We start from the raw sequence: 54,248 nt of genomic DNA, 5'->3' as shown, positions 1-54,248 counted from the left end.
AACGTCTGTCATCCCGGAAAAGGCGCAGCCGTTATCCGGGACCGCCGGAAGCGCTGAGTTCACGCGTCGGTCCCGGATCGGCGCGCTGCGCGCTTGTCCGGGATGACAGAACTTTTGAACGGAAAGGCTCACCCTTCCCCCCCGATATGGGTCACGCCGCCCATGTAGGGCGCCAGCGCGGTCGGGATGGTGATGCGGCCGGTCTCGTCCTGATAGTTCTCCAGCACGGCCACCAGGGTGCGGCCGACGGCCAGGCCCGAGCCGTTCAGGGTGTGGACGTACTGGGTGCCCTTCTCGCCGGCCTTCTTCCAGCGGGCGTCCATGCGGCGCGCCTGGAAGTCACCGCAGTTCGAGCACGAGCTGATCTCGCGATAGGTGTTCTGCGAGGGCAGCCAGACTTCCAGGTCGTAGGTCTTCTTCGCGCCGAAGCCCATGTCGCCGGTGCACAGCAGCATGGTGCGGAACGGCAGCTCCAGCGCCTTCAGCACGGCCTCGGCGCACTGGACCATGCGCTCGTGCTCGGCCTCGGACTGGTCGGGCGTGGTGATCGAGACCAGCTCGACCTTGTAGAACTGGTGCTGGCGGATCATGCCGCGGGTGTCGCGGCCGCTGGCGCCGGCTTCCGACCGGAAGCTGGGGGTCAGGGCGGTCATCCGCAGCGGCAGCTCGGCCTCGTCGGTGATCTGCTCGCGCACGATGTTGGTCAGCGAGACCTCGGCGGTGGGGATCAGCCAGTGATCGACCGTGGTCTTGAACAGATCCTCGGCGAACTTCGGCAGCTGGCCGGTGCCGAACAGCGCCTCGTCCTTGACCAGCAGCGGCGGGCTGATCTCGACATAGCCGTTCTGCACGGTCTGCAGGTCCAGCATGAACTGGCCCAGGGCCCGCTCCAGCCGGGCGACCTGGCTCTTCAGCACCACGAAGCGCGCGCCGCTCATGCGGGCGGCGGCCTCGAAGTCCATGCCGCCGAGGGCCGCGCCCAGGTCGACGTGGTCCTTGGGATTGTTCAGGCGGCCGGCCGGCAGCTTGGAGGCGTCGCCCCAGCGGCGGACCTCGACATTGCCCGCCTCGTCCTCGCCCTTGGGCACCTCGGGCGCGGGAATGTTGGGCAGGCTGGCCAGCAGGTCCTTCAGCTTGGCGGCGACCAGGGCTTCTTCTTCGCCGGCGGTCGTCATGACGCCCTTCAGCGTCTCGACCTCGGCCATCAGGCGCGCGGCCTCGGCCTCGTCCTTCTTGGCCTTGGCCTGGCCGATCAGCTTGGAGCTCTCATTGCGCTTGGCCTGGGCTTCCTGCAGGGCGGTCTGGGCCGCGCGCAGCTGGCCGTCCAGCTTGACCGCCTCGGCGGCCGCGCCCGAACGGCCCTTGGCCGACCAGGCGGCTTCGAAGGCTTCGGGATTGTCGCGGATGGCCTTGATGTCGTGCATCGGGAGCGCTCGGGAGAAGTCGTTAAGAACGGACCTCTCTAAGGCGCGTCGGCGGGGGCGCCAACCTTTTCGGGAGCCCCTCCCGGACCCGTGACCGCCCGCCGGCCGCGCGCGGCGTCGACACGCTCGACATGTCGCTTGACGACAACGCCGTCTCCAGGAATAGATTTCGTCGGCAAGATATTCAGGAAGTCATTCATACACGCGGCGAGATGTCGCAGTGATAATTGAATGGATAACGGCCGTTAAGTCCGTTCCTGCACTCCCCCTTAATCCAGGGATGAAAAACAGCGCGGCAATTCAGTGACCCGTGTTTGTTTTAGAAAATCCTGGAGCCTCCCCATGAAGAAGTTCGCTATTCTGGCCGCTGTCGCCGCCGTGTCGGCCATCGCCGTTCCCGCCAGCGCCGCTCAACTGGTCCGCATCTCGCTGGCCGACAAGTCGACCGCCCAGATCGACGCCGAGATCCGCACCGCCGCCAACACCGTCTGCACCGACCGCAAGGCCGTCGTCTCGGACGAGTGCGTGACCATCACGATCGCCGACGCCAACCGTCAGCTGAACGCCATCTCCAAGGCCCGCGTCACCAAGACCGTCGCCCGCCGCGAAGCCGTGACCGTCATGCGCGTGTCGCTGAAGGGCAAGTCGGCCGAACAGATCAACGCCGACATCAAGCTGGCCGCCGAAACCGTCTGCAAGGCCGCCAACAACAACCGCGCTGACGTCCGCGCCTGCGTGGGCGGCACGATCCGCTCGGCCAAGGCCCAGTTGCAGGCCATGACCGTCTCGGGCCGCCAGGACGCCTAAGGGCATCCTGGGCCTCTCCCCCTCCCCTTGCGGGAGAGGGGTTGAAGACCGAAAAAGCCGCGCCCAGTCGAAAGACCGGGCGCGGCTTTTGCTTTTGAGAGACCCCTCATCCGTCAGCCCGCGGCCGACGCCGTCTTCCGCAAGGGGAGAAGGAAGGAAGTCTAGACCGTCGCGACGTCGGTGCCGGCTTCGCGCTCGTCCTTGGCCTTGCGGCGTTCGATCAGCCACACGCACCAGATCGAGATCTCGTAGAGCAGGCACATCGGGATCGCCAAGGTCATCTGGCTGATCGGGTCGGGCGGGGTCAGGATGGCCGCGGCGATGAACACGCCGACGATGGCGTAGCGGCGGCCGTCGCGCAGCAGCTTGCTGGAGACGATGCCCGCCATGCCCAGCAGCGAGACCACCACCGGCAGCTGGAAGCACAGGCCAAACGCCAGCAGCAGGGTCGTCACCAGGGTCAGGTAGTCGCTGACCTTGGGCAGCAGCTGGATCGAGATGCCGGCGGTGCTGATCTGCTGGCTCAGCGAGAACCACAGCACGAACGGCAGCATCACGTAATAGACCAGGGCCGCGCCCAGGATGAACATCACCGGCGAGGCGATCAGGAACGGCAGGAAGGCGCCGCGCTCGTTCTTGTACAGGCCCGGGGCGACGAAGCGGTACAGCTGCCAGGCCAGCACCGGGAAGGTCAGGACCACCGCCCCGAACCCGGCCAGCTTCAGCTTGGTGAAGAAGAACTCCAGGGCCGCGGTGTAGACCAGGCCCAGGGCCTTGGTGTCGGTCGCCGGGATGTCCTTCAGGCCCACCAGGGCCAGCAACAGGTCGAACGGCCCGTGATGGCCGCCGGCGTGCTGGGCGGCCAGCAGCTTCTGGGCCACGGTGAACGGGTTGACCAGGAACAGGAAGATCTGGTCGGCGAAGGCGAAACAGACGCCGAAGCCGATGAACATGGCCGCCACGCAGATGATCAGCCGCATGCGCAGCTCGATCAGGTGATCCATCAGCGGCGCGCGCGAAGCTTCGATCTCGTCTTCCGGATCGTGTCCGATGGCGTTGGTCACGAGGTGATGTCCGTGGCGCTGGGCTTGGCGGCGCGCTTGCGCGGCGCCTTGGTCGGGACCGACAGGTCGGATTTGGTGGCTTTGGCGGCCCTCGGCTTGGACACCAGCTCGGCCTTGGGCGCAGCGGCCTTCGGCGCGCGGGGCTTGCGGGCGGGCTTGGAGACGATCTCGATCGTCGGCGCCGGGGTCTCGACCGTCGAGGTCAGCGGCGCATAGGCGTCGTGCGGAGAAACCTTGACCGCGCCGCTGTTGAGGCTGGCGTCGATGTCGGCGAACACCTGGTCGACATCGGCGTCGGCGGCCTGGGCGGCGGCGTCGCGCATCGGGTTGGTGTACTGCCCTTCGCGCATGGCCTGGACTTCCTTGCGCAGCTCGTCGAGCTCCGACTGGCGGGCCATTTCATCGAAGCTGGCGCGGAATTCGTTGGCCATCCCGCGGATGCGCCCCACGAACTGACCGAGCTTTCGCAGCAGGACGGGCAGGTCCTTGGGCCCCACCACGATCAAGGCGACCGCGGCGATGACCAGGAGTTCCGTGCCGCCGACATCAAAACCGAGCATAGACGCGCCTTAGAGCGAGCGGCCTCGAGGCCTGCGCGCGAAGTGAACGACGGTCGCGGCCGCCCTCCCCCTCGAGGAAGCGCGCCGCGACGAATCTCCTACGACTTGCGCAGGTCTTCCTTCTCGGCCTCGGTGCGCGGCAGCGCGCCCGTCGACTTGTTGGCCGAGACCTCGTCGGAGGTGTCGTCCTTCAGGCCGTCCTTGAAGGCTTTGATGCCCTTGGCCGCGTCGCCCATGATGCCGGACAGCTTGCCGCGCCCGCCAAACAGCAGGGCCACGACCGCGATCACGATCACCCAGTGGATCCAGCTCATGCTACCCATGACGACGATGCTCCTTGCGACAGCGGCCCATTAGCCGCTGTGGCGTGTCGTTACAATATCTCTGACAATATAGGCGGTCGCGAGGCGGGGGGCAAAGCGGCGCCGGACGATAAGCCGCCGCCTGCGACGATGTGTAAAGGGCCTATCGGTTTTCGAGATCTCCGAGGAAATCCTGAGCGAATTCCGGGGCCTCGTCGCCGTCCTCCAGCGGGTCCTCGTCTTCGCCGGCCCGCAGGCCCATCGGATCCGGAACGGAAAAGCCCGGCGGCAGGTCGAGCGCCAGCAAACCCGCCGCGCGCATCTCGGCGATTCCCGGCAGGTCGCCCAGGGTCGCCAGGCCGTAGTGTTCGAGGAAAGCGTCGGTGGTGCCGAAGGTCACGGGGCGCCCCGGCGTGCGCCGGCGGCCGCGCATCTTGACCAGGCCCAGCTCCAGCAGCACGTCCAGCGTGCCCCGGCTGGCCTGGACGCCGCGCACCGCCTCGATTTCGGCCCGGGTGACGGGCTGGTGATAGGCGATGATGGCCAGGGTCTCCTGGGCGGCCTTGGACAGGCGGCGCGGCTCCTCGCGCTCCTCGGTCATCAGGAAAGCCAGGTCGGCGGCGGTCTGGAACCGCCAGCGGCCGGCCACCTGCACCAGTTCGATGCCGCGACCGGCGTAGCGGCTGTGCAGGTCGGCCAGGCCCGCGCCGATATCGGCCCCCTCGGGCAGGCGCTTGGCCAGGTCCTCGACGCTCAGCGGCTCGGCCGCCGCGAACAGCAGGGCCTCGATGCAGCGTTCGGTCAGCAGAGGGTCCAACGCCATCAGACCCTCCCCCCGTGGGGGAGGCGGCCCGAATGGGCCGGAGGGGGGAGTAGACCCACCTCTCCAATATCCCCCCACCGATCGCTGCGCGATCGCCTCCCCCACAGGGGGAGGGACTGGGTCGTGCGGCTCATACAATAGGCTCCAACGGTTCGGCCCTGGCCCTCAGATAGATGTCCGAGAACGCCTCCATCTGCCGCGCTTCCAGGATCCCCTCCTTCACCAGCTCCAGGCTGGCCGACAGGGTCGAGGCCAGGTAGCTGGCCGGGCTGGGACCGTCGGGGTCCTCCTCCCAGCGACCGACCGGCGCGACGCCCGACAGGGTGGTCCAGTCCTTCATCTCGGGCAGCAGGTCGCGCAGGCGGTCGCGGGCGTCCTCCAGCGGATAGGCCTGGGGCGGACGCGGGGCGTAGTGGCGGCCGTGCTCGCGCTTTCGCTGGGTGATGTAGGCGGTCATCAGGGCGTAGAGGTCGCCCTCGAAGCGGGTCGAGGAGACGATCTTCACCGCCTCGGGATCGCCGCGCATGAAGACGTCGCGCTTGAGGGTCGGCTGTTCCTTCAGGGCCTCGACGGCCTTGCGCATCACGTCCAGCTTGGCCAGGCGGAAGGCCAGCTGGGCGGCCATCTCCTCGGCCGGCGGCTCCTCGGCCTTGGGGCGCTCGGGCTTGGGCAGCAGCAGGCGCGACTTCAGATAGGCCAGCCAGGCGGCCATCACCAGGTAGTCGGCGGCCAGCGAGAAGCGCACGCGGCGGGCCTGCTGGACGAAGGCCAGGTACTGCTCGGCCAGCTTGGTGATCGACAGCTGCAGCAGGTCGACCTTCTGGCTGCGCGCCAGGGCCAGCAGCACGTGCAGCGGGCCTTCGTAGCCGTCGATATCGATGACCAGCGCGGCGCCGTCCTCGGCCGCCTCGTTGGCCGCTTCGAAGTCCAGCGTGGGCTGGAAGCCCGTGCTCACGCAAAGCGTCCGTCAAAGGCCGCGTCGAAGCGGGCCCGGGCCTCGGCGACGTCCAGCGGCTCGGGGACCTTCACCAGACGGCCCATGACCGCCTGCACCCGGCGCTTGGCCTCCCGCGACAGCTTGCCGACGCCCGACATCACGGCCTTCATCTCGGCCATGTCGCCGTTGCAGTGCAGGACCACGTCGCAGCCGGCGGCCAGGCTGTCCTTGGCGCGCTGCCTGAAGTCGCCCGACAGCGCCTTCATCGACAGGTCGTCGCTCATCAGAAGCCCGTCGAACCCGATGGATTCGCGGATGATTTTCTTGATCGCCTTGCGCGAGGTCGTGGCCGGACGGCTGCGGTCGATGGCCGTGTAGACGACGTGGGCGGTCATCGCCATCGGCATGTCCGACAGCACGCGGAAGGGCGCGAAGTCGCGGGCGTCCAGCTCGGCCAGCTTGGCCTTCACCACCGGCAGCTCCAGGTGGCTGTCGCTCATGGCGCGGCCGTGGCCGGGGATGTGCTTGATGATCGGCAGGACGCCGCCGGCCAGCAGGCCCTCGGCCGCCGCGCGGCCCAGGGTCGCCACCTGCTCGGGCGTGTCGCCATAGGCGCGGTCGCCGATGATCTCGTGGCCCTGCGGGTCCGGCACGTCCAGCACCGGCACGCAGTCGACATTGATCCCCAGCGACAGCAGGTCGTGGGCGATCAGGCGCGCGCCCAGGCGAGTGACCTCACGGGCGACCAGCGGGTCGTTAGCCACCATCTCGCCATAGGCGCGGCCAGGCGGGTACTTCTTCCAGTGGGGTTCGCCGAGCCGGGCGACGCGACCGCCCTCCTGGTCGATCAGGATCGGGGCGTCGGGACGGCCCACCGTCTCGCGCAGCGCCGCCGTCAGGGCCCGGACCTGGTTCGGGTCGGCGATGTTGCGCTTGAACAGGATGAAGCCCCACGGCTTCACGTCCCGGAAGAACGCGGCTTCTTCCGCCGTCAGGGTGGTCCCGGCGCAGCCGAGGATAGCGGCGGAGATGCTGGCCAAGCGCCCTGCTCCCTTATTTCACGAAGCAGGATTTGCCGGCGGCGGTCAGGGCGTCGCAGAAGGCCTTGGCCTCCGCGCGGCTGGCGAAGCCGGTCACGGCGGTGCGGTAGAGCGTGGCGCCGTTCTTGTCGATCGCCTCGACCCGCTTGCCCTTGCCCGCGGCCATGCCCGGCGCGATGCGGGCGGCGTCGGACCAGGCCTTGTCGGCCAGGGCGGTCGAGGACAGGGCGCCGATCTGCACGCTCGCCGGACCACCGGCCGAAGCCGCGGGGGCCGGAACGGCGGCGGGCTTGGTCGCGACCGGGGTCGTCGCGCGGGGCGAGACGGCGGCGGTGGCCAGGCCTTCGATCGTCTGCGGCTTGCCGGCGGGCTTGGCCGGCACGGCCGAGACCGGCGCGCTGGGGCCGGTCGGCGCGGGCTTGGCCGGCTGCAGGGTCGCGGTCTGGACCGGGGCCGTCGGGGCCGGCGCGGGCGGACGGGCCAGCGGCTCTTCCGGCTTGGCGGCGAAGGTCGGCGAGGCCTCGGGGGTCTCGTTCTTGTAGATCTGCAGGCCCGAAGCCGGATCGGTCGGCTGGGCGGTCCCGGCCGGCGGCGCGGTCTTCATCGCGGCGACGGGCTCTCCCACCGTGCGCGGCGGCTCGTTGGGGCCGCGCACGCCGCCGCGATAGATCAGCAGCACCGCGACCACCAGGGTCGCCAGCACCACGGCGCTGATGATCAGGGTCATGGGCAGGGGCCGCGAGCCGCGAACAGGCTGACGCGCGTCGAACGACAGAGGCGCATCGGTGGGCGGCGTATAGGCGCCGCGGTGGGGATCGGACATTCGCGTCGAGGCTCCAGAATTCATACGCGCGGGATCGCTCACAGCGAATCGGCCACGCGCCGACATAGTTTATCGGAGCCCGAGCCTACCCAGAACCGCCCCCGAGCGTCGGTTTAGTTCCAGACATCCAGCTGAAACAACTTCCGGTGCTCTTCGATGGCGAAACGGTCGGTCATGCCCGCGATGTAGTCGCACACGACGCGGGCGCGGCCGGCCTCGTCGCGGTTCCGCGATCGGGCGAACCATTCCGACGGCAGGACGTCGGGCTCGGCCAAGAACAGACCGAACATCTCGGCCAGAATGCGGCGCGCCTGGCTGCGCGTGCGGTTGACCTTCCAGTGGCGGTACATCCGCGCGTGCAGGAACTGGCGCAGCCGGGCCAGGTCCTCGGCCATGTCCGGCGAGAAGGCGACCAGGGCGTGATCCAAGTTGCGGACGTCCTCGGCCGACTGCACGCCGGTGGCGGCGGCGCGCTGCAGGGTTTCGCCCATCACGTCGTCGACCATGGCCCCGATCATCCGGCGCACGGCCTCCAGCCGCGTCAGGCGCAGGTCCAAGTCCGGACGCTCGCTGCGGACGGCCGCCAGGATCGGACCGATCAGCGGCACGTCCATCAGCTCGTCCAGGGTGAACAGCCCCGCCTCGACCCCGTCGTCGACGTCGTGGTTGTTGTAGGCGATGTCGTCGGCCAGGGCCGCGACCTGCGCTTCCGCCGAAGCCCACGTGTTCAGGCCCAGCTTGTACTCGCTGTCGTACTTGGAGATCGCCTTCCAGGACGGCTTGCCCAGCTTCTCGGTCACCGGGCCGTTGTGCTTGATGATCCCTTCCAGGGTCTCCCAGGTCAGGTTCAGGCCGTGGAAGTCCGGATAGCGACGCTCCAGTTCGGTGACGACGCGGAAGGTCTGGACGTTGTGGTCGAAGCCGCCGAACGCCTTCATGCAGGCCTGCAGCTCGTCCTCGCCGGCGTGGCCGAACGGCGGGTGGCCGATGTCGTGGCCCAGGGCGATGGTCTCGGCCAGGTCGCTGTCCAGCCCCAGGGCGGTCGCCAGCGAGCGCGCCACCTGCGCCACTTCCAGCGAATGGGTCAGGCGGGTGCGGAAGTTGTCGCCTTCGTGGGCGACGAACACCTGGGTCTTTTCCTTCAGCCGGCGAAAGGCCGAGGTGTGGATGATGCGGTCGCGGTCGCGGGCGAACGGGGTGCGCGTGCGGCTCTCGTCTTCCTGGAAGCGGCGGCCCCGGGACTTGGCCGGATCCTCGGCATAGGGGGCGCGCTGGACGAAGAAGGGAGTCGACGACATGGGGGGCCTTTGCTGATCGCCCCCTTTCCCTGGGGCGCGGACACCCTCATATAGGCCAAGCACGGGTTTTCCACAGCCATGACCGACACAGCCGTAACGCTTTCTTCCAACGCCGCCCGCCGGCTCCACACGATCTCGGCGGCCGAGGGCCATCCGGTGATGCTGCGCGTCGCCGTCGACGGGGGCGGCTGCTCGGGATTCCAGTACCGGTTCGATCTGGTCGACAGCGCCGAGCCCGACGACCTGAAGGTCGAGCGCGACGGGGCCGCGGCCCTGGTGGACGTGATCTCCCTGGCCCTGCTGAAGGGCTCGGAGATCGATTTCGTCGACGAACTGGCCGGCGCCGAATTCCGGGTGCGCAACCCCAACGCCAAGTCCAGCTGCGGCTGCGGCGTCAGCTTCTCGATTTAGGCCGGCACGAACTGCAGCACCGTCAGGGTCGCGGCGGCCCAGGCCACGGGCGCGGCCATGGCTGCCCAGGCGATCGGCTCGCGCCCGCGCCGCCATTCGATCCAGGCCAGCAGCGGGGCCAGCAGGCAGACCACCCAGAACCCCGCGCCCAGCACGAAGCCCAGCCAGGCGACGGGGTTACGGAGCGAGCCGGGCGCGTCGAACACCAGCGGCGTGAACACCGCGCCGATCCCGCCCGCCACGGCCATGGCGCAGCAGGTCAGCGTCGCCAGAACCATCAACAGGCGCCGGTTGCGTCGCGAAATCTGGAACCCCGACTTGAGCGTGCTCGCCATGCGCCCTAGCCTCCCGCCGCCGACTGGAGCCGTCAATGCGCATCGCCACCTGGAACGTCAATTCCGTCAATGCTCGCCTGGAAAGAGTCCTGGAGTGGTTCGAATCGGCCGCGCCCGACGTGGCCGTGCTCCAGGAGATCAAATGCCTGGACGAGAAGTTCCCGACCGAGGCCTTCGAGCGCCTGGGCTACAACGTCGCCGTCCACGGCCAGAAGACCTACAACGGCGTGGCCATGCTCTCGAAGTTCCCGATGGAGGATGTGCGCAAGGGCCTGCCCTTCCTCTTTGACGGCGAGATCGACGAGCAGTCGCGCTACATCGAGGCGGTGATCGCCGCGCCGACGCCGTTCCGGATGGTCGGCATCTACCTGCCCAACGGCAATCCGGTCGACACCGAGAAGTTCGACTACAAGCTGGCCTGGATGAAGCGCCTTCATGCTCACGCCCAAGGCCTGCTGGCGCTCGAGGAGCCGCTGGTCATCGCCGGCGACTACAACGTCATTCCCGAGGTCGAGGACGTGGCCAATCCCGAGGCCTGGGTGAACGACGCCCTGTTCCGCCTGGAAAGCCGGGGCGCGTTCCGGGCCCTGAAGAACCTGGGCTTCACGGACGCCTACATGCAGGTCGACGGAACGCCGGGCGGCTACACCTTCTGGGACTACCAGGCCGGCGCCTGGCCCCGGAACCTGGGAATCCGCATCGACCACCTGCTGCTGTCGCCCCAGGCGGCCGACAAGCTGGCCGGCGTCGTGATCCACCGCGACGAACGCGACAAGGAAAAGCCTTCGGACCACGTGCCGGTGGTGGCCCAGCTCAACCTTTAGGTCGGATGAGACCGGATACGGCTTGACCTTGAACCACACCAATGTGAGTGTTCACATACTTACATTGGAGTTGCACCATGCTGCTCACGGGTCTGTTGCTGGTCGCCTTCGCCGCCGATGCTCCGGCCAAGAGCCCGACCCCACCGTTTTCCGCCCTCACCTCGCCCACGGAATCGGCGCGCTACGCTCTGACCCATGGATGCGTGGCCGCCGCGCGGGCGGGCGGGCGTTTGACCGACGTCCCGAACGGCTATCTCCGCGACAACGGCAGGGGCGTCCACCGCATGACCGGGGCCGGACGGATCGTCGTCACGGAGAAAAGCGGCCCCGGTTGCTATATGCAGGTGGGACTGGGCGACGCCGAGGCCCTGCGCGCCATGGCTCTGGACGTGCTTGCCGCCCAGGGGCCGGTGAGAACGATCTTCGACAGCGGTCCCGGCTCTCGCGACTCCGGCGGCGCGTTCCGCCAGGAAACCCATTGCGTGCGGATCGGCGATCGCGACTTCGCGGCGGTGATCTCCACCTCGAGCAATCGCAAGCGACCTCCGCTGCAGCTATCGCTGTTTCCCAACAATGACCCCGATTGCGGACATCCACCGACGACCAAGCCGTGACCCCCTGTCCCGAATCCAGAACTCTCGCTAATTTGGCCCCATGAGCGAACTCTGGCGTCTTTTGCTGCTCGTGACCTTGTCGGCGTCCGCGGTGACCTTCGTGGGCAGCGCCGCCATCTGGTTCATGGACGAGGAGCGCCGGATCCGCCGCGCCCTGCGCCATGTGCTGAAGGGCGCGCCCGAGACCGTGATCATCGCCAAGGGGCGCGGACGCGGCGCGGGCTTCAACTTCACCAGCAACCAGGCCGCCGTGGCCTGGGACAGCGGCGCCTGGTGCCTGATCTACCGCATCGACGAGCTGATGGGCGCGGAGCTGTCGGTCGACGGCCAAGTGATCGGCCGGGTGTTCCGGGGCGAGCCGCGCCGGGCCATCGACCAGATCGTGCAGCAGGCCGGCCAGGTGAGCCTGAAGCTGATCTTCGACGATCCGCGCCATCCCGACTTCGAGCTGGACCTGTGGCTGGAGGGCGACCAGCAGCGCCGCGAGAGCCGCTCGCCGGCCGACGCCATCCAGGAAGCCAACCGCTGGCTGCTGCGCGCCGACGCCATCGTCCGCCGCCCGCTGGCCCCGAAGGCCAAGCCCGCGCCCGCCTCCGAACCGGCCATCCAGTCGCGGCCGCCCGCCGTCGAGCCCGAACCCGCGCCCAGGCCTTACACGCCCGCGCTCGAGGCGGTCAGCGCGGCGGCGCCCGCCCGTCCAACCGCCACGGCCCCGCTGTTCGACGAGATCGACACCACCGCCGATCCGGCGGAAGCGCCCTGGGAAAGCGAGATGGGGGACGACGATCCCCCGCCGATCCCGGAAAAGACCTACAAGCCGGTCTCCAAGGCCTCGCGTCCGCCCAGGAACGACCAGGACGAGCTGCCGTTCGACCTGGACGACTAAGCTTTCGTGAGGGGCGAGATGATCAAGCGGGCCGCCGTCATGGCGATCTCGGTGCTGGTGGCGGCGATCGCGCCGGCCTGCAAGCCCAGCCTTCGTCAAGAAGCCAAGGCCTCCGGCCAGCCCTTCATCACGCCCGAGAACGACCTCGAGCGCGCCCTGGTCACCTTCGCCGATCATCCCACGCCCGAGACGGAAGCCGCCGTGGGCGAGGCCTTGCTGCGATCCAGGGTCTATGTCCGGATCGACGAGGAGACGGCCACGCGCTTTCCGGACCTCAAGGACGGACAGGTGAACGTCTGGTCGGTCAAGCTCGCCGACGGACGCAACGCCCTTGCGATCTACACCAGCAAGGCGCGCTTCGAGACCGCGGTCGCCGATGAGGCTCCGACACCCTTGATGTCTCTGGACGGCCGCAGGGCCCTCAGGCTCGCCGGACCCGACCAGCCGGTCGCCTTGAACTGGGGCGTCAACCTCCACGCCCAGTGGGATCCCGTTCTGACCCGAAAGTTTCTCGACAGCGCGCCCAAGCCCGCGCGGTGAGGAAGGCTCGGGACCGTCCGCTGCCCGATTGACTCCTCGCGCGTTTGACCGGCCAAATGCCTTGCTGGCCTGCTTGGCGAGCCTTGGGAGTCACGATCGATGCGCTTGGTTCTCGCCGCCGCCCTCGCTGTCTGCTGCGCCGCTCCGGCCCTGGCCGCGACGCAACCGCTGGCGCTTATCCCAGCCGACACCGATCGCGACGGCGTGGTCAGCACCGAGGAAGCCGCCGCCTGGCTCGACCGGGATCGGGACGTGATCGTTCCGGTCCGCCTGACCGCTTCGGCCCGCTCGGCCGCGGCCGTGGAACGACGCCGGACGATGTTCGACCAGGGCCTGCCGCGCCCCAACGACTTCCGCGCCCCGGCGCCCGAGGATCGGCCGCCGGAAGACCTGTTCTACAAGGACTTCAAGAAGATCAAGAAATAGGCCGCGCGGCGCCCGGCCGCCGCTTTCAAGCCTTCCGGGAGGATCGGATGTCCGTTTCGCGTCCCATCACGGCTTTCGTCTTCGGCGCGATCCTGCTCGCGCCCAGCCTGGCGCTCGCCCAGCAAGCCCCTCGCCTGCTTCTCGCCCCCGCCGACACCGATCACGACGGACGCGTCAGCGACGCCGAGCGCGCGGCGAGCCTGGCCGAGACCACGGCGGACATCGCGCCCATCGCCACGCCGGCCGGCGCGCTCCCCCGGGTCAGGCCGCTCGCCGACAACATCCCGCCCGGTCCGCTGGACATGGCCCGACGCATCGTCCCGCCCAGCGAGTTCGAAGTCGCCCTGGAAGACCGCTTCAACCGCGAGGTCGAGCGGCGGCGGAAGGACTAGGCGTCCGCCCCGAAAGGCTTGCGATGTCCAACCCCATCGGATGCCCAACGATCGCCGCGCCCCTCCCGGACGTGGAAACCCCACGACTTCGGTTGCGGCGCTTTCAGCGGAGCGATCTGGACGCGCTTTGCGCCGTCTTCGAAAAGCCGGAGGTTTGGCGGTTTCCCTATGGTCGCGGCTTCACGCGGGCCGAGACCATGATCTTCCTCGACGCCCAGATCGCCGAATGGGACGCCTGTCGCCTGGGGTGCTGGATCGCGACGGAGAGGGCCACAGACAGGGTCGTCGGTTATGTGGGGCTCTCGGTCCCGCACTTCCTGCCGGAGGTGCTGCCCGCCGTCGAGGTCGGCTGGCGCTTCGATCCCGACGTCTGGGGCCAAGGCCTGGCCACGGAAGGCGCGGCGGCGGCGTTGGACGAGGCGTTCGGAACGCTGAAGCTGGCCCGGGTCTGTTCGGCCCCGCAGACGATCAATCCGCCGTCGAGCAGGGTCTGTGAACGACTCGGCATGGTCCTGGAGCGGACCGTGACCCTGGCGCCGACCGCTCGGCGCGAGGCGGTGGACGCCGATCTCTACTGGATAACGGCAGAGGCCTGGGCCGGGCGGCGGATGGAAGGGGGACACACACTCACCCCTCGGCGCTAGCCAACCTGGCCCAGAGCGTGTCGTGAGTGTGCGTCCCGCCGCTTCAGATGTCAGCGTAGACGTGGGTCTCTTTCGCCGCGCCCGGATGGGTCGTGGCGCCCAGATAGGCCGGACCCACAAGCTGGGCGAACTTCCAGATCGCGCCGCTGTTGTAGTCGTGGCCGCGCGGCCTCCAGGCGGCCTTGCGGCGGGCCAGTTCATCGGCCTCGACCTCGAGATCGATCGTGCCCTTGGTGGCGTCGATGCTGATGATGTCGCCGTCCTGGACCAGGGCGATCGGCCCGCCCACGGCGGCTTCGGGACCCACGTGGCCGATGCACAGGCCGCGCGTTGCGCCCGAGAAGCGGCCGTCGGTGATCAGGGCGATGTTCTCCACGCCCTGGCCGTAGATGGCGGCCGTGGTCGACAGCATCTCGCGCATGCCCGGCCCGCCCTTGGGGCCTTCGTAGCGGATGACCAGGACGTCGCCTTCCTTGTAGTCGCGGTTCGACACCGCCTCGAAGCAGGCGGCTTCGCCGTCGAACACCCGGGCCGGACCGCGGTGCACCTGGTGCTTGAGGCCAGCCACCTTGACGATGCCGCCGTCGGGAGCCAGCGAGCCCCACAGGCCCACGACACCGCCGGTCGGCGACAGCGGAGCCGAAACCGGACGGATCACGTCCTGGTCCTCGCGCCAGACCACGTTCTCCAGGTTCTCGGCCAGGGTCTTGCCGGTGACGGTCATGCAGTCGCCATGCAGCAGGCCGGCGTCCAGCAGGGTGCGCAGCAGCATCGGCACGCCGCCGGCCTCGCCCATGTCCTTGGCCACGTAACGGCCGCCGGGCTTCAGGTCGGCGATATAGGGGGTGCGGGCGGCGATCTCGGCCACGTCCTTCAACGTGAACTCGATGCCGCACTCGTGGGCCATGGCCGGCAGGTGCAGCGCGCCGTTGGTCGAACCGCCGGTGGCGGCGACGACGACGGCGGCGTTCTCGAACGCCTTGCGGGTGCAGATGTCGCGCGGGCGGATGTTCTGCTCGATCAGCCGCATCACCGCCTCGCCCGAGGCCACGGCATATTGGTCGCGGTCGAGATACGGGGCCGGCAGGGCCGACGACAGCGGCAGGGCCAGGCCGATGGCTTCCGACACGCAGGCCATGGTGTTGGCGGTGAACTGGCCGCCGCAGGCGCCGTCCGACGGGCAGGCGTGCTGCTCCAGCTCGCACAGGGTGGCCGCGTCCATCGTGCCGGCCGCGTGGGCGCCGACGCCCTCGAACACGTCCATCACGGTGATGTCGCGGCCCTGGAAGCGGCCGGGCAGGATCGAACCGCCGTACAGGAACACGCTGGGCACGTTCAGGCGCAGCATGGCCATCATCATGCCCGGCAGGCTCTTGTCGCAGCCGGCGACGCCGACCAGGGCGTCATAGCCGTGGCCGCGCATGGTCAGCTCGACGGAGTCGGCGATCACGTCGCGGCTGACCAGCGAGCTGCGCATGCCCTCGTGGCCCATGGCGATGCCGTCGGTGACGGTGATGGTGCAGAACTCGCGCGGGGTGCCGCCGGCCGCCTTGACGCCCTTGGCCACGGCGTTGGCCTGGCGCATCAGGGCGGTGTTGCACGGCGCCGCCTCGTTCCAGCACGAGGCGACGCCCACGAACGGCTGGGCGATCTCGCGCGTGCCAAGACCCATGGCGTAGTAATACGAGCGGTGCGGCGCGCGGGCCGGCCCTTCGGTTACATGCCGGCTCGGGAGTTGCGACTTGTCCCAGGTGCCGTCGGGTTTCTTGGTCATGATGTACGCCTTCCAAATAGTGCGCCGTGGTTAGCTCAGCTGGGAGCCCGACGGAAGGGTTCGACGCCGAGTTTTTGCCGGAAATCGGCCACCGGACGCTCGTTTCATTGCGAACGGTTCGCGTCGGCGCGGCCGCCGCGCATGATCAGACCCCTTCCCTGCCCGACTCCGACGGGGTGTACGGCGCGGCGGGAATGATGGTACCGCTCCCAGCAACACCGCCCCGAAAACGAGGGCGCGAGGAAGGGATCCGCCGCCATGAAGACGAACCTCACCAGGACCTTCACGGCCGGCCTGCGCGGCGCGCTCCTGTCTTCGGCCTTTGTCGCCCTGCTGGCGGGGTCCGCCGCCGCCGCTCCTCAGGGTGGGCAGGGCAAGCCGGCCGTTCGCCACATCGCCATCGACGCCTCGGCCCCGACCACGCCGCGCGACCGCTTCTACGACCTGTCGGTCGGCTCGGACTATCCGGGCACCCTGCTGCGCGAGGACAGCCTGGGCCAGCTGAAGACCGCCCGCGACGAGCTGGGTTTCCGCTATGTCCGCTTCCACGCCATCTTCCACGACGTGCTGGGGACCTATCGCGTCGTCGACGGCCAACCGGTCTATGACTGGACCAAGATCGACGAACTGTACGACCGCCTGCTGAAGATGGGGATCAAGCCGTTCGTCGAGCTGGGCTTCACGCCCGACGCGATGAAGAGCTCGAACCAGACGATCTTCTGGTGGAAGGGCAACACGTCCCACCCCGATCCGAAACAATGGGCGGGCTTGGTCGACGCCTTCGTCCGGCACGTCCAGCAGCGCTACGGCCAGGCCGAGGTGCGCAGCTGGTACTTCGAGGTCTGGAACGAGCCCAACCTCGACGGCTTCTGGGAGAAGGCCGACCAGAAGGCCTATTTCGAGCTCTATGACATCACCGCCCGCACCATCAAGGCGATCGACCCGGCGCTGAAGGTCGGCGGTCCGTCGACGGCCGGCGCGGCCTGGACGCCGGAGTTCATCAAGCACGCCGAAGGCTCGGGCGCGGAGGTCGACTTCATCACCACCCACACCTACGGCGTCGACGGCGGTTTCCTGGACGAGAAGGGCCAGAGCGACACCAAGCTGTCGCCCTCGCCCGACGCCATCGTCGGCGACGTGCGCCGGGTGCGCCAGGAGATCGAGGCCTCGTCCAAGCCCGGCCTGCCGCTGTACTTCACCGAATGGAGCACCAGCTACACGCCGCGCGATCCGGTGCACGACTCCTATGTCAGCGCACCCTACATCCTGTCCAAGCTGAAGGCCTCCGAGGGCCTGCTGCAGGGCATGAGCTACTGGACCTACAGCGACCTGTTCGAAGAGCCCGGCCCGCCGACCGCGCCGTTCGAGGGCGGGTTCGGCCTGATGAACCCGCAGGGGATCCGCAAGCCGGCCTGGTTCGCCTACAAGTACCTGAACCAGCTGGGCGACAAGGCCGTGAAGGTCGCCGACGCCGAGACCTGGGCCACGGCCGACAACGGCGGCGTCCAGGCCCTGGTCTGGGCCTTCCGTCAGCCGGTCCAGGCGGTCAGCAACCGGCCCTACTACACCAAGGTCCAGCCGACCTTGGACGTCGAACCGGTGAGCCTCGACCTCAAGGGCCTCAAGCCCGGCCGCTACGACGTCCAGATCTTCCGCACCGGCTTCAAGGCCAACGACGCCTATACCGCCTATCTGGAGCTGGGCTCGCCCAAGACCCTGACCGAGCAGCAGGTGCGCGACCTGAACGCCCTGACCGTGGACAAGCCCGAGACGCGGGCCCTGACCGTCGGCAAGTCCGGTGCCGCCAGCGTCGCGGTGACCATGCGGGCCAACGACGTGGTGCTGGTGAAGGTGGCGCCGCGCTAGACCAGGGCGCGGACCACCGCGTCCAGGTCGGTGGCGCCCCGCCGCACCTCGTGCTCCGGCGCCTCGAAGATCAGCCAACCCTCGTTGAAGCCGTCCAGCATCTGGATCCGGGGTTGGGGATCGACCATGCCCTGGCTGCGGAACAGCGCGCCCCAGGTCTCGCGCGGCACGGCCTCGGTCCGGACGTCGCGTCCCAAAGCACGGGCGAAGGCGGCGGCGATGTCGTCTGGGCTCACCGAGCGCGGCCCCTGAAGCTCGACGATCCGCCGTCCCGACCAAGGCTCTTGCAGCAGTTCGGCGGCGACGCGGCCGACGTCGGCGGCGGCCACCATCGGGATGGCGCGGTCCAGCGGTTGTAGGAAGCCGCCGATCATCCCGGTCTCGCGAGCCGGGGCGACATCCCACGCGACATTGTCCAGGAACCAGGCCGGCCGCAGGATCGTCAGCGGCAGGTCCAGGCCCTCCAGCGCGGCCTCCATCAATCCATGCTGGCTGAGCAGGTTGGGTTGCCGGGCTTGCGCGCCCACGGTCGACAGCCACACCACCCGGTCCGGACGCGCCGCCTCCAGGGCCGCGCGGGCGGCGTCCACAAAGGCGCGGGCTTCGGGAAAGCCGGGCGCGGGATCGAAGCACGGCGGCGGCAGTACGAAGACCGCCTCCGCGCCCGCGAAGGCCTGGGACAGGGCCGCCGCGTCGTCCATGGCGGCGACCGCCACCTCGCAGCCGCGCTCGGCCCACGCCGCGACCTTGGCGGCGTCGCGCACCACCGCGCGAACCGGTTGGCCGACCTCCAGGAGGGTGCGGGCGACAGCCCCTCCGACCCGACCGGTGATCCCCGTGATGACGTACATGGCGCGCTCCTTCTCAATGTCGCGCAGGACATATACGCCCTGCTCTGTCTTGCGGAAAACGCGCTTAAGTCACATCATTAGTGACTTTCAGTCATGGATGGTTTGATGGCGTTCGATGGACGGCTCGTTGCGAACGTCGGGGTGCTGGCGGCGATCGTGGAAAGCGGCAGCCTCGCCAAGGCCGCCGATGTGCTGGGCCTGTCGGCCTCCGGCGTCAGCCGCGCCCTGGCCCGGCTGGAGCAGCGGATCGGCGTGCGCCTGCTGGACCGCACCACCCGCTCCCTGGCCCTGACCGACGAGGGCCGCCGGCTCTATGCCGAGATCGGCCCGCTGCTGACCGGCATCGAGGACGTGGTCGCCCAGACCGCCGGCGCGGCCACGGCCGTGCGTGGCCGGCTGCGGGTGAATGTCGACGCCTTCTTCGCCCGCCTGCTGTTGGCGCCGCATCTGGACCGGTTTCTCGAGCGCTATCCCGACCTCTCGCTGGAGCTGATGGCCCGCGACCAGCTGGGCGACCTGGTCGGCGAGGGTTTCGACGTGGCGATCCGGTTCGGCGAGCCGCCGGCCTCGTCCCTGGTGGCGCGCAAGCTGCTGGAGACCCGCACCGCCACCCTCGCCGCGCCGGCCTATCTGGCCAGACGCGGTCGACCGGCCCATCCGCGGGACCTGGAAAGCCACGCCTGCATCCAGATGCGCCACGCCCAGACCGGCGAGCCCCTGCCCTGGGTGTTCCAGAAGAACGGCGAGGCCTTCACCGTCCCCACCTCGGGGCGGCTGGCGGTCAACGAGGTGGGGGCGCTGATGGGCGCTTGCCTGGCGGGCGTGGGCGTGGCGCGGGTCAAGGCGATCGGCGTGCAGGACCTGATCGCGCGCGGCGACCTGGTCGACCTGTTCCCCGATTGGCCGGGCGAGACCTTCCCGCTGTACGCGCTCTATCCGTCGCGCCATCTGCCGGCCGCCAAGGTGCGGGCGTTCGTGGATTTCGTGGCCGAGATCGTGACGCCCTAGCCGCCCGCCGCCTGCTCCACGGCCAGGCCCAGGTCCAGCGCTCGGGCCGCTTCCTCGCCGGTGACCACCGGGCGCGGCGCCTCGCCGCGCACGGCTTTCAGGAAGCCGGCGACGCTCTGGCCCAGGGGGTCCTTGCCGGCCGGGGTGTCGTTGAAGTCCTCGATCAGCGGAAACGGCGTGGTGTTGCGGAAGGTCCGCGCCAGGAAGTCGATCTCGACCTCGCCCGAGGGGTAGACCACCTTCATCGTCCGCTCGCGGGCCTCGGCCACGCGCGAGCTGTCGAACACGGCGGTGAAGCCGTTGTCGAAGGTGGCCTCGGCCTTGACCCAGTCGAGTGACGTGGAGCGGGTGATCGCCCCCTCGCCTTCCACCGCCACGGGCTCGCCGTCGCACAGGGCCAGGGCCAGGTCGATGTCGTGGATCATCAGGTCCAGCACCACCGAGACGTCGAGATTGCGGTCCGAGGGCGTGCCCCGGCGGACGGCCTCTAGACGCAGCGGCTGCTCGGGGATGTCCAGCAGGCCCATGGCCTGGAACACCACGCGTTCCTGGTGGCCGCAGGCCAGCGGCACGCCGGCCTTGGCGGCGGCGGCGACCAGGGCGTCGGCGTCGTCCGGCGTGACGGCCAGGGGCTTTTCGGAATAGACCGGCTTGCCGGCCTTCAGCGCCGCCAGGCCGGCCTTGGCGTGATGCACGGCCGGAGTGGCGACGGTGACCACGTCGACGGCGGCCAGGAAGGCGGCCTGGTCGTCGAAGGCCTGGGCGCCCAGCGGTTCGGCCAGGGCCTTGGCCCGCGCCAGGTCGACATCGAACACCGCGACGAGCTCGACGCCGTCCAGCTCGACATACTTCTTGGCGTGGTAGCCGCCGAACACGCCGGCGCCGATGACGCCCGCTTTCAGAACATCCTGGGTCATGGCGGGTGTCTATCGTGTTCGCTTTCGCGCGGGAAGCACTGGAGCCGCGCGCCAGTCCAAGCTAAACGTTCGTTTAAACAACGCACCTCGATCGCGAGGGCTGGGAGAAACAACCATGGTCACGTCGCGCGAAATCCGTCTGAAGAGCCGTCCGGTGGGCGTTCCCGCGCAGGAGAACTTCGAACTGGCCAGCGTCGAGGTCGGCGCGCCCGGCGACGGCGAGATCCAGGTCAAGAACCTGTGGATGTCGGTCGATCCGTACATGCGCGGCCGGATGAGCGACCGGAAAAGCTATGTCCCGCCGTTCGAGCTGGGCAAGGCGCTGCAGGGCGGCGCGATCGGCGAGGTCACCGCGTCGAACGATCCGGACTTCAAGCCCGGCGACATCGTCTCGACCATGTTCGGCTGGCGCGAGGCGTTCAATGTCTCGCCCAAGGCCATCGCCGCCGGCGGCATGGGCTCGGTCACCAAGATCGACACCCACGGCCTGCCGCCCCAGGCCTTCCTGGGCGTGGCCGGCATGCCCGGCCTGACCGCCTATGTCGGCCTGCTGCGGATCGCGGCCCTGAAGGAGGGCGACGTGGTGTTCGTCTCGGCCGCCGCCGGCGCCGTGGGCTCGGTGGTCTGCCAGATCGCCAAGCTGAAGGGCCACACGGTGATCGGCTCGGCCGGCGGGCCGGAAAAGGTCGCTTTCCTCAAGAGCATCGGCGTCGACCACGTGATCGACTACAAGGCCACGCCCGACGTGGTGGCCGAACTTGAGAAGGCCGCGCCCAAGGGCATCGACGTCTATTTCGAGAACGTCGGCGGCGTGCACCTGGAAGCCGCCCTCAACTCGGCCCGCACCTTCGCCCGCTTCGCCGTGTGCGGGATGATCTCGCAATATAACGAAACCGGAAAGCCGACCGGCCCATGGAACATCGCCCAGATCGTCGGCAAGAGCCTGAAGCTGGAGGGCTTCATCGTCTCCAACCACTACGATCTGGCGCCGCAGTTCATCGCCGACATGGCCGGCTGGATTTCGTCGGGCAAGATCAAGTGGAACGAGACGATCGAGGAAGGCGTCGAGCGCGCGCCCGACGCCTTCATCAAGCTCTTCAAGGGCGAGAACCTGGGGAAGATGCTGGTGAAGCTGGGGTAGTCGCCGAGGCTCACCCACTTGCCCCCACCTGACCGCTTCGCGGTCTGTCCGCCCCCATAGGGGGCGGAGGACGCCGAGCGCGGTTCCTCTTCCCCCTCTGGGGGAGGAGCGCCGCAGGCGCGGAGGGGGCAAGTGTTCGCCGCGCCAGCTCTACTGAGTCGCCCCGCGCGGCCCTCCCCGCCCCTTGCGTGGCGCGAAAACCGCACCATCTCCCCGCTTCACCCCAGGCAACCAACCTGTCCCCATCGCCGCTATCCCAAGCGGTAAGCCACTTTGCGCGGCGCCCCTGTGTTAAAGCGGCGCAGCCGCGCGGCAGCCCCTTCCAATGCTGCCGCGTTTCCATATCTAATCCATGTAAGGCGGGTGGTTCGGCCCGCCGGGAGAGAGCGGTCAATGGCCGAGCGAAAGCAAGGCGGACAAAACAACGGCGCGGGCTCTTCGGTGATCACGGAAGTGAAGCCGAAGACGCAAAAGCCTTCGCTGTATCGCGTACTGATCTTGAATGACGACTATACTCCGATGGAGTTCGTCGTTTACGTACTTGAACGTTTCTTCAACAAGTCGCGCGAAGATGCGACCCGGATCATGTTGCACGTTCATCAACATGGCGTCGGCGTTTGCGGCGTTTTCACCTACGAAGTTGCCGAGACCAAGGTCGCGCAAGTGATCGACTCGGCGCGCAGGCATCAGCACCCACTGCAGTGCACCATGGAAAAGGATTGAGGAGCCTCCCTTGCCCTCTTTTTCGCGCCCACTTGAAGAATCCCTGCATCGCGCCGTCGCTTACGCCAATCAGCGCAAGCACGAGTACGCCACGCTAGAACACTTGCTGCTGTCGCTCACCGACGACGACGACGCGGCCGGCGTCATGCGGGCCTGCGATGTCGACCTCAACGCTCTGAAGAAGAGCCTCGTGAACTATCTCGACGTCGAACTGGCCTCGCTGGTCGTCGACGACGAGGACGACGCTAAGCCGACCGCCGGCTTCCAGCGCGTGATCCAACGCGCCGTGATTCACGTCCAGTCCTCGGGTCGCGAAGAAGTGACCGGCGCCAACGTGCTGGTCGCCATCTTCTCGGAACGCGAGAGCCACGCCGCCTACTTCCTGCAAGAGCAGGACATGACCCGCTACGACGCGGTGAACTTCATCGCCCACGGCATCGCCAAGAAGGCGGGCGCCTCCGAGCCCAAGCAAGCCAAGGGCGCGGCGGTCGAGGAAGACGTCGAGAAGCCCAACGCCAAGACCGGCGGCGAGGCCCTCGAAGCCTACTGCGTCGACCTCAACGAGAAGGCCCGCCAGGGCAAGGTCGACCCGCTGATCGGCCGCGCGAACGAAGTCGAACGCGCGATCCAGATCCTGTGCCGTCGGACCAAGAACAACCCGCTTCTGGTGGGTGAACCCGGCGTCGGCAAGACCGCCATCGCCGAGGGCCTGGCCCGCAAGATCATCACCCACCAGGTCCCCGAAGTCCTGGCGGAAGCCACCATCTACTCGCTCGACATGGGCGCGCTGCTGGCCGGCACCCGCTATCGCGGCGACTTCGAGGAACGCGTCAAGCAGGTGGTCAAGGAACTCGAGAACCACCCCAACGCGGTGCTGTTCATCGACGAGATCCACACGGTGATCGGCGCCGGCGCCACATCGGGCGGGGCGATGGACGCCTCGAACCTGCTGAAGCCGGCCCTGGCCTCGGGCACCCTGCGGTGCATGGGCTCGACCACCTACAAGGAGTTCCGTCAGCACTTCGAGAAGGATCGGGCCCTGGTCCGTCGCTTCCAGAAGATCGACGTCAACGAGCCGACGGTGGAAGACACCATCAAGATCCTCAAGGGGCTGAAGAGCTACTACGAGGACTTCCACAAGCTGAAGTACACCAACGAGGCCCTCAAGGTCGCCGTTGAGCTGTCGGCCAAGTACATCACCGACCGCAAGCTGCCCGACAAGGCGATCGACGTGATCGACGAAGCGGGCGCGGGCCAGATGCTGCTGCCGGAAGGCCGCCGCAAGAAGGTCCTGGGCGTCAAGGAGATCGAGGCCGTCGTGGCCAAGATCGCCCGCATCCCGCCCAAGTCGGTTTCCAAGTCCGACACCGAGTCCCTGCGCGAACTGGAAGCGGACCTGAAGCGCGCCGTGTTCGGCCAGGACGAGGCGCTGCTGCAGCTGTCCTCGGCCATGAAGCTGGCCCGGGCCGGTCTGCGCGACCCGGACAAGCCGATCGGCAGCTACCTGTTCAGCGGCCCGACCGGCGTCGGCAAGACCGAAGCCGCCAAGCAGCTGGCCTCGACGCTCGGGATCGAGATGATCCGCTTCGACATGTCGGAGTACATGGAGCGCCACACCGTCAGCCGCCTGATCGGGGCTCCCCCCGGTTATGTCGGCTACGATCAGGGCGGACAGCTGACCGACGCCGTCGACCAGCACCCGCACGCCGTGGTGCTGCTGGACGAGATCGAGAAGGCCCACGCGGACGTCTACAACATCCTGCTCCAGGTCATGGACCACGGGGTGCTGACCGACAGCAACGGCAAGAAGGTCGACTTCAGGAACGTCATCCTGATCATGACCACCAACGCCGGGGCTTCGGACGCTCAACGCCAGTCCATCGGCTTCGGCCGCGACAAGGTGGTCGGTGAAGAAGAGGCCGCCCTCAAGCGCCTGTTCACGCCGGAGTTCCGCAACCGCCTCGACGCGGTGGTGGCCTTCAAGCCGCTGACGCCGGCGATCATCCGTCAGGTCGTGCAGAAGTTCGTCCTGCAGATGGAAGTCCAGCTGGCCGACCGGAACGTGACGATCTCGCTCAGCGACGACGCGGCCGACTGGCTGGCCAAGAACGGCTTCGACGAGCTCTACGGCGCGCGCCCCCTGGCGCGGGTCATCCAGGAGCACATCAAGAAGCCGCTGGCCGACGACATCCTGTTCGGACGTCTGGTCCGCGGCGGCCACGTCAAGGTGGTGCTCAAGGACAGCAAGATCGACTTCGAGATCGAGAGCAATCCGGAAAAGCCCGGCAAGGCTCCCAAGTCCGAGGACGAAGCCGAACCGGCCCTGGCCGAATAGCCTGGTCGGATAGACGAAACAGCGAGAGGCCCGGAGCGATCCGGGCCTCTTTGCTTTTCAGGCGCTCTCCAATCACGACTGGACAAAACAGGAACACGCGATAAGGTTGATCGCATGAACGTCGCCTTCGACACGCTCAGCGCCACCAAACGCCTCCGCGACGCGGGGCTGGAAGAGCGTGCGGCGGAAGCGATCGTGGAACTGGTGCAGTCAACGGCGCAGTTCCCGGATATCAGCGGCCTGGCCACGAAGGCCGAGACCGCCACGAAAGCTGACACGGCGACGAAGGCCGACCTCGCCGAGTTGGCCCATGCGACCAAAATGGATATCCAGGCTCTGAAGGCGGACCTGGCCATAACCAAGACCCAGATCCTGGTCGAACTGAACGACAAGCTCCGCTTTCAGAGCTTCGCCCTGATGGGCGGCGTGACGGCCGTCGTCGGCCTGGCTACCGCGATCATCAAGCTGGGCTCCTAGCCGCCCGCGGCGGAGCGCGTCACAGCGCCGCCGAGATCTTTTCCGCCAGAACCTTCAGCTCCTCGACATCGGCCATGCCTTCGCCGTGCCGTCCCAGCGCCTCGCCCTCATAGCGGGGGATGACGTGGAAGTGCAGGTGGAAGATCGTCTGGCCGGCCGGGGCGCCGTTGAACTGGGTCACCACCACGCCGTCGGGCTTCAGGGCCGTGGTCACGGCCTGGGTGATCTTCTGCACGGCCCCGATCAACCGGCCCAGGGTCTTGGTCTCGGCCTCCAGCAGGTTGCGGGCCTGGCTGGTCTTGGAGACCACCAGCACGTGGCCGCGCGACTGCGGGAACACGTCCATGAAGGCCAGGACCTGGTCGTCCTCGAACACCTTCACGGCCGGGATTTCGCCGCGGATGATCTTGGCGAAGATGTTGTCGGCGTCGTAGCTTCCGTGAAGGCTCATGATCGTCTCCGGCGTGATCGAAACCGTACCTAGCAAACCGGGAGGGGCGCGCAAATGACCACGAGCCCGACGCGGCGGGACTTGCTGGCGGCCGCGACCGCCGTCGGCCTTGCCCAACCGGCCCTGGCCGCCCCCAAAACCCTGCATCGCGAAGAGCTGTTCACCACCGCCGACGACGGCGTCCGCCTGCATGTGCGCGAGGTGCGGCCGGCCTCCGCGCGGGGCGCGCCGCTGATCCTGCTGCACGGGGCTCGCGCCCCGGGCGCCGCCTCGTTCGACCTGCCGGTCGCCGGCGGCTCGCTGGCCGGCGACCTGGCCCAGCGCCTGAACCGCCGCGTCTATGTAATGGACGCCCGAGGCTATGGCGGCTCGCAGCGCCCCGCGGCCATGGACCGGCCGCCGGAGGAGAGCCGCCCGCTGTCGCGCGCCTTCGAGGTGGTCCGCGACGTCGACGCCGTCCGCAAACTGGCCGCCCAGCGGACCGGAAGCCGGCAGGTCGGCCTGATCGGCTGGGCCACGGGCGGGATGTGGGCGGGCTTCTACGCGTCGCTGCGGCCCGAAGCCGTCGCCGGCCTGGCGACGATCAACGCGCTCTACGGCGGCTCGGACGTCCACGCGATGCTGGGCCCCGGCTCGGCGGTCGCCCAGCCCGGCCAGCCCCGGCGCTTCGATCCGGCGACCGGCGGCTACGCGCTGTATCCCGCCGCCTCGCTGATCGGGGTCTGGGAGCGCAACATTCCGGTCGAGAACAAGGACGCCTGGCGCGATCCCGCCGTCGCCCAGGCCCTGGCGTCGGCCGTGCTGGCCAGCGATCCCGACAGCCGCCGGCACGACCCGCCCCGGTTCCGCGCGCCGCTGGGCGCGCTGGAGGACAGTTTCCACCAAGCCTGCGGGCGGCGGCTGTACGACGCCGGATCGATCACCGCGCCGGTCCTGCTGGTGCGCTCGGAGCACGATTTCTGGAGCCGGCAGGCCGATCTCGACGCCTTCACGGCCGATGCGGGCCGCTCACCATCGGTGAAGACGGCGACGTTGGCCGGGGCCGGCCACTTCGTCCATCTGGACCGCCCCGACCGCGGCCGCGACCGGCTGCTGGCCGAGCTGGTCGATCACTTCGCAGGCCTCCGCGCATGACCGAGCATCTTACCGAACGCCAGAAGAAGTGGTTCGCCTCGGTCCAGGAGGGCCTCGAGCGCGAGACCGGCAAGAGCCTGGAGGAGTGGGTCGCGATCGCCAGGAGCTGCCCCGAGACCAAGCCCCGCGCCCAGCTCGGCTGGCTCAAGGCGAACCACGGCCTGGGCCAGAACCGCGCCAGCTATGTGCTGTCGGCGGCCTTCCCGTCCGAGCGCATGACCTGGGACCAGCCCGACGAGGCGCGCGCGGCCCTGTGGACCGACCCGGCCTCGAAGGCGATCCTCGAAGCCCTGGAGGCGGCCGTCGCCGACTTCGACGGCCTGGTCACCGGCCAGCGCAAGACCTACAGCGCCTGGTCCCGCGAATTCCAGTTCGCCGCCGCCAAGCCGGTCAAGGGCGGGACGGCGGTGCTGGGGTTGGCGGTGGGGCCCGACGCTTCCCCTCGCCTGCTGGAGCCGAGGAACGAAAGCTGGTCCGAGCGCCTGAAGGCCAAGCTGCCGCTGGCCTCGCCGACCGATGTGGACGACGAGGTTCGGGCCTTGCTGAAGGCCGCCTTCCAGCGATCCTGACGCCGCGCGGAACGCTCGGCCGCCCCCTTCGTTGGCTTAGGCCCAACGGAGGAAGACGCATGTCCAAGGAAGCCGAGCTCGCCGCCAAGTTCTGGAAGTCCCTGAAGTCCGATCGCACGGCCATGGTCGGGTTGGTCGGCGTCGAGGGCGGCCGCGCCCAGCCGCTGACGGCCCTGATCGAGGACGACGACGGCGGCCCGATCTGGTTCTTCACCTCGTCCGAAAGCGATCTGGTGGCGGAGCTGACCAGCCAGAAGGATGCCGTCCTGCACTTCGCCTCCAAGGGCCACGACCTGTTCGCCTCGGTCGAGGGCGATCTGGTCGTCGACACCGATCGCGCCACGATCGATCGCCTGTGGAATCCCTTCGTCGCCGCCTGGTTCGAGGGCAAGGACGATCCCAAGATCCGCCTGCTGCGCTTCGACGCCGGCGACGCCCAGATCTGGCTCAACGAGAACAGCCTGTTCGCGGGCCTGAAGATGCTGCTCGGGCGCGATCCCAAGAAGGACTACAAGGACAAGGTCGCCGAGACCAAGCTGGGCTAACGCTCCTCGCGAAACGGCGAGAACTCGTCGGTCAGCATCGCTATTTCGGCGTCGACCGCCTCGCGCTCGCGCTCCAGATAGCGGGCGACGGGGTCGCGCAGGGCGGGGTCGGCGATCCAGTGGGCCGAATAGACCGGGCTGGGCAGGTAGCCGCGGGCGATCTTGTGTTGCCCCTGGGCTCCGGCCTCGACACGCGGCAGGCCCAGGCGGATGCCGTGCTCGATGGCCTGGTAGTAGCAGAGCTCGAAATGCAGGAACGGCTCGTCCTCGCTGCAGCCCCAGTGGCGGCCGTACAGGCAGTCGTCGCCGATCAGGTTCAGGGCCCCGGCGATCCACGCGCCGCCCGGTCGGCGCGCCAGGATCAGCAGCACCTTGTCGGCCATCCGCTGACCCAGCAGCGAGTAGAACGCCCGGTTCAGATAGGGCCGGCCCCACTTGCGGCCGCCGGTGTCCATGTAGAAACCGAAGAAGGCGTCCCAGTGGTCCTCGGTCAGCTGGTCGCCGGTCAGGGCGACGATCTCAAGCCCGGCCTGGGCGTCGCGGCGCTCGCGGCGGATGGTCTTGCGGCGGTTCGAGGACAGGGCCGCCAGGAAGTCGTCGAAGGTGGCGTAGCGGTGGTTGAACCAGTGGTACTGCTGGTCCTGGCGGCGCAGCATGCCGCGCTCGCCCATCCATTCCCACTGTTCGGCCGTCGGGAAGGTCACGTGCAGCGACGAGGCCTTCAGACGCTCGCACAGGGTCAGGGCCCCGCCCAGCAGGGCCGAACGACCGTCGTCGACATCGATGTCCGGTCGCACGATCAGCCGAGGGCCGGTCACAGGCGAGAACGGCGCCGAGCACTGGAGCTTGGGATAGTAGCGCCCTCCCGCCCGCTCGTAGGCGTCGGCCCAGCTGTGGTCGAAGACGTATTCGCCCTGGCTGTGGGACTTCAGGTACAGCGGCATGACCGCCGCCACCCCTCCGGCCTCGTCCTCGACCGACAGGTGGTGCGGCGCCCAGCCGGTGCGCTCGGTCGCGCAGCCGCTCTCTTCCAGGGCGTTCAGGAAGTCGTAGCTGACGAACGGGTCGCCCGATGGCCCGGCGCAGGCGTCCCAGGCGTCGCGCCCGATCTCGGCGATGCGGCGGTGAACGCGCACCTCCGCCTTGACGGCTGTCACGCGGCGAAACCCTCGAAGATCAGGTTGTCGCAATGGTCGCGGACGCTTTCCCACTGCTCGGCCGAGCGCACGGTCCAGGCGATGACCGGCATGCCCTTGGCGCGATAGAGATCGGCCCGGGCGCTGGGCAGCATGTCCAGACCCAGGGCCAGGAAGTCCGGCCGGGCGATCTCGACCTGCTCCAGGGCCGCCAGCGACTTGCGGACCTCCGGCGACAGGCGGCGCGCGCCCTCGTCGTCCCAGTTGTAGCTGTCCAGGCCGCGCAGGATCTGCGGCTGGTGCTCGGCGAACCAGGCGTGGGAATAGGGATTGAAGCCGATCACCGCGGTGGGGCCGTTGTGATCCAACAGGATCTCGCTGACCTGCTTCTCCAGCTCGCCCACCTCGCCGAACGGGGTCTTCAGCTCAATATAGACCATGGCCCGATGGCCGATCAGGGTCAGAGCGTCGGCCAGGGTTGGGATGGTCTCGTCCGTGCCCGACAGCTTCAGCTGGATGAGGTCCGCGGCGGTGTGGTCGCGCAGCTTGCCCGCCGCGCCGGTCAGGCGCTCCAGGTGATCGTCGTGGAAGACCACCACGTGATTGTCGGCGGTCAGCTGGACGTCCAGCTCGATCGCGTAGCCGTGGGCGCAGGCGGCCTGGAAGGCGGCCAGGGAGTTCTCGGGCGCGCCGCCCGGCGACCACAGACCCCGATGCGCCACCGCCGGTTCGAACAGGCGCTCCCACGCCTCGCCGAACACCTCGGTTCCGGGCCGGGGCCGCGCGCGCATCAGGCCACCTCGACCACGGCGTCGACCTCGACCGAGAAGCCCAGGGGCAGCTTGTAGACGCCCACGGCCGAGCGCGCATGGCGGCCGGCGTCGCCGAACACCTCGACCATCAGGTCCGAGCAGCCGTTGATGACCTTGGGGATGTCGATGAAGTCCTGGCTGACCTGGACGAAGCCGCCCAGCTTGACCACCCGCTTGACGCGGTCGAGGTCGCCGGTCGCGGCCTTCATCTGGGCCAGCAGGTTGATGCCGCACAGGCGCGCGCCCTGCTGGGCGGTCTCCAGGTCGACGTCCGTGCCGACCGTGCCCTTGAGGCCGCCGTTGGCGTCGATCGAGACCTGGCCGGAGATGTGGATCAGATTTCCCGTCTGGACGAAGGGCACATAGTTGGCGACCGGCGCCACCGGCTGCGGCAGCACGATTCCAAGTTCAGCCAGACGCTGTTCGACCTTCGACATCACACACTCCAAAAACCTGGAAGCATGCTTAGCGCGGCGGGATGACAGGACAAGAAAAAAGGCCTGAACCGTTGCCGGCTCAGGCCTTTAAACTGTTGGGCCCGGTGAGGAGCCCGTCGCCTTAGCGGGCGGCTTGCAGCTTTTCGACGGTGGCCGAAACGCGCTCGTTCAGCGGCTTCACCGAGTCCTTGATCGAGGCCGAGACGATCTCCGAGGCCTTGCTGACCTGGGCGATGTAGGCTTCGAGGGCCGACTTGGCCCAGGCGGTCTGCAGTTCGACGGCTTCCTGGACGCTCTTGGCGCCGGCCAGCGACTTGGCGGCGGCGACCTGGTCTTCGGCGGCCTTCTTCGAATAGGCGAACGTCTGGGCGCCCAGGGCTTCGGCGCCCTTGGTGGCGGCGGTCACCGAGGCGACCACGGCTTCCAGGTTCTTCTTCGAATGGGTGTTGGCTTCGGCCAGAGCGGCCAGAGACTTCTCGACGCCGTCCTTGAACGCTTGGTTCGAGGCGGTGCTGAACTGTTCGACGGTGTTCTTCAGGGTTTCAGCGGCGGCCATGGGGGAGGCTCCTGGCAGAGGGGGCGGGGCATGGCGCCGGACAAGCGGGATCGGGACCATGCGTTGGGACAACACCGGTGTCTCATGTTGCAGTGCAGCAGTCAAGGAATTTGTGCAGCGCACCATAACCTAGCGGAAACGCTTGCTCGCGCGCCAGGAGAGACCGAAGCTTGGCCGCAACGCCTTGAATTTATCCATCTCTGCGGCGAAATCGCTCACCAGTTGTTTACCTTAGAGAAAGGCGGCCAGCCGCATGCTAAGGTCACGCGTGTGGCGGTGCGGAACCGCTCAGTTCAAATGACGGACGCATTTCCCATGTTCGCCAAGCTTACTTCCGTCCGCTCTGTTCTCGCCGCCCTGGGCTTCGCCGGCGCCATGCTCTGCGGCCTGGCCGCGCCGACCCTGGCCGCCGCGCAGATCCCGTATCTGCAGATGAACGCGGCCGAGCCCAAGTACGCGGCGATCGTGATCGACGCCAATTCAGGCGAAATGCTTTACGATAAAAGGGCCGACAGCCCGCGCTATCCGGCTTCGGTCACCAAGGTGATGACGCTGTACCTCACCTTCGAGGCGCTCAGCGAAGGCCGCCTGAAGCTGACCGACCGCGTGCCGATCACGCCGCGCGCCGCCGCCCAGGCCCCGACCAAGCTGGGTCTGCCGGTCGGCGACAGCGTCAGCGTCGACGAAGCCATCCGCGCCATGACCGTCAAATCCGCCAACGACATCGCCGTGGCCATGGCCGAGCGACTCGGCGGCAGCGAGTCGCGGTTCGCCGCCTTGATGACCCTGCGCGGTCAGGAACTGGGCATGCGCAACAGCCGCTTCGTCAATGCCTCGGGCCTGCCCGACAGCCGCCAGATCAGCACCGCCCGCGACCTGGCCATCCTGTCGCGCGCCACGATGCGCGACTTCCCGCAGTACTATTCCTATTTCAGCATCAAGGGCTTCGAGTTCCGCGGCCGCTACATCGCCGGCCACAACCGCCTGCTGACCAACATGCCGGGCTTCGACGGCCTGAAGACCGGCTACACCAACGCCTCGGGCTACAACCTCGCCGGTTCTGCCGTGAAGGATGGTCGTCGCCTGATCGCCGTGGTCCTGGGCGGTTCGTCGACCGCCTGGCGCGACAACAACATGGAAGACCTGCTGACCACCGGCTTCGACGTGCTCAAGCGCCGCTCGCACGGCGAGCGCACCAGCATCGCCGCCAACCTCTACGAAGACGAGCCGACCGGCCCGATCATGCGTCCCTCGACGGAGGAAGGCGACGGCGACCAGGCCGGCCTGAAGATCGTGCTGACCGACAGCCCCAAGCCCGCCGCCCCCATCAAGGTCTCGCCGACCCTGAAGGCCGCCCAAGCTAAACCCGCGCCGAAGAAGGCCAAGGGCGAATGGGCCGTGCAGGTCGGGGCGTTCAAGTCCAAGGGGCTGGCCAACGAACAGCTGGCGCTGGTCCGCTCGCGCTTCTCGAAGTTCGTGGCCAACGCCGAGGGCGCGGTCGAAGGCGCCGCCAGCAGCACCTTCCGCGCCCAGTTCCAGGGCATGACGGCCGAGGCCGCCCGTGGCGCTTGCCAGGCGATCACCGCCAAGCGCCAGCCCTGCATGGTCCTGGCCCCGAACTAGGTCGCCCTACTTTCCGTCCAGCAACCGGTCCCGCGCGGCGTTGAGCTGCGCGGCCAGGCCCGCGGTGCCGCCCTTGTCGGGATGGGCCATGCGGATCAGCCGCGAATAGGCCGCCTGGATCTCCGCCTTCGACGCCTGCGGCCCCACCCCCAGGATCGCCCGCGCTTCCGTGAGGCTCGGCCCGCCCTCGGTCTTCCTGGCCTTGCTGACCGTCGGCCGCTGGCGCGCGGTCGTGGCGCTCCAGGCGCCGATCACCAGCAGGACGATCGAGACCGGCCACTCGCTGCGCACGCCGGCATAGGCCGCGCCGGCGAAGGCCATCAGCGCCGTGATCCCCGCGCCGATCCGCCAGCCGTCGCCCTTCAGGATGCGCGTGGCGCGCCCCGACAGGACGAACAGCAGGATCGCGCCGCCGAGCAGCAGGTAGAAGATCATACGGCGTCAGTCCCCGACTGCCGCGCCAAAGACCCGAGTTGGGGCTACTGGGCTGCGAGCAGAGTTTCCCCGGAATAGGCCGAAAGGCCAAGGGAATGCATCAGCGCCCGCAACTCCTGGCGCGCGGCCAGATGCTGCAGCGACACCGGCACCGGCCGCACCTGGGGCGACAGGTCGGCGATGGTCAGGCCGAACGGGAACAGCTCGCGATAGATCACGCGGTCGCGCAGGCCGGGGCCCATGCGGAAACCGACCCGTTTGGACAGGGCCGTCAGGCGGTCCTCGACGCGCTTGCGGTTGCGGGCTTCGGTGGTGGCCAGGCGGTTGCGCAGCACCACCCAGTCCAGGGCCTGGCGCTGGCCCGACAGGGCGCGGGCCTTGCGGGCTTCCCAGACGGTCAGCGAGTAGAGGCTGGGCTTCTGCAGCTCCATGGTCACCGGATCGACGTGGCCCAGCATGTCGAAGTCGACGAAGCTGTCGTTCATCGGCGTGACGATCAGGTCGGCCAGGCCATGGGCCATGCGCGAGATCGCGGTGTCGCCGCCGGGGGTGTCGATCAGGATGAAGTCGGCGGCCTCGCGCGCGGCGACGAAGGCGGCCTCGAACTTGGCCACCTGGTCGGCTTCCGGCGCGGCGGCCAGGGCGATGTCGTCCTCGCTGAGCCGGAACTGCAGCGGCTGGGGCAAGGTCACGCCGTTGCCGGCGACCCAGGCCGCGCGGTTCTCGAAGAACCGCATCGAGGTGCATTGGCGCAGGTCGAGATCCAGCAGCGCCACCTTGGCGCCGCCGTACAGCAGCGCGGTGGCGAGGTGAACGGCGATGGTGGACTTGCCCGCCCCGCCCTTCTCGTTGCCGACGACGATGACACGCGTTTCGGCCATGCCTTCTTTCCTTCTTTTCGCCCGACTCGGCGACTCTCAATGAAAGATTAACACGCAGGAGACGCCCTGAGAGGGCGCGACGTCAATCGAAGGCCCCCTTCCCTGTGGACCCATTGTCGCAGGTGGACGCCCAAGCCCGCGTCGGTCATAAGCCAACGCCTGTTCGAGACAGGAGTTGGCCGTGGCCCCGAAGATCGTCCGCACCGTCGCCGAGTTGCGCGCCCAGGTCGCCGCCTGGAAGGCCGCCGGCGAGCGCGTGGCGCTGATCCCGACCATGGGCGCCCTGCACGAGGGCCATCTGTCGCTGATCGAACTGGGCCAGACCCGCGCCCGGCGCACGGTGGCCAGCGTCTTCGTCAACCCCAAGCAGTTCGCCCCGCACGAGGACTTCGACTCCTATCCGCGCGGCGAGGCCCGCGACGCCGAACTGCTGGCCGGCGTCGGCTGCGACCTGATGTTCGCGCCCAAGGTCGACGAGATGTACGCCCCCGGCTTTTCGACCACCGTCAACCTGACCGGCGTCTCCGAACCGCTGGAGGGCGCGGCCCGGCCGCAGTTCTTCGGCGGCGTGGCCACCGTGGTGACCAAGCTGCTGCTGCAGTCCCAGGCCGACATCGCGATCTTCGGCGAGAAGGACTACCAGCAGCTCCAGGTCATCAAGCGGGTGGTCAAGGACCTGGACATCCCGGTGCAGATCGTCGGCGCGCCCACCGCCCGGGCCGAGGACGGCCTCGCCCTCTCCTCGCGCAACGCCTATCTCAGCCCCGAGGAACGCGCCGCCGCGGTGGCCTTGCCCAGTGCGATGAAAGCGGCGGCCAAGGCCGTGGCTGAAGGCGGCCGTATCGACGAGGCCGAGGCCGCCGCGAAGGCCGCCCTGACCACCGCCGGCTTCCGCCAGGTGGACTATGTCGACATCCGCGAGGCCGGCGACCTGTCGCGCCTGGGTCCCGGCCCGATCGGCGACGCGCACGGCCGCATCCTGGTGGCGGCGTGGCTGGGCAAGACCCGGCTGATCGACAACATGGCGGTCTAACTCAAACCCTTTGAACCCGTTCATCTCGGCGAATGCCGGGACCCAGATGGAATGGCGGTGTGGCGGGGTCCAAGAACTCAGCGCCAGACCAATCAGGCTCCCCGCTATGGGATCTGGGTCCCGGCATTCGCCGGGATGAGCGGACTATGGGGTGATCACCACGCCCCCAATTCGCGCAGCTGGCGCGCCAGATCGGCCGGCATTTCGGCGGCCTCGGACTCGGTCAGGTCCGGCGGAATGTCCTCGTGCTTGAGATACCGCCAGCCCTGGAACGGGCGACGCGGCGTGGGCGCGACGCGAACCAGGTTCGGATCGACCGTCACCTCGCAGCGCGAGGCCTGGCCCTCGCCGACCGTGTCGATCTTCAGGATGGTCTGGCGACAGAGGATCTGGCCCTTCATCACCCGATACAGCGAGCCGCCGTCCAGCACTTCGTCGACGCGCTTGGGCGTCATGCGGGTGTGCATGATCCACGGACGGTCGGCCTCGGCGTGCCAGGCGACCAGTTCCTCGATGTTGTCGCAACCGACGACGAGCTTGATGATGTGCAGAGGCATGGCGGCTAGTTAGGGCCAGCACCGTCCGGAGGGAAGGGCCTGGCGCCTTCGTCGCGCCGATGATCAGGACGTCTTCTCGACCTGGGTCCGGTAGAACGCCGCGAGTTCATCGAGACTGCCGCCCAGCCTCCGGGAAGCGGCGAATTCTCGATCGCAGGCGATCCGCAACTCGATCGCTTCCGCTCCGTTGGCCTTGGTCCAGGCGCCAGGCACGGAAATGGTGCTGATCCGGGCTCCGGACGGCGAATAGCCCGAAGCCTCCTTCAGCAAAAGCTTGCCGGCCTCGCAATCCACCTCCTTGCGAGCGTCCAGGCGAGCATAGTCGCCCAATCGATCGCGCTGGGGCTGGGCGAAGATCGCATGAGAGACCAATTCGCCCCGACCGCTCGGCTCGACGACGATCATCACGTCGCGATTTACCGCCCCCTTGTAGAGTCGAGGGGCGCCGGGACCGCAACCGGCCAGGGCCAAGGCGACCAACGGGAGGAGGAGAAACGGACGCACGGCAAGCTCCACGCAAGATTGCAGGAACAATCGCCGAGCGACCTTGGCGAAAGGTTTACGTCGCAGGCTCCAGCTTCGCCAGCACAACCCCTTCGCTGACCTGGCCGCCGGCGACGGCCGAGAGCTCGGCGACCACGCCGTCGAACGGCGCGGCCAGGGCGTGCTCCATCTTCATGGCCTCCAGGGTCAGCAGGGTCTGGCCCTTGACGACCGTCTGGCCGGCCTCGACGGCCACCGAGACGATCTTGCCCGGCATCGGCGACAGGATCGCGCCGTCCGACGCCGCGACATGGGCCGCGCCGACCTTGGGCGTGAAGTCGAACTCGCGGACGTCGCCGCCTTCGAACACGTACAGCGGGTCGCTTCCGAACGCCGAGGGCAGCACGTCGACGTCGTCCAGCGGCCGGCCGTCCTCGACCGTGATGTCCCACGACCAGTCGTCACCCTTTCCGCCGGCCAAGGCCACGCGCAGCGGCACGGCCTTGCCGTCCACCGACAACGGCAGGTCCATCGCCGCACGGGGGGCGCTCATCCGGAAGCCCAGCAGCCGCGACGGGGCGCTGGCCCAGACGTCGGCCCTGGGCTGGTCGGCCTCCATGAAGACCTCCAGGCGCTGGCCGATCGCCGCCAGGGTCGGGGCGTCGGTGAAGGCGCGGTCGGTCAGCTCCTCCAGCCGCGCCTCGATGAAGCCGGTGTCGATGGCGCCGTCGATGAAGTCGGGATGGCTGGCGCACTTGGCCAGGAAGGCGGCGTTGGTCTTGACCGGATAGACCTCGACCAGGCGGCAAGCCTCGGCCAGGCGCGCGGCGGCGTCCTCGCGGTCGACGCCGTGGGCGATCAGCTTGGCGATCATCGGGTCGTAGAACGGGGTGACCTCGCCGCCCTCCTCCACCGCGCTGTCGACCCGCACGTCGCCTTCCGGCAAGCGGAAGTGGGTCAGCGGACCGGTCGAGGGCAGGAAGCCGGTGGCCGGGTTCTCGGCGTAGAGGCGCGCCTCCATCGCCCAGCCGTCCAGCGTGATCTCGTCCTGCTCCAGCGGCAGGGGCTCGCCGGAGGCGACCAGCAGCTGCCACTCGACCAGGTCCTGGCCGGTGACCATCTCGGTGACCGGGTGCTCGACCTGCAGGCGGGTGTTCATCTCCATGAACCAGATGCGGTCGGCGCGCAGGCCTTCGCTGGCGTCGGCGATGAACTCCACCGTGCCGGCCCCGACATAGCCCACGGCCTGGGCGGCCTTGACCGCCGCCCCGCAGACGGCGGCGCGGGTGGCCTCGTCCATGCCGGGGGCCGGGGCCTCCTCGATGACCTTCTGGTGGCGGCGCTGCAGCGAGCAGTCGCGTTCGAACAGGTGGACGACGTTGCCGTGCGTGTCGCCGAACACCTGCACCTCGATGTGGCGCGGCCGGGTGACGTATTTCTCCAGCAGCACCCGGTCGTCGCCGAAGCTGGCCGACGCCTCGCGCTGGCACGAGGCCAGCATCGCGGCGAAGTCCCCGGCCTTTTCGACCTTGCGCATGCCCTTGCCACCGCCGCCGGCCACGGCCTTGATCAGCACCGGGAAGCCGATCTTGCCGGCTTCAGCGGCCAGACGCTCCACCGACTGGTCCTCGCCCAGATAGCCTGGGGTCGTGGGCACGCCGGCCGCGATCATCACCTTCTTGGCGGCATCCTTCAGGCCCATGGCGCGGATCGCCGAGGGCGGCGGGCCGATCCAGACCAGGCCGGCGTCGATCACCGCCTGGGCGAAGTCGGCGTTCTCGGACAGGAAGCCGTAGCCGGGGTGGATCGCCTCGGCCCCGGTCTGGCGGGCGGCGGCCAGGATCTTCTCGGGGACCAGGTAGCTCTCGCGCGCCGGCGCCGGGCCGATCAGGATGGCGACGTCGGCCTCCATCACGAACGGCGCCTCGGCGTCCGCCTCGGAATAGACCGCGATCGTCCGCACGCCCAACTCACGGGCGGTGCGGATGATCCGACGGGCGATTTCGCCGCGATTGGCGATGAGAACGGAGGCGATCAAACGAAAAATCCTAGATCTGCGCCAGGGCCAGAAGCGCCAGGCCGATGAGCAGGAGCGAGAAGGAGAACACAGTGGCCCACCAGACGATCAGCGTCTTGAGCGTCGCGCCCAGAATGCTGGAGCCGTAGGCGCCCCGAAGCGTCTGGAACAGGTTCACGGGCGTCCAGAGCACCAGGAGCCCGAACCACCAGGGTTTGAGAACGTCAGGCAGGACCAGACCCAGGGCGTTGGTCAGGAAGGCGAACGACAGCAGGTTCATCGCCACCAGCAGGTGGTCGTAGATGAAGAACTTGGGCTTGTTGCGATAGACCAGCGTCAAGGCCAGGCCGACGATCGGCAGCAGCAGCACCGCCATGCGGTGGCCCCAGGTGAACAGCACCAGCACGTAGAATTCGGGGTTCTCGCGGGCCTTGGCGATGCTTTCCTTCAGCCAGCCGCCGCTCCAGCGGATGGCCTTGGACGGATCGTGCCCCGTGGCCGCGGCTTCCTTGAGCGCGGCTTGAGCCTCGGGCGGCATGGCCCCGGTCTCGACGTGGCCGTCGTCGTGGATCGTCACCGCCGGAACCTCGCCGTCCAGCGACAGGCTCCGGATCCGCGCCGCGTCGGCCTTGCGGGCCTCCTCGGGGGTCAGGCCCACGCCTTCGGGCAGCTTGCCGGCGGCGATCTGGCCGGCCTTGGCGACGGCTTCGGCGTAGTCGGCCTGTGCCTTGGCCACCCCTTCCTGATAGTCGGCGCGCGCCTTGGCGGCGCCGCGTTCATAGCGCTCCAGGACCTTGGCCCGGTCCTCGTCGGGGTCCTTCAGCTCCTCGTCGCGATCCTTGGCGGTCTCGGCGAGGATCGCGTCGCGATCCGTCGCCGCTTCGTTCAGGCTGGCGTCGCGGTCCTTGACGGCTTCGGCGCGCAGGCGGACAGCCTCGGCGGCGCGCCCTTGCGGCGTAGCCAGGAGCTCGGCGCGCTTGTGGGCCTCCTCCTCGGCGTGGTGCTGGGCCGAATGGATCGCGTGCTCGGCCGCGAAGATGAACAGCAGCAGGGCCACCAGGAAGGTGCGGAACGGCGGCACGTGCCGAACGATCCGGCCTTCCATGTAGTCCTTGGCCAGGCCGCCCGGTTTCAGGAACAGGGCCGGCAGGGTCAGGGCCAGGCGGCCGTCGAGGTGGAACATCCCCTCGATCGCCTCCCAGATCAGGTGGCCGATCGAGCGATGGTGGGTGTCGGCGTTCTGGCCGCAGGCGTGGCAGTACGGGCCTTCAAGCGTGGTTTCGCAGTTGGCGCACGGCTTTCCGACGCCTTCGAAGGCGTGCTTCCTGCGTCGCTTGAAGAACTCGCTGAACGAGTCCGCCGCCGCTGCTTCCATTTCGCCCGTCATATGGCCCCCTGCTCGACTCTAGATGGTCCAGCCGGGTTTACGGCGTTCGAGGAACGCGCGCACGCCTTCTTGGCCTTCCTCGGAGACACGGCGGCGCGCGATGCGTTTTGCCGTCTCGTCGATCAGGCCGCGGTCGATCTTTTGGCCGACGAAGTCGTTGACCAGGGCCTTGGCGTCGCCGATCGCGCCGGGGGCGCAGACGGCCACCTCCTCGATCAGGGCGTCCTGGGCGGCGACCAGGCCGGCCGCGTCGTCGAACACCTCGTCGACCAGGCCGTAGCTCCAGGCCTGGTCCGCGTCGAACACCCGGCCGGTGGCGAACAGCAGCTTGGCGGTGCGCGGGCCCAGGGCGGCGATCACGTAGGGGCTGATGGTGGCCGGGGTCAGGCCCAGCTTGACCTCGGAGAAGGCGAACTTGGCGTCCGCCGTGGCCAGGGCGTGGTCGCACGCGGCCACGAGGCCCGCCCCGCCGCCGAAGGCCGGGCCTTCGACCAGGGCCACCGTCAGGGCCGGGATGTCGTGCAGGGCCTTGAGCATGTGGGCCAGGCCTAGGGCGTCGTCGCGATTGTCGTCCTCGCTCCAGTCGGCGGCGGCCTTCATCCACTCCAGGTCGGCGCCGGCGCTGAACGCCCCGCCCACCCCGCGCAGGAAGACGATCCGTACGCCCTCGGCGCCGTGCAGGGTCTCGAACGCCTGGTGCAGGGCCGCGATGGTCGCCGCGTCGAAGGCGTTCTTCTTGGCCGGACGGTTGATCCAGACCGTGACGGCGCCGCTGGGCGTGGAGTCCAGGTGGACCAGCGGCGTCATGGCGTCGGTGTCGACGACTTCGACGATGGGATCGGCGATCGGGTTGGTCATGGCTTGCCCTTTTCGGCTTACATCCGGAAGACGCCGAAGGTGGTCTCGGGGATCGGGGCGTTCAGGCTGGCGCTGATCGCCAGGCCAAGCACGTCGCGGGTCTGGGCCGGATCGATGATGCCGTCGTCCCACAGGCGGGCGGTGGCGTGGTAGGGGTCGCCCTCGGCCTCGTAGCGGGCGCGGATCGGGGCCTTGAAGGCTTCCTCGTCCTCGGTCGCCCAGGCCTCGCCCTTGGCCTCCATGCCGTCGCGCTTGATCGTCGACAGCACGCTGGCCGCCTGCTCGCCGCCCATCACGCTGATGCGGCTGTTGGGCCAGGTGAACAGGAAGCGCGGGCTGTAGGCGCGGCCGCACATGCCGTAGTTGCCGGCCCCGAAGCTGCCGCCGATCAGCACCGTGAACTTGGGCACCTCGGCCGAGGCGACCGCCGTGACCAGCTTGGCGCCGTCCTTGGCGATGCCGCCGGCCTCGTACTTGCCGCCGACCATGAAGCCCGAGATGTTCTGCAGGAACACCAGCGGGATCTTGCGCTTGCAGGCCAGCTCGATGAAGTGCGCGCCCTTCACGGCGCTCTCGCTGAACAGTACGCCGTTGTTGGCCAGGATCGCCACCGGCTGGCCCCAGATGCGGGCGAAGCCGCAGACCAGGGTCGTGCCGTACAGCGCCTTGAACTCGTCGAACTCGCTGCCGTCGACGATGCGGGCGATCACCTCGCGCACGTCGTAGGGCGCGCGCACGTCGGTTGGGACGATGCCATACAGCTCGACCGGATCGTGGACCGGCGGCCTGGCGTCGCGGATCTCGGTCTCGACCCGCTTGGTGGTGTTCAGGTTGGCGACGATCGAGCGGACGATCTCCAGCGCGTGCTCGTCGTCGTTGGCCACGTGGTCGACCACGCCGGAACGACGTCCGTGGGTGTCGGCCCCGCCCAGCTCCTCGGCCGAGATCACCTCGCCCGTGGCGGCCTTCACCAGCGGCGGGCCGGCCAGGAAGATGGTGCCCTGGTCGCGGACGATCACCGTCTCGTCGCTCATGGCCGGGACGTAGGCCCCGCCGGCGGTGCACGAGCCCATGACGCAGGCGATCTGGGCGATGCCCGCCGCGCTCATCCGGGCCTGGTTGAAGAAGATGCGGCCGAAGTGGTCGCGGTCGGGGAAGACCTCGGCCTGGTGCGGCAGGTTGGCCCCGCCGCTGTCGACCAGATAGACGCACGGCAGGCGGTTCTGCTGGGCGATCTCCTGGGCGCGCAGGTGCTTCTTCACCGTCATCGGGAAATAGGCGCCGCCCTTCACGGTGGCGTCGTTGGCGACGATCATCACCTCGCGGCCCGAGACCCGACCGATGCCGGTGATCACGCCGGCGCCGGGCGCCTCGCCGTTATAGAGGTCGCAGGCCGCCAGTTGGCCGATCTCCAGGAACGGCGAGCCGGGGTCCAGCAGGCGTTCGACGCGCTGGCGGGGCAGCAGCTTGCCGCGGGCCGCGTGGCGCGTCCGGGCGGTCTCGGGACCACCCAGGGCCGCCTGCGCGACCCTTTCGCGCAGGGTCTCCACGAGGCCGCGGTTGTGCACGGCGTTTTTGGCGAAAGTCTCGCCGTTCTTGTCGATACCCGTGTTCATCTTCGGCATTATCGAGGCATAGCCTTTTCCGTTTCCCACCGAAAGCCGCAGTTTTTGACCTTCGATGGTCAAGGTCCGCGGTTCAAGTTAGCGTCCCACCCGTGGTCACCCTGCCCGACTTCATGGCCGACACGGCCCTCGCCCGGCTCTTCGCGCAAGAACACCGCGAAGGCGACGCCGCCTGGTTCTCGTTGCCGGGCGGCGCGACACTCTATGCGCCCGGCGAGGCGGCGGACTACCTCTACTTCCTGCGCACCGGACGGCTGGGCGCGTTTCGGCGGGAAGAAGGCCAGGAGCCGCAGTTCCTGGGGGTGATCCGTCCCGGCGAACCGGCCGGCGAGATGGCGATGATCGCCGGCTCGCCCCACTCGGCCAACTTGGTGGCCCTGCGCGATTCGGAAATCCTGGCCCTGCCCCGCGCCGCCTTCTTCGAGGCCGTCGAGCGCGATCCGGACGTGATGATCGAGCTGTCGCGGCTGATGATCCGCCGGGCCCGCAACGCCGGGGCCCACGCCTCGATCGGCGATCCGTCGGTCTACGGCTTCATCGCGGTCGAGCCTGGCAAGCCGATCCGGCCGATCATCGAACGCGTCGCCCACGCCATTTCGACCCTGGGCTATTCGGTCACCGTCGAGGGCGCGGAATCCCTGCTGGCCCCGACCGAATGGTTCAGCAGCGTCGAGCGCCGGCACGACTTCGTGCTCTATGTGGCCGAGGCCGACGAGACCGCCTGGAAGCACGTGGTCGGCCGCCAGGTGGACCGGCTGTTCCGCGTCGGCCAGGGCGACCACAAGCCGCCGGCGGTCATCCCCTCCTACGCCTCGGGTCCCCTTCAGGAGCAGCGCCTGGTCGACCTGATCCTGCTGCAGCCGGCCAGCGTCAGCCACCCCAAGGGCTCGGGCGAATGGCTCGACGCCACCCAGGCCGCGCGACTGTTCCATCTGCGCGAGAACGGCATGGCCGACGTGCAGCGCCTGGCGCGGGTGTTGACCGGCCAGTCGGTGGGCCTGGTGCTGTCGGGCGGCGGGGCGCGGGCCTACGCCCATGTCGGCGCGATCCAGGCCCTGCGCGAGCGCGGCGTGCCGATCGACTTCGTCGGCGGCGCCTCGATGGGCGCGGTCGTGGCCGCCGGCCTGGCCATGGGCTGGGACGACGGCGAGATGGAGACCCGCATCCGCAAGGCCTTCGTCGAGACCAGCCCGCTGGACGACATCGCCTTCCCCCTGGTGGCCATGACCCAGGGGGTGAAGGTCAAGGCGCGGCTGAACGAGCATTTCGACGACATCGAGATCGCCGACCTGTGGCTGCCGTTCTTCTGCGTGTCGTCGAACCTGACCTCCGGGGCCTATCACCTGCACCGCCAAGGGGTGCTGCGCGACGCCCTGCGGGCCTCGATCTCGCTGCCCGGCGTGCTGCCGCCGGTGACCGACGGCAATTCGGTGCTGGTCGACGGGGCGGTGATGAAGAATTTCCCGGCCGACGTCATGCGCGCCTTCCAGCTGGGTCCGATCGTCGGGGTGGACGTCACGCGCGGCCGCAGCATCACCGCCGAGGACGTCGACCGCCCCGCCTCGCTGTGGACCTGGTTCTGGTCGGGCGAATGGCGCAAGGGCCCGCCGATCGTCGCCCTGCTGATGCGGGCCGCCACGGTCTCGACCGGCCGCGATCTTGCGGCCAGCCGCGAGGCCACGGACGTGCTGATCACCCCCAAGCTCAACGAGATCGACATCCGAGACTGGAAGGCCTTCGCGCCCGCCGTCGCCGCCGGCCGCGCCGCCGCGGCCCTGGCCCTGGACGGCCTGGGCAAGCCGGTCACCGAGCTGCGCCGCCGGCCCAGCCTGGCCGACCTCGCACTGGCCGCCGTCAAAGGCCGATCCTAGCCGCCTTATTCGAACATCTGCCCTTTCATCCGTTTTCCCGGCGAAGGCCGGGACCCAGATTCATCCAGAGAGACTCGTGGGTTTCACCTGGGCCCCGGCCTTCGCCGGGGAGACGGGTTTGTGTCGGCCTCGATGCGCAAGAAGGTCCTCACCATCGCCGAGCGATCACGAACAGCCGGGTGAACGGAAACAGCGTCACCCCGTCCTCGCGGCGCGGGTAGTCGACCGCCAGCCGCTCGCGCCAGGCCGCCAGGAAGGCCGACCGCTCGGCCGGATCACTGAACGCTTCCAGATAGGGCCGCAGGCTGGTGCCCGAGGTCCAGTCGACGATCGGATCGTCGCCGCCCAGGGCGTGGACATAGGTCGTCACCCAGACGTCGAGGTCCTCGCTCAGGGGCGACAGCCAGTCGTGATAGGGGCGAGGATCGACGCCCGAACGCACCCGCTCGACATCCGCCAGCCGCGACGCCCAGGGGCCGTCCAGCGCCGTCTCGCGCAGGCTGCGCCGCCAGCCGTCGTCAGCCACCACCGGGATCTGGCAGGCCAGGACGCCGCCCGGCGCCAGCAGGCCCATCAGGCGCGGAAACAGGGTCTCGTGGCCGTCCACCCACTGCAGGGCGGCGTTGGTGAAGATCAGGTCGGGCGGGATTTCGGGAGCGAAGGTCGCGATGTCGCCCAGCACCCAGTCGATGTCGGCGCGCGTCGCCCTGCCCCGCGCCAGCATCTCGGGACTGGAGTCCAGGCCGTGCACGCGCGCATTGGGATGGCGCGCCGCCAGCAGGGCCGCGTGCTCGCCGGTCCCACAGCCCAGGTCCCAAATCTCGCGCGGCTCCAGGTCGCGCGGGATCTGCAGCATCAGGTCCAGGGCCGGCCGGTCGCGATAGGCCTTGTAGCGCTGATAGACGTCGGGATCCCAAACCGGCATCCGGCCCTCCGTGCAAGAAACTGCGACAATCGGTCCGCTCATTTGCACCGATCCGTCGCTTTTGTCGCATGGGAGTGGACGGCCGCCATGCCTATCTTTGGTTAAGGCGCTGATCCAGTGCGCCGCCAGATGGAAACCGAAGTGAACCGCTCCGCCGCCGCCACCGCTATCGCCGTCACCGCCAAGCCCTCGGTCGTGAACGTGCATCGCCTGGGCATGCTGGGCCTCAATCTCGGTCTTTGGACCCTCATCGTCGTGATCGCGCGGGCCCTCTAGCCTGATCCCGACGATGCGGCCCCGGGTCGCGCATGTCCCCCCTTTGCGCGACCCGGGAGTGCCTCGCCCCCTCTTCCGCCTGCTGATGAAGCATTCGCGCGCCGCGACGTCCGGTCGCGACATTGCCCCTTTGCAGAACGGCCGAACGGCGCCCATATTCGTGTTGTGTTGTTCAACAACTGAAAGGAGGTGACCAGTGTCTCATTGTCTCCAACCGAGGTCGCGAGTGACCTGGAGCCTGAAGAACGAGGTTTCCAACTGAAGGCGTTGAACGCCTAAGGTTTAAAGTCACGCCGCGACGCGGCTACGACGATGGAGGGCCGTCCCGAGCAATCGGGGCGGCCCTTTTCATTATTCCTCCCCCTGTGGGGGAGGTGTCGGCGAAGCCGACGGAGGGGGAGTGATCGGGAGGTGGCCACAGCCCGGATCGATGACCCTAAAACTCCCCCCACCGATCGCTACGCGATCGCCTCCCCCACAGGGGGAGGATTACGCCCCCACCAGCTCCCGCCCGATCAGGAACCGCCGGATCTCGTTGGTGCCCGCGCCGATGTCATAGAGCTTGGCGTCGCGCACCAGGCGCTCGACCGGCCATTCCTTGGTGTAGCCGGCGCCGCCCAGGGCTTGGACGGCCTCCAGCGACACCTTCACGGCGTTTTCCGAGGCCATCAGGATGGCGCCCGCCGCGTCGAACCGCGTGGTCTTGCCGGCGTCGCAGGCGCGGGCCACGGCGTAGACGTAGGCGCGGGCCGAGTTCAGCGCCACGTACATGTCGGCCACCTTGCCCTGCATCAGCTGGAACGAGCCGATCGCCTGGCCGAACTGCTTGCGCTCGCGGACATAGGGCAGCACCACGTCCAGGCAGGCTTGCATGATGCCCAGGGGCCCCGCCGACAGCACGGCGCGCTCGTAGTCCAGGCCGCTCATCAGCACCCCGACGCCGCCGCCCACCGGGCCCATGACGTTCTCCTCGGGCACTTCGCAGTCCTCGAACACCAGCTCGGCGGTGTCGCTGCCACGCATGCCCATCTTGTCCAGCTTCTTGCTGACGCTGAACCCCTTCATGCCCTTCTCGATCAGGAAGGCGGTGATCCGGCGCTCGTCCGTCTTGGCGTAGACCACCAGGGTGTCGGCGTGCGGGGCGTTGGTGATCCAGAACTTGGTGCCGTTCAGCACATAGCGGTCGCCGACCTGCTCGGCCTTCAGCTTCATCGACACGACGTCCGAGCCCGAGCCGGCCTCGCTCATGGCCAGCGAGCCGACGTGCTCGCCGCTGATCAGCTTGGGCAGGTAGCGCTGCTTCTGCTCGGGATTGGCCCAGCGGCGGATTTGGTTGACGCAGAGATTGGAGTGGGCGCCGTAGCTGAGGCCCACTGAGGCCGAGGCTCTGGAGACCTCCTCCATGGCGATCACGTGCTCGAGATAGCCCAGGCCCAGACCGCCGAACTCTTCCTCGACCGTGATGCCGTGCAGGCCAAGGTCGCCCATCGGAATCCACAGGTCGCGGGGAAATTCGTTGGTCTCGTCGATCCTGGCGGCGATCGGCGCGATGCGGTCGGCCGCGAAGCGGGCGGTGGTGTCACGGATCGCGTCGGCCGTCTCGCCCAGCGCGAAGTCCATCGAAGGTGCGGTTTGGTTCGTCATGGCGCCTTGCATAGCACAAACGCCCGCGGATCAAGCAGACCCGCGGGCGTTCATGCTTCGATCATGTGGATCGAGGGTCTAGTCTTCGTCTTGCAGCTCCGGATCGCCCAGCCGACGCATCAGCAGATAGGCCGAGGTGGCGAAGCAGATCATGCCGATCACGCTGGCGCCCCAGCCGAACATCCGGATCGGCGACAGGCCTTCGTTGGCGCCGACGCTGAGGTTCCACAGGATACCGCCGCCGAACAGGGCCAGGCCCAGCAGGCCCAGGCTGACCAGCAGGCTGATCCCGCCGAAGGCGTGGGGCTGGACGTGGGCGAAGGCGACGTCCTGCGGTTCCAGCTCGACGGGACTGCTGGTCGAGAAGCCGCCCAGATTGAACAGCGAGCCGCTGGTCGACGCGCGCGCGGTCTCGAACAGACCCGGCTCGACGGCGTTGGTCGGCTCGGCGACGGCCTCCGGGATCGGGGGCGACGGCGCGTAGGTCGGTTCGGCGACCGGCTCGTCCGGCGTCAGTTGGAACGGCGAGACGACCGGTTCGACGGCGGCCACGGGCTCGGGCGTCGGTTCGGGCGTCGGATAGATGAAGGGCGACGGCGCGGCCGCGGCGGCCAGGACCGGCGGCTCCGGCAGGACCAGGTCCTGGGTCGGCGCGGCCAGGCCGCGGATCGGCGCGGCCGCCGCGGTCTCGTCGGGCAGGATCGCTTCCAGGCGCGCGCCGACGGCGGCGGCGGCCTGCTCGCTGGCGCTGGGCCCGCTGCCGGTCAGCGCGGCCATGGGCGAACCGTCCTCGCGCAGGGCGACGGCCTTGTCGCCGTCCAGCGAGGTGGTGATGGCGGCGGGCGCCTGGCTGGGCACCAGCTTGCCGGCGTCATAGTCGATCTTGGGCCGCAGCACCGAGCTGGGCGCGGCCACCCAGTGGCCGTCGGCCGGCGTCAGGAACAGGGCCTTCTCGGCCGAACGACGGCGCACCAGGGCGTCGACGACGATGCGTTCGCCCTCGAAGTCGGCCTTGCGCCACATCTCCATCTCGCAGGCGGCCAGCAGCGGCGTGCCCTCGTTCAGGCGGCGTAGAACGGCCGAGCGGACGAAGTTCTCCGCGCCGATGTTGAAGGTGAAGCAGACCAGGGCGTCGAACTGGTTCTGGTTCAGCGGCGCGTAGACGTTCTCGTTCACCGCGTGGGCCACGGTGATCAGATCGTAGAGCAACAAAGCTTCAGCGTCCTGTTCCGAGACAGAAGCCCCGGCCCGCGCTGTCAGGGTATGGCCGTAGCCCAGCGTCCAGCGCCCATCGGGCAGCTGAGCGGCTTTCATCCGGTACCCTTCGAACCTCTTGATGAGCTCGACGGCGGCGCGGGAGACCTGATAGCGCGGTTTCATCGCCTAGAATGACCCAGTTTGAGACAGACGCGGATGCGTTCGGGGTGCTCCGCGCAAGATGGGCGCCGTTCGCGCCGCTTGCAGGGCTTCTGCCCCGCTTTTGTCGGATGTAACGCCGCGCGTAGCGGATTCGCACCGCCGCGTCAGGATGTGCGGGCCTAGGTTACACCCTCAGTGCAACAGCAGGGCCGCGATCAGCAGCACGGCGAAGAAGCCCGTGAAGTCAGTCAGGAAGGTCACGAAGATCGACGAGGAGACCGCCGGATCGCGCCCCATTTTGGCCAGGGCCAGCGGCGCCAGTATGCCGCCGACCGCCGCGGTGAAGATGTTGGTGATCAGAGCCAGGCCGACGATGATCGCCAGCTTGCCGTGGTGGTCGGCCGGGCCGAAGAACAGATAGGTCGCCCCGCCCATGACCAGGGCCAGGGTGAAGCCGTTGACCAGGCCGACCCCCAGCTCGCGCAGGATGATCCGGCGGGCGTTGGCCGTGGTCAGCTCCTTGCTGGCCAGGGCGCGCACGGCCACGGCCAGGGTCTGGGTGCCGGCGTTGCCGCCCAGGGACGAGACGATCGGCATCAGGATGGCCAGGGCCACCAGCTGGGCGATCTCGCCCTGGAACACGGCCACGCCGCTGACGGCGATGGTGGCGGTGACGAGGTTCAGCAGCAGCCACGGCAAACGGGCGCGCACGATGTCCACGACATTGGCGTCGCGGCCGGCGTCGCTCACCCCGGCCAGGGCCAGGATGTCTTCCTCGGCTTCCTCGCGGATGACGCCGACGATGTCGTCGACGGTGATCTGGCCCACCAGCCGCCCGCCGGGCTCGACGACCGGGGCGCTGATCAGGTGGTACTTGTCGAAGATGTAGGCGACCTCTTCCTGGTCCATGTCGACGGTGATCTCGGTCACCGGCTCCATGATCTCGGCCAGGGGCGTCTCCAGCTTGCTGGTCAGCAGCTGGCTGATCGGCAGGGCGCCGACCGGCGTGAACGACGGGTCGACCACATAGACGTCGAAGAACAGCTCCGGCAGGTTGTCGCCGGACTCGCGGACGTGGTCGATGGTCTGGCCGACGGTCCAGAACTGCGGCGCGGCCAGGAACTCGCGCTGCATCAGGCGGCCGGCCGTCTCGTCCTCGTAGGCCAGGGTCGTCTCGATCGCCGCGCGGTCGCCCTCGTCCATGGCGGCCAGCACTTGGGCGCGCTTGCCCTCGTCCAGGTCGTCGATGACGTCGGCGGCGTCGTCGGAGTCCAGCTCTTCCAGCGCCTTGGCCAGGGTGTGCGAGGGCGTCGCCTCCAGCACTTCCTCGCGCAGGTTGTCGTCCAGCTCGGCGATGATCTCGCCCAGCCATTCCGGATCCAGGACCGGGATCACCTCTTCGCGATAGCCGGCCGACAGGAAGCCCATCAGGTCGGCGACGTCGGCGGGCTCCAGCGCGTGGACCAGCTCGCGCAGCCGCGCGGTGTCGCCGCGGTCGGCCGCGTCGATGACCATCTCGACGTATTCGGGATTGAGGGCGTAGTCGTCGCCGAGGGCGAGGTCTTCCAGATCCTCGACGATCTCGGGTTCCGGAATGATCAGATTACGGCGCGGATCGTCTGTCAGGTCGGCTGTTTCCCGGGACATTGGGACCTCCTGAATTCTGAGACGTGCGTCCTGCGCGTGACCTGAAGCTGCGAAGGGTCAAGCCCTTCCCCGGAAATGGTTAGAGCGCCCCTGGCGAGTCGGAAACCGATTTCGCCAAGCGCGCTCTAAGCCGTTGTCTCACCTGGTGCGGTCGAGAAGACTCGAACTTCCACGGGTTGCCCCACAGCGACCTCAACGCTGCGCGTCTACCAATTCCGCCACGACCGCTCGTGGTGAGGCGCGGCAGGTAGCAAACTGAGTTTGATTTGGAAAGAGCGGAGTTTGCGGATTGCAAACAATGCGCTGTTACGACCCGCCGGCCATGTAGTCGTAGACGTCGGCGGCGCGGGTCACCTGGATGGCGATGCGGTCGTCGCTGATCTGGATCTCGCCCCGGGCGATGGGGTGGTTGTTGGCCAGGATCCAGACCTCATCGTTGGTCTTGGCGTCCAGCGGGATCACCGCGCCCCGGCCCATGCGCAGCAGCTGCTGCATCGGCAGGATCGAGCGTCCCAGAAGAACGGAGATCTCGACATTGACGGCGTTGACCTGGCTCACGAAGTAAGTCCCTGGATTTCACTCGCGACCGATCTCGATCGCGCGTCACCCAATGCAAGACTAAGGCCGTATGCTTGATCGCCCGTTAAACTTTGAAAACAAAGACCTTCCGCTTCTGGGGGCGCCTGACGGCGCGCCGGCGGGGTGGGCGGTTTCGACCGGGTACGTGCCCTACCCGGCAGCCGTTGCCGCCATGGAGGCCCGAGCGGCCGCCATCGCCGACGGCACGGCGGGCGAGCTGATCTGGCTGCTGGAGCATCCGCCGCTCTACACCGCCGGCGTCTCGTCCAAGCCTTCCGACCTGATCGCCCCCGACCGGTTCCCGGTGTTCGAGAGCGGCCGCGGCGGCCAGTTCACCTATCACGGTCCCGGACAACGGGTGGTCTATGTGATGCTGGACCTCACCAAGCGCGGCCGCGACGTGCGGGCCTTCGTCGCGGCGCTGGAGGCCTGGATCATCGAGGCCCTGGCCGCCTTCAACGTGACCGGCGAGATGCGCGAGGGCCGGGTCGGCGTCTGGGTCGAGCGCAAGGGCCCCGGCTGGTCGCGCGAGGACAAGATCGCCGCGATCGGCGTCAAGCTGCGCAAGTGGGTCAGCTTTCACGGGATCAGCCTGAACGTCGAGCCGGACCTGGAGCATTTCTCGGGCATCGTGCCCTGCGGCCAGACCGAGCACGGCGTCACCAGCCTGGTCGACCTGGGCCTGCCGGTGACCATGGACGAGGCCGACGAGGCGCTGCGAACGGCCTTCCAGCGGGTGTTCGGGCCGGTCGAGACCGTCGAGGCGCCCGTCTAGACCGCCGAAACCGGCTTCAGCGGGTTGGGGCCGTAGCGGTTGGCGCCCTGCTCTCCCGGCATGACGCCCAACTCGATGATCGCCCAGAGCACGATCGCGCCGAACAGGAAGTCGAGGACGTGCATGGGCGTGGGCCAGACCGCGACCAGCGACAGCAGGATCAGCGCCGCCCACCAGCCTGACCGGCCGCGGTCGTGCAATCGCTTGGACAGCAGGCAGGTCGCGAAGAACAGCAGCGGCGGATAGACCAGCCAGCCGGTCAGCAGGTGGATGACCACGCCCGCCACCGCCTCGTAGACGACGGCGAACGTGAACAGCGCGGCCGAGGCGATCAGGAACGGGCCGCGCGCCAGCCGGCCCGAGGCCGACAGGAACAGGTCCCACCATTCCGCGCGATCGTTCATTCAGCCAGGCCCCAGCGACTCCAATGAGCCGAACCTAGGCCGCGCCGCGGTCGAGCGGAAGAGCTAGGAGAAGACCTCGGCCACCTTCTCGGTCGGCTCCACGCCCTTGGGCGACGGACCATAGGCGTTCTTGCCCTGGGTGCCGTCCATGAAACCGAACTCGATCAGGTACCAGACGCCGACGACGGTGGTGGCGATGTCCAGGAGCACCTTGAACCCGCCCAGCCCGAATTCGGGGATGAAGGACAGGCCCAGCGAGACCAGCCAGGGCCCCCAGTAGTTCGCCGCCATCCAGCCGGTCTTGTCGCGGTCGTGGATCCGCTTCACCAGGACGGCGGCCGACGGCCAGATTAGGAGCAGGGTCAGGAGCGAGAAACGCGGATCGTTGGCCTCGAACTTCAAGCCCAGGACAAGGCCGAAGATCAGCGGCAGCACGATCGCCATGCCCGCCACCCCAAGCGCCAGGCTGCAAAGCCAGTAGTCGCGGCGGCGCAGGCGGCCTTTGAAGCTGAAGAACTTCTGCAGAATGGTCATCAGGTCCCCCTTCAGCCCGATCAGGCCCCCGCTCAGGCGAAGACGCGTTCGAATTCGCGGTCGGTGTCGCCGCCGATACCCTTGGGCGATTTGCCGTACTTATTGGGACCTTGAGTGCCGTCCAGGAAGCCCATTTCGACGGCGCCCCAGATCCAGCCGACGATCGGGACCAGCCAGAAGAACGCCACCCAGCCGCCGCCCTTGTTGCGGTCATGGCAGCGCTTGAGGGCGATGGCCAGACCGATCCAGAACTGCGGGATGTACAGCACATACTGGAGGATCGCCGTGGGGCCGAATGGTTGCTCGGCGTCGCCGAAGATCGCGAACGACACCAGCGTGATCATGGCGACGGCCAGGGCCGTGCCGATGTTGATCAGCCAATAGTCCCGGCGGCGCAGACGCCCCGAGAAACCGAAAATCTTGTGCGTCAGCGTCATCGAATCCCCCAAGCTCTACCTTGACGGGACAAAACCACGCCTAGGCGAACTCCACCAGCACCTCGTCGGCCGCCACCGGGTCGCCGCCCTTGGCGTTGACCGCCTTGACCACCCCGTCGCGCTCGGCGCGGATGATGTTCTGCATCTTCATGGCTTCGAGCACGCAGACCACCTCGCCCTCGCGGACCTGCTGGCCGGTGACGACGTCCATGCTGACCACCAGGCCGGGCATCGGCGACAGCACCAGCTTGGAGGTGTCGGCGGCCTGTTTCTCGGGCAGCTTGTCGTGCAGTTCGGCCGAGCGTGGGGTCAGGACCAGCACCTTGGCCTTGGCGGCGCGGTGGCGGATCGTAAAGCCCTCGGCCGCGGGCGTCACCTGGACGGTGAACGGCTTGCCGTCCAGCTTGCCCAGGAACACCGGCTTGCCCGGACGCCAGTCGATGGTCTCCAGGCTGATGGTCCGTCCCTCGTCGGGCAGTTCGACAACCAGCGGCGCCTCGCCCAGCGACGCGCCGCCCGACAGCTTGACCCGCCGCTTGGCGTGGCCGACGGCGACGACCCATTCGGTGCGGATTGGATTGCTCAAGCCCGCGTCCGTCGTCCGCGCCCGGGCCGCGTAGACCCGCTGCATGGCCGCGCCCACGGCGGTCAGCACGTCAACCTGTTCGGGGGTCGGTTCGACGCCTTTGAAGCCGTCGGCGAACTCGTCCTTGATGTAGTTGGTCGAGATCTGGCCCGAGCGGAACCGCTCCTGGTCCATCACCGCGGCCAGGAACGGGATGTTCTGGCCCAGGCCCTCGATGTGGAAGTCCTCCAGCGCCCGGCCCATGCCGTCGATCGCCGCCAGGCGGGTCGGCGCCCAGGTGCACAGCTTGGAGATCATCGGGTCGTAGTACATCGAGATCTCGTCGCCCTCGCGGACGCCGGCGTCGTTGCGGACAACATAGCCTTCATGCTGTCCCTCCTCCGGAGGGTCGTAACGGACCAGACGCCCGATCGACGGCAGGAACTTGCGGTACGGGTCCTCGGCGTAGATCCGGCTCTCGATGGCCCAGCCGTTGATCTTCAGGTCCTTCTGCCCGAAGGCCAGTTTCTCGCCCCAGGCGCTGCGGATCATCTGCTCGACCAGGTCCAGCCCCGTGATCAGCTCGGTGACCGGGTGCTCGACCTGCAGGCGGGTGTTCATCTCCAGGAAGTAGAAGCTCTTGTCCTGGCCGGCCACGAACTCGACGGTGCCGGCGCTGTCGTAGTTCACGGCCTTGGCCAGGGCGACGGCCTGGGCGCCCATGGCGGCGCGGGTCGTCTCGTCGAGCAGCGGGCTCGGCGCCTCCTCGATGACCTTCTGGTTGCGTCGCTGGATCGAGCATTCGCGCTCGAACAGGTGGACGACGTTGCCGTGCTTGTCGCCCAGCACCTGGATCTCGATGTGGCGCGGGCTTTCGATGAACTTCTCGATGAAGATCCGGTCGTCGCCGAAGCTGGCCTTGGCCTCGGCGCGCACGGCCGGGAAGCCTTCCTCGACGTCCTGGCGGCTCCAGGCCACGCGGATGCCCTTGCCGCCGCCCCCAGCAGAGGCCTTGATCATCACCGGATAGCCGATCTGCTCGGAGATGGTCACGGCGTGGGCGGTGTCGTCGATCTCGCCGATGTGGCCGGGCACGCAGGAGACGCCGGCGGCCTGGGCGAACTTCTTGCTCTCGATCTTGTCGCCCATGGCCGAGATGGCGCCGGGGTTGGGACCGATGAACACCACGCCCTCGTCGGCGCAACGCTGGGCGAAGCTCGCGTTCTCGGACAGGAAGCCGAAGCCCGGGTGCACGGCCTCGGCCCCGGTCTGCTTGCAGGCGGCGATGATCTTGTCGGCCACCAGGTACGACTGGTTGGCGGGCGCGGGACCGATGTGCACGGTCTCGTCGGCCATCTCGACGGCCAGGCTGTCGGCGTCGGCGTCGGAATAGACCACGACGGTCTTGATGCCCAGGCGGCGGCAGGTCTTGATCACGCGGACCGCGATTT

The 54,248-nt window shown here is 68.4% G+C and carries 58 protein-coding genes and 1 tRNA gene (1 of these 59 only partly in view); 23 read left to right on the top strand and 36 right to left on the bottom strand.

Translation table 11 applies throughout. The features are described 5' to 3' along the window. Window positions 1-128: 128 nt before the first annotated feature. The gene (gene serS / locus AC1DYP_RS07525) at window positions 129-1,424 is read right to left on the bottom strand and encodes a serine--tRNA ligase (protein ID WP_477045811.1); all 1,296 of its coding nucleotides are present in this window, start codon (window positions 1,422-1,424) and stop codon (window positions 129-131) included. Between the two features lie 342 nt (window positions 1,425-1,766). Between serS and AC1DYP_RS07520 the strand changes: the two genes are divergently transcribed. Continuing rightward, complete coding sequence (locus tag AC1DYP_RS07520) at window positions 1,767-2,231, top strand: hypothetical protein (RefSeq protein WP_477045810.1); 465 nt, start codon at window positions 1,767-1,769, stop codon at window positions 2,229-2,231. A 161-nt stretch (window positions 2,232-2,392) separates the two neighbouring features. On the opposite strand, the gene tatC is transcribed toward AC1DYP_RS07520, so the two are convergent. From tatC to AC1DYP_RS07480, 8 genes are all read right to left on the bottom strand, one after another. Then, window positions 2,393-3,295, bottom strand: a complete 903-nt coding sequence (tatC, locus tag AC1DYP_RS07515; protein WP_477033522.1) for a twin-arginine translocase subunit TatC — start codon at window positions 3,293-3,295, stop codon at window positions 2,393-2,395. Continuing rightward, on the bottom strand, window positions 3,292-3,855 hold the full coding sequence (gene tatB / locus AC1DYP_RS07510; protein ID WP_477033521.1) for a Sec-independent protein translocase protein TatB: 564 nt from the start codon (window positions 3,853-3,855) through the stop codon (window positions 3,292-3,294). The genes tatC and tatB overlap by 4 nt, the downstream gene beginning before the upstream one ends. A 98-nt stretch (window positions 3,856-3,953) precedes the next feature. After that, a complete protein-coding gene (locus tag AC1DYP_RS07505) occupies window positions 3,954-4,178 on the bottom strand; it encodes a twin-arginine translocase TatA/TatE family subunit (protein ID WP_007673643.1) in 225 nt (74 codons plus the stop codon). A 142-nt stretch (window positions 4,179-4,320) separates the two neighbouring features. Beyond that, window positions 4,321-4,983 carry an SMC-Scp complex subunit ScpB gene (gene scpB / locus AC1DYP_RS07500; RefSeq protein WP_477045825.1) on the bottom strand — a complete coding sequence of 221 codons (663 nt, stop codon included), beginning with the start codon at window positions 4,981-4,983 and terminating at the stop codon, window positions 4,321-4,323. 127 nt (window positions 4,984-5,110) lie between these two features. After that, window positions 5,111-5,935: a segregation and condensation protein A gene (locus AC1DYP_RS07495; RefSeq protein ID WP_477045809.1), complete on the bottom strand. Its 825-nt coding sequence runs from the start codon at window positions 5,933-5,935 to the stop codon at window positions 5,111-5,113. Beyond that, window positions 5,932-6,957 (bottom strand): beta-N-acetylhexosaminidase, encoded by a 1,026-nt coding sequence (gene nagZ / locus AC1DYP_RS07490; RefSeq protein ID WP_477045808.1) that lies wholly within the window; start codon window positions 6,955-6,957, stop codon window positions 5,932-5,934. Before nagZ ends, AC1DYP_RS07495 begins: the two co-directional genes overlap by 4 nt. Window positions 6,958-6,970: 13 nt before the next feature. After that, window positions 6,971-7,780, bottom strand: coding sequence for a cell division protein FtsN (gene ftsN, locus AC1DYP_RS07485; RefSeq protein ID WP_477045807.1), 810 nt, complete (start codon window positions 7,778-7,780; stop codon window positions 6,971-6,973). Between the two features lie 113 nt (window positions 7,781-7,893). Then, window positions 7,894-9,078, bottom strand: coding sequence for a deoxyguanosinetriphosphate triphosphohydrolase (locus AC1DYP_RS07480; RefSeq protein WP_477045806.1), 1,185 nt, complete (start codon window positions 9,076-9,078; stop codon window positions 7,894-7,896). A 78-nt stretch (window positions 9,079-9,156) separates the two neighbouring features. Between AC1DYP_RS07480 and erpA the strand changes: the two genes are divergently transcribed. Next, the gene (erpA, locus tag AC1DYP_RS07475) at window positions 9,157-9,489 is read left to right on the top strand and encodes an iron-sulfur cluster insertion protein ErpA (protein WP_422182527.1); all 333 of its coding nucleotides are present in this window, start codon (window positions 9,157-9,159) and stop codon (window positions 9,487-9,489) included. Here erpA and AC1DYP_RS07470 read toward each other — a convergent pair. After that, window positions 9,486-9,824: a hypothetical protein gene (locus AC1DYP_RS07470; protein WP_477033514.1), complete on the bottom strand. Its 339-nt coding sequence runs from the start codon at window positions 9,822-9,824 to the stop codon at window positions 9,486-9,488. The two genes, erpA and AC1DYP_RS07470, sit on opposite strands and share 4 nt — an antisense overlap. Window positions 9,825-9,859: 35 nt before the next feature. Between AC1DYP_RS07470 and xth the strand changes: the two genes are divergently transcribed. From xth to AC1DYP_RS07435, 7 genes are all read left to right on the top strand, one after another. Continuing rightward, window positions 9,860-10,648: an exodeoxyribonuclease III gene (gene xth, locus AC1DYP_RS07465; protein WP_477045805.1), complete on the top strand. Its 789-nt coding sequence runs from the start codon at window positions 9,860-9,862 to the stop codon at window positions 10,646-10,648. 77 nt (window positions 10,649-10,725) lie between these two features. After that, complete coding sequence (locus tag AC1DYP_RS07460; protein WP_477045804.1) at window positions 10,726-11,262, top strand: hypothetical protein; 537 nt, start codon at window positions 10,726-10,728, stop codon at window positions 11,260-11,262. Window positions 11,263-11,302: 40 nt separating this feature from the next. Next, a complete protein-coding gene (locus AC1DYP_RS07455; protein WP_477045803.1) occupies window positions 11,303-12,148 on the top strand; it encodes a hypothetical protein in 846 nt (281 codons plus the stop codon). An 18-nt stretch (window positions 12,149-12,166) separates the two neighbouring features. Then, window positions 12,167-12,688 (top strand): SseB family protein, encoded by a 522-nt coding sequence (locus AC1DYP_RS07450; RefSeq protein WP_477045802.1) that lies wholly within the window; start codon window positions 12,167-12,169, stop codon window positions 12,686-12,688. A 99-nt stretch (window positions 12,689-12,787) separates the two neighbouring features. Further along, window positions 12,788-13,114: a hypothetical protein gene (locus tag AC1DYP_RS07445; RefSeq protein WP_477045801.1), complete on the top strand. Its 327-nt coding sequence runs from the start codon at window positions 12,788-12,790 to the stop codon at window positions 13,112-13,114. 47 nt (window positions 13,115-13,161) lie between these two features. Then, entirely contained in the window at window positions 13,162-13,506 is a 345-nt protein-coding gene (locus AC1DYP_RS07440) for a hypothetical protein (RefSeq protein ID WP_477045800.1), read from the top strand. Between the two features lie 23 nt (window positions 13,507-13,529). Beyond that, on the top strand, window positions 13,530-14,150 hold the full coding sequence (locus tag AC1DYP_RS07435; RefSeq protein WP_477045799.1) for a GNAT family N-acetyltransferase: 621 nt from the start codon (window positions 13,530-13,532) through the stop codon (window positions 14,148-14,150). A 43-nt stretch (window positions 14,151-14,193) separates the two neighbouring features. Here AC1DYP_RS07435 and ilvD read toward each other — a convergent pair whose 3' ends face one another. Further along, window positions 14,194-15,924: a dihydroxy-acid dehydratase gene (gene ilvD, locus AC1DYP_RS07430; RefSeq protein WP_477033509.1), complete on the bottom strand. Its 1,731-nt coding sequence runs from the start codon at window positions 15,922-15,924 to the stop codon at window positions 14,194-14,196. 258 nt (window positions 15,925-16,182) lie between these two features. Here ilvD and AC1DYP_RS07425 point away from each other — a divergent pair, with 258 nt between their 5' ends. Next, the gene (locus tag AC1DYP_RS07425) at window positions 16,183-17,790 is read left to right on the top strand and encodes a GH39 family glycosyl hydrolase (RefSeq protein ID WP_477045798.1); all 1,608 of its coding nucleotides are present in this window, start codon (window positions 16,183-16,185) and stop codon (window positions 17,788-17,790) included. Here AC1DYP_RS07425 and AC1DYP_RS07420 read toward each other — a convergent pair. Further along, complete coding sequence (locus AC1DYP_RS07420) at window positions 17,787-18,641, bottom strand: NmrA family NAD(P)-binding protein (protein ID WP_477045797.1); 855 nt, start codon at window positions 18,639-18,641, stop codon at window positions 17,787-17,789. The two genes, AC1DYP_RS07425 and AC1DYP_RS07420, sit on opposite strands and share 4 nt — an antisense overlap. Before the next feature lie 105 nt (window positions 18,642-18,746). On the opposite strand from AC1DYP_RS07420, the gene AC1DYP_RS07415 reads away from it, so the two are divergent. After that, window positions 18,747-19,649: a LysR family transcriptional regulator gene (locus tag AC1DYP_RS07415; protein ID WP_477045796.1), complete on the top strand. Its 903-nt coding sequence runs from the start codon at window positions 18,747-18,749 to the stop codon at window positions 19,647-19,649. Here AC1DYP_RS07415 and AC1DYP_RS07410 read toward each other — a convergent pair. Further along, the gene (locus tag AC1DYP_RS07410) at window positions 19,646-20,566 is read right to left on the bottom strand and encodes a Gfo/Idh/MocA family protein (RefSeq protein WP_477045795.1); all 921 of its coding nucleotides are present in this window, start codon (window positions 20,564-20,566) and stop codon (window positions 19,646-19,648) included. The two genes, AC1DYP_RS07415 and AC1DYP_RS07410, sit on opposite strands and share 4 nt — an antisense overlap. 115 nt (window positions 20,567-20,681) lie before the next feature. Here AC1DYP_RS07410 and AC1DYP_RS07405 point away from each other — a divergent pair, with 115 nt between their 5' ends. The 4 genes from AC1DYP_RS07405 to AC1DYP_RS07390 all read left to right on the top strand — a co-directional run bounded on the left by AC1DYP_RS07405 (window position 20,682) and on the right by AC1DYP_RS07390 (window position 25,242). Next, on the top strand, window positions 20,682-21,707 hold the full coding sequence (locus AC1DYP_RS07405; protein WP_477045794.1) for an NADP-dependent oxidoreductase: 1,026 nt from the start codon (window positions 20,682-20,684) through the stop codon (window positions 21,705-21,707). 393 nt (window positions 21,708-22,100) lie between these two features. Then, a complete protein-coding gene (gene clpS / locus AC1DYP_RS07400; protein WP_007672483.1) occupies window positions 22,101-22,430 on the top strand; it encodes an ATP-dependent Clp protease adapter ClpS in 330 nt (109 codons plus the stop codon). Window positions 22,431-22,440: 10 nt separating this feature from the next. Next, window positions 22,441-24,765: an ATP-dependent Clp protease ATP-binding subunit ClpA gene (gene clpA, locus AC1DYP_RS07395; RefSeq protein WP_477033503.1), complete on the top strand. Its 2,325-nt coding sequence runs from the start codon at window positions 22,441-22,443 to the stop codon at window positions 24,763-24,765. Between the two features lie 114 nt (window positions 24,766-24,879). Beyond that, complete coding sequence (locus AC1DYP_RS07390) at window positions 24,880-25,242, top strand: hypothetical protein (RefSeq protein WP_477045793.1); 363 nt, start codon at window positions 24,880-24,882, stop codon at window positions 25,240-25,242. Window positions 25,243-25,261: 19 nt separating this feature from the next. On the opposite strand, the gene AC1DYP_RS07385 is transcribed toward AC1DYP_RS07390, so the two are convergent. After that, window positions 25,262-25,693 carry an HIT family protein gene (locus tag AC1DYP_RS07385; RefSeq protein ID WP_477045792.1) on the bottom strand — a complete coding sequence of 144 codons (432 nt, stop codon included), beginning with the start codon at window positions 25,691-25,693 and terminating at the stop codon, window positions 25,262-25,264. Between the two features lie 54 nt (window positions 25,694-25,747). Between AC1DYP_RS07385 and AC1DYP_RS07380 the strand changes: the two genes are divergently transcribed. The 3 genes from AC1DYP_RS07380 to AC1DYP_RS07370 are packed head-to-tail and all read left to right on the top strand — an operon-like array spanning window position 25,748 to window position 27,941. Further along, window positions 25,748-26,827, top strand: a complete 1,080-nt coding sequence (locus tag AC1DYP_RS07380; protein ID WP_477045791.1) for an alpha/beta fold hydrolase — start codon at window positions 25,748-25,750, stop codon at window positions 26,825-26,827. After that, window positions 26,824-27,396: a DUF4287 domain-containing protein gene (locus AC1DYP_RS07375; protein ID WP_477045790.1), complete on the top strand. Its 573-nt coding sequence runs from the start codon at window positions 26,824-26,826 to the stop codon at window positions 27,394-27,396. The genes AC1DYP_RS07380 and AC1DYP_RS07375 overlap by 4 nt, the downstream gene beginning before the upstream one ends. Window positions 27,397-27,455: 59 nt before the next feature. Further along, window positions 27,456-27,941, top strand: a complete 486-nt coding sequence (locus AC1DYP_RS07370) for a pyridoxamine 5'-phosphate oxidase family protein (RefSeq protein WP_477045789.1) — start codon at window positions 27,456-27,458, stop codon at window positions 27,939-27,941. Here the strand turns inward: AC1DYP_RS07370 and AC1DYP_RS07365 are convergent. The 4 genes from AC1DYP_RS07365 to AC1DYP_RS07350 all read right to left on the bottom strand — a co-directional run bounded on the left by AC1DYP_RS07365 (window position 27,938) and on the right by AC1DYP_RS07350 (window position 30,882). Continuing rightward, entirely contained in the window at window positions 27,938-29,098 is a 1,161-nt protein-coding gene (locus AC1DYP_RS07365) for a GNAT family N-acetyltransferase (protein WP_477045788.1), read from the bottom strand. The two genes, AC1DYP_RS07370 and AC1DYP_RS07365, sit on opposite strands and share 4 nt — an antisense overlap. Continuing rightward, window positions 29,095-29,868: a glycerophosphodiester phosphodiesterase gene (locus tag AC1DYP_RS07360; protein WP_477045787.1), complete on the bottom strand. Its 774-nt coding sequence runs from the start codon at window positions 29,866-29,868 to the stop codon at window positions 29,095-29,097. Before AC1DYP_RS07360 ends, AC1DYP_RS07365 begins: the two co-directional genes overlap by 4 nt. Beyond that, the gene (locus AC1DYP_RS07355; RefSeq protein ID WP_477045786.1) at window positions 29,868-30,326 is read right to left on the bottom strand and encodes a RidA family protein; all 459 of its coding nucleotides are present in this window, start codon (window positions 30,324-30,326) and stop codon (window positions 29,868-29,870) included. Before AC1DYP_RS07355 ends, AC1DYP_RS07360 begins: the two co-directional genes overlap by 1 nt. A gap of 121 nt (window positions 30,327-30,447) precedes the next feature. Further along, window positions 30,448-30,882 carry a phasin family protein gene (locus AC1DYP_RS07350; protein ID WP_477045785.1) on the bottom strand — a complete coding sequence of 145 codons (435 nt, stop codon included), beginning with the start codon at window positions 30,880-30,882 and terminating at the stop codon, window positions 30,448-30,450. Window positions 30,883-31,197: 315 nt separating this feature from the next. Here AC1DYP_RS07350 and AC1DYP_RS07345 point away from each other — a divergent pair, with 315 nt between their 5' ends. Further along, window positions 31,198-32,505, top strand: a complete 1,308-nt coding sequence (locus AC1DYP_RS07345; RefSeq protein WP_477045784.1) for a serine hydrolase — start codon at window positions 31,198-31,200, stop codon at window positions 32,503-32,505. Window positions 32,506-32,511: 6 nt separating this feature from the next. Here the strand turns inward: AC1DYP_RS07345 and AC1DYP_RS07340 are convergent, their stop codons facing one another. Together AC1DYP_RS07340 and mipZ are read right to left on the bottom strand one after the other, a co-directional pair. After that, on the bottom strand, window positions 32,512-32,937 hold the full coding sequence (locus AC1DYP_RS07340; RefSeq protein WP_477045824.1) for a J domain-containing protein: 426 nt from the start codon (window positions 32,935-32,937) through the stop codon (window positions 32,512-32,514). A gap of 47 nt (window positions 32,938-32,984) precedes the next feature. Next, complete coding sequence (gene mipZ, locus AC1DYP_RS07335) at window positions 32,985-33,821, bottom strand: division plane-positioning ATPase MipZ (RefSeq protein WP_477033493.1); 837 nt, start codon at window positions 33,819-33,821, stop codon at window positions 32,985-32,987. 181 nt (window positions 33,822-34,002) lie between these two features. On the opposite strand from mipZ, the gene panC reads away from it, so the two are divergent. Further along, window positions 34,003-34,854 carry a pantoate--beta-alanine ligase gene (gene panC, locus AC1DYP_RS07330; protein WP_477045783.1) on the top strand — a complete coding sequence of 284 codons (852 nt, stop codon included), beginning with the start codon at window positions 34,003-34,005 and terminating at the stop codon, window positions 34,852-34,854. 155 nt (window positions 34,855-35,009) lie between these two features. Here panC and AC1DYP_RS07325 read toward each other — a convergent pair whose 3' ends face one another. The 6 genes from AC1DYP_RS07325 to AC1DYP_RS07300 all read right to left on the bottom strand — a co-directional run bounded on the left by AC1DYP_RS07325 (window position 35,010) and on the right by AC1DYP_RS07300 (window position 41,781). Next, window positions 35,010-35,411 (bottom strand): DUF1489 family protein, encoded by a 402-nt coding sequence (locus AC1DYP_RS07325; RefSeq protein ID WP_477045782.1) that lies wholly within the window; start codon window positions 35,409-35,411, stop codon window positions 35,010-35,012. A 63-nt stretch (window positions 35,412-35,474) separates the two neighbouring features. After that, on the bottom strand, window positions 35,475-35,819 hold the full coding sequence (locus tag AC1DYP_RS07320) for a hypothetical protein (protein WP_477045781.1): 345 nt from the start codon (window positions 35,817-35,819) through the stop codon (window positions 35,475-35,477). A gap of 151 nt (window positions 35,820-35,970) precedes the next feature. Then, window positions 35,971-37,932, bottom strand: coding sequence for an acetyl/propionyl/methylcrotonyl-CoA carboxylase subunit alpha (locus tag AC1DYP_RS07315; RefSeq protein ID WP_477045780.1), 1,962 nt, complete (start codon window positions 37,930-37,932; stop codon window positions 35,971-35,973). Window positions 37,933-37,942: 10 nt separating this feature from the next. Further along, complete coding sequence (locus AC1DYP_RS07310) at window positions 37,943-39,298, bottom strand: DUF3667 domain-containing protein (RefSeq protein ID WP_477045779.1); 1,356 nt, start codon at window positions 39,296-39,298, stop codon at window positions 37,943-37,945. Between the two features lie 18 nt (window positions 39,299-39,316). Further along, entirely contained in the window at window positions 39,317-40,156 is an 840-nt protein-coding gene (locus AC1DYP_RS07305; RefSeq protein ID WP_477033488.1) for an enoyl-CoA hydratase-related protein, read from the bottom strand. A 17-nt stretch (window positions 40,157-40,173) separates the two neighbouring features. After that, a complete protein-coding gene (locus AC1DYP_RS07300) occupies window positions 40,174-41,781 on the bottom strand; it encodes a carboxyl transferase domain-containing protein (RefSeq protein WP_477045778.1) in 1,608 nt (535 codons plus the stop codon). 113 nt (window positions 41,782-41,894) lie between these two features. On the opposite strand from AC1DYP_RS07300, the gene AC1DYP_RS07295 reads away from it, so the two are divergent. Next, window positions 41,895-43,652 carry a patatin-like phospholipase family protein gene (locus AC1DYP_RS07295; RefSeq protein WP_477045823.1) on the top strand — a complete coding sequence of 586 codons (1,758 nt, stop codon included), beginning with the start codon at window positions 41,895-41,897 and terminating at the stop codon, window positions 43,650-43,652. Between the two features lie 148 nt (window positions 43,653-43,800). On the opposite strand, the gene AC1DYP_RS07290 is transcribed toward AC1DYP_RS07295, so the two are convergent. Next, complete coding sequence (locus AC1DYP_RS07290; protein WP_477045777.1) at window positions 43,801-44,577, bottom strand: methyltransferase domain-containing protein; 777 nt, start codon at window positions 44,575-44,577, stop codon at window positions 43,801-43,803. A 141-nt stretch (window positions 44,578-44,718) separates the two neighbouring features. On the opposite strand from AC1DYP_RS07290, the gene AC1DYP_RS07285 reads away from it, so the two are divergent. Continuing rightward, entirely contained in the window at window positions 44,719-44,853 is a 135-nt protein-coding gene (locus tag AC1DYP_RS07285; protein ID WP_477033485.1) for a hypothetical protein, read from the top strand. A gap of 489 nt (window positions 44,854-45,342) precedes the next feature. On the opposite strand, the gene AC1DYP_RS07280 is transcribed toward AC1DYP_RS07285, so the two are convergent. The 5 genes from AC1DYP_RS07280 to AC1DYP_RS07260 form a co-directional block, all read right to left on the bottom strand. Continuing rightward, window positions 45,343-46,497 (bottom strand): isovaleryl-CoA dehydrogenase, encoded by a 1,155-nt coding sequence (locus tag AC1DYP_RS07280; protein ID WP_477045776.1) that lies wholly within the window; start codon window positions 46,495-46,497, stop codon window positions 45,343-45,345. A 78-nt stretch (window positions 46,498-46,575) separates the two neighbouring features. Continuing rightward, on the bottom strand, window positions 46,576-47,877 hold the full coding sequence (spmX, locus tag AC1DYP_RS07275) for a lysozyme-family localization factor SpmX (RefSeq protein WP_477045775.1): 1,302 nt from the start codon (window positions 47,875-47,877) through the stop codon (window positions 46,576-46,578). A gap of 171 nt (window positions 47,878-48,048) precedes the next feature. Further along, window positions 48,049-49,503, bottom strand: coding sequence for a magnesium transporter (gene mgtE, locus AC1DYP_RS07270; protein ID WP_477033482.1), 1,455 nt, complete (start codon window positions 49,501-49,503; stop codon window positions 48,049-48,051). Between the two features lie 143 nt (window positions 49,504-49,646). Next, window positions 49,647-49,731, bottom strand: a tRNA-Leu gene (locus AC1DYP_RS07265). A gap of 78 nt (window positions 49,732-49,809) precedes the next feature. Continuing rightward, on the bottom strand, window positions 49,810-50,061 hold the full coding sequence (locus AC1DYP_RS07260) for a FliM/FliN family flagellar motor switch protein (RefSeq protein WP_012287186.1): 252 nt from the start codon (window positions 50,059-50,061) through the stop codon (window positions 49,810-49,812). 70 nt (window positions 50,062-50,131) lie between these two features. Between AC1DYP_RS07260 and lipB the strand changes: the two genes are divergently transcribed. After that, window positions 50,132-50,857 (top strand): lipoyl(octanoyl) transferase LipB, encoded by a 726-nt coding sequence (gene lipB / locus AC1DYP_RS07255; RefSeq protein WP_477045774.1) that lies wholly within the window; start codon window positions 50,132-50,134, stop codon window positions 50,855-50,857. Here the strand turns inward: lipB and AC1DYP_RS07250 are convergent. The 4 genes from AC1DYP_RS07250 to AC1DYP_RS07235 form a co-directional block, all read right to left on the bottom strand. After that, complete coding sequence (locus AC1DYP_RS07250) at window positions 50,854-51,261, bottom strand: DUF805 domain-containing protein (protein ID WP_477033480.1); 408 nt, start codon at window positions 51,259-51,261, stop codon at window positions 50,854-50,856. The genes lipB and AC1DYP_RS07250 overlap by 4 nt on opposite strands. Before the next feature lie 63 nt (window positions 51,262-51,324). Further along, on the bottom strand, window positions 51,325-51,795 hold the full coding sequence (locus AC1DYP_RS07245; protein ID WP_477045773.1) for a DUF805 domain-containing protein: 471 nt from the start codon (window positions 51,793-51,795) through the stop codon (window positions 51,325-51,327). Window positions 51,796-51,827: 32 nt separating this feature from the next. Further along, window positions 51,828-52,232 carry a DUF805 domain-containing protein gene (locus tag AC1DYP_RS07240; protein ID WP_477045772.1) on the bottom strand — a complete coding sequence of 135 codons (405 nt, stop codon included), beginning with the start codon at window positions 52,230-52,232 and terminating at the stop codon, window positions 51,828-51,830. Window positions 52,233-52,272: 40 nt separating this feature from the next. Further along, window positions 52,273-54,248, bottom strand: the 3' portion of a protein-coding gene (locus AC1DYP_RS07235; protein ID WP_477045771.1) for an acetyl-CoA carboxylase biotin carboxylase subunit. Its footprint extends 34 nt past the window's final position; 1,976 of the gene's 2,010 nt are visible here — the last part of the coding sequence; its start codon lies beyond the right edge, outside the window; the stop codon is at window positions 52,273-52,275.

The organism is Caulobacter sp. P1_D6, assembly GCF_056406095.1.
This window is presented reverse-complemented; position numbering and strand designations above follow the sequence as displayed.

Bases quoted from the DNA above. Each gene is read 5' to 3' on its own strand.
- serS (WP_477045811.1), bottom strand. From the start codon at position 1,424: ATGCACGACATCAAGGCCATCCGCGACAATCCCGAAGCCTTCGAAGCC.
- AC1DYP_RS07520 (WP_477045810.1), top strand. From the start codon at position 1,767: ATGAAGAAGTTCGCTATTCTGGCCGCTGTCGCCGCCGTGTCGGCCATC.
- tatB (WP_477033521.1), bottom strand. From the start codon at position 3,855: ATGCTCGGTTTTGATGTCGGCGGCACGGAACTCCTGGTCATCGCCGCG.
- AC1DYP_RS07505 (WP_007673643.1), bottom strand. From the start codon at position 4,178: ATGGGTAGCATGAGCTGGATCCACTGGGTGATCGTGATCGCGGTCGTG.
- ftsN (WP_477045807.1), bottom strand. From the start codon at position 7,780: ATGTCCGATCCCCACCGCGGCGCCTATACGCCGCCCACCGATGCGCCT.
- AC1DYP_RS07480 (WP_477045806.1), bottom strand. From the start codon at position 9,078: ATGTCGTCGACTCCCTTCTTCGTCCAGCGCGCCCCCTATGCCGAGGAT.
- erpA (WP_422182527.1), top strand. From the start codon at position 9,157: ATGACCGACACAGCCGTAACGCTTTCTTCCAACGCCGCCCGCCGGCTC.
- AC1DYP_RS07470 (WP_477033514.1), bottom strand. From the start codon at position 9,824: ATGGCGAGCACGCTCAAGTCGGGGTTCCAGATTTCGCGACGCAACCGG.
- xth (WP_477045805.1), top strand. From the start codon at position 9,860: ATGCGCATCGCCACCTGGAACGTCAATTCCGTCAATGCTCGCCTGGAA.
- AC1DYP_RS07460 (WP_477045804.1), top strand. From the start codon at position 10,726: ATGCTGCTCACGGGTCTGTTGCTGGTCGCCTTCGCCGCCGATGCTCCG.
- AC1DYP_RS07455 (WP_477045803.1), top strand. From the start codon at position 11,303: ATGAGCGAACTCTGGCGTCTTTTGCTGCTCGTGACCTTGTCGGCGTCC.
- AC1DYP_RS07450 (WP_477045802.1), top strand. From the start codon at position 12,167: ATGATCAAGCGGGCCGCCGTCATGGCGATCTCGGTGCTGGTGGCGGCG.
- AC1DYP_RS07445 (WP_477045801.1), top strand. From the start codon at position 12,788: ATGCGCTTGGTTCTCGCCGCCGCCCTCGCTGTCTGCTGCGCCGCTCCG.
- AC1DYP_RS07440 (WP_477045800.1), top strand. From the start codon at position 13,162: ATGTCCGTTTCGCGTCCCATCACGGCTTTCGTCTTCGGCGCGATCCTG.
- AC1DYP_RS07435 (WP_477045799.1), top strand. From the start codon at position 13,530: ATGTCCAACCCCATCGGATGCCCAACGATCGCCGCGCCCCTCCCGGAC.
- ilvD (WP_477033509.1), bottom strand. From the start codon at position 15,924: ATGACCAAGAAACCCGACGGCACCTGGGACAAGTCGCAACTCCCGAGC.
- AC1DYP_RS07425 (WP_477045798.1), top strand. From the start codon at position 16,183: ATGAAGACGAACCTCACCAGGACCTTCACGGCCGGCCTGCGCGGCGCG.
- AC1DYP_RS07420 (WP_477045797.1), bottom strand. From the start codon at position 18,641: ATGTACGTCATCACGGGGATCACCGGTCGGGTCGGAGGGGCTGTCGCC.
- AC1DYP_RS07415 (WP_477045796.1), top strand. From the start codon at position 18,747: ATGGCGTTCGATGGACGGCTCGTTGCGAACGTCGGGGTGCTGGCGGCG.
- AC1DYP_RS07410 (WP_477045795.1), bottom strand. From the start codon at position 20,566: ATGACCCAGGATGTTCTGAAAGCGGGCGTCATCGGCGCCGGCGTGTTC.
- AC1DYP_RS07405 (WP_477045794.1), top strand. From the start codon at position 20,682: ATGGTCACGTCGCGCGAAATCCGTCTGAAGAGCCGTCCGGTGGGCGTT.
- clpS (WP_007672483.1), top strand. From the start codon at position 22,101: ATGGCCGAGCGAAAGCAAGGCGGACAAAACAACGGCGCGGGCTCTTCG.
- AC1DYP_RS07390 (WP_477045793.1), top strand. From the start codon at position 24,880: ATGAACGTCGCCTTCGACACGCTCAGCGCCACCAAACGCCTCCGCGAC.
- AC1DYP_RS07385 (WP_477045792.1), bottom strand. From the start codon at position 25,693: ATGAGCCTTCACGGAAGCTACGACGCCGACAACATCTTCGCCAAGATC.
- AC1DYP_RS07380 (WP_477045791.1), top strand. From the start codon at position 25,748: ATGACCACGAGCCCGACGCGGCGGGACTTGCTGGCGGCCGCGACCGCC.
- AC1DYP_RS07375 (WP_477045790.1), top strand. From the start codon at position 26,824: ATGACCGAGCATCTTACCGAACGCCAGAAGAAGTGGTTCGCCTCGGTC.
- AC1DYP_RS07370 (WP_477045789.1), top strand. From the start codon at position 27,456: ATGTCCAAGGAAGCCGAGCTCGCCGCCAAGTTCTGGAAGTCCCTGAAG.
- AC1DYP_RS07360 (WP_477045787.1), bottom strand. From the start codon at position 29,868: ATGCGCGCGCGGCCCCGGCCCGGAACCGAGGTGTTCGGCGAGGCGTGG.
- AC1DYP_RS07355 (WP_477045786.1), bottom strand. From the start codon at position 30,326: ATGTCGAAGGTCGAACAGCGTCTGGCTGAACTTGGAATCGTGCTGCCG.
- AC1DYP_RS07350 (WP_477045785.1), bottom strand. From the start codon at position 30,882: ATGGCCGCCGCTGAAACCCTGAAGAACACCGTCGAACAGTTCAGCACC.
- AC1DYP_RS07345 (WP_477045784.1), top strand. From the start codon at position 31,198: ATGTTCGCCAAGCTTACTTCCGTCCGCTCTGTTCTCGCCGCCCTGGGC.
- mipZ (WP_477033493.1), bottom strand. From the start codon at position 33,821: ATGGCCGAAACGCGTGTCATCGTCGTCGGCAACGAGAAGGGCGGGGCG.
- AC1DYP_RS07325 (WP_477045782.1), bottom strand. From the start codon at position 35,411: ATGCCTCTGCACATCATCAAGCTCGTCGTCGGTTGCGACAACATCGAG.
- AC1DYP_RS07310 (WP_477045779.1), bottom strand. From the start codon at position 39,298: ATGACGGGCGAAATGGAAGCAGCGGCGGCGGACTCGTTCAGCGAGTTC.
- AC1DYP_RS07305 (WP_477033488.1), bottom strand. From the start codon at position 40,156: ATGACCAACCCGATCGCCGATCCCATCGTCGAAGTCGTCGACACCGAC.
- AC1DYP_RS07300 (WP_477045778.1), bottom strand. From the start codon at position 41,781: ATGCCGAAGATGAACACGGGTATCGACAAGAACGGCGAGACTTTCGCC.
- AC1DYP_RS07295 (WP_477045823.1), top strand. From the start codon at position 41,895: ATGGCCGACACGGCCCTCGCCCGGCTCTTCGCGCAAGAACACCGCGAA.
- AC1DYP_RS07290 (WP_477045777.1), bottom strand. From the start codon at position 44,577: ATGCCGGTTTGGGATCCCGACGTCTATCAGCGCTACAAGGCCTATCGC.
- AC1DYP_RS07280 (WP_477045776.1), bottom strand. From the start codon at position 46,497: ATGACGAACCAAACCGCACCTTCGATGGACTTCGCGCTGGGCGAGACG.
- spmX (WP_477045775.1), bottom strand. From the start codon at position 47,877: ATGAAACCGCGCTATCAGGTCTCCCGCGCCGCCGTCGAGCTCATCAAG.
- mgtE (WP_477033482.1), bottom strand. From the start codon at position 49,503: ATGTCCCGGGAAACAGCCGACCTGACAGACGATCCGCGCCGTAATCTG.
- lipB (WP_477045774.1), top strand. From the start codon at position 50,132: ATGCTTGATCGCCCGTTAAACTTTGAAAACAAAGACCTTCCGCTTCTG.
- AC1DYP_RS07250 (WP_477033480.1), bottom strand. From the start codon at position 51,261: ATGAACGATCGCGCGGAATGGTGGGACCTGTTCCTGTCGGCCTCGGGC.
- AC1DYP_RS07245 (WP_477045773.1), bottom strand. From the start codon at position 51,795: ATGACCATTCTGCAGAAGTTCTTCAGCTTCAAAGGCCGCCTGCGCCGC.
- AC1DYP_RS07240 (WP_477045772.1), bottom strand. From the start codon at position 52,232: ATGACGCTGACGCACAAGATTTTCGGTTTCTCGGGGCGTCTGCGCCGC.